This window comes from Salipiger thiooxidans (assembly GCF_900102075.1).
In the GTDB taxonomy this organism is placed as follows: Bacteria; Pseudomonadota; Alphaproteobacteria; order Rhodobacterales; family Rhodobacteraceae; genus Salipiger; species Salipiger thiooxidans.
In genome coordinates this window covers 1-46,094 of the sequence record NZ_FNAV01000026.1, presented here as the reverse complement: position 1 = coordinate 46,094, position 46,094 = coordinate 1, and the positions used below count along the sequence as shown (strand labels likewise).

Annotated in this window: 35 protein-coding genes and 5 pseudogenes; 14 read left to right on the top strand and 26 right to left on the bottom strand. The window is 67.7% G+C overall.

Annotation, left to right across the window (positions count from 1 at the left end):
- From BLQ77_RS25280 to BLQ77_RS25260, 5 genes are all read right to left on the bottom strand, one after another.
- The coding region (locus tag BLQ77_RS25280; protein WP_278184729.1) for a tetrahydrofolate dehydrogenase/cyclohydrolase catalytic domain-containing protein at positions 1 to 416 on the bottom strand (416 nt) is incomplete at its 3' end.
- Position 417: 1 nt separating this feature from the next.
- A complete protein-coding gene (locus BLQ77_RS25275; protein WP_089963836.1) occupies positions 418 to 972 on the bottom strand; it encodes a sarcosine oxidase subunit gamma in 555 nt (184 codons plus the stop codon).
- Complete coding sequence (locus tag BLQ77_RS25270; protein WP_089963834.1) at positions 965 to 3,910, bottom strand: sarcosine oxidase subunit alpha family protein; 2,946 nt, start codon at positions 3,908 to 3,910, stop codon at positions 965 to 967. The genes BLQ77_RS25275 and BLQ77_RS25270 overlap by 8 nt, the downstream gene beginning before the upstream one ends.
- Positions 3,907 to 4,188: a sarcosine oxidase subunit delta gene (locus BLQ77_RS25265; RefSeq protein WP_008887971.1), complete on the bottom strand. Its 282-nt coding sequence runs from the start codon at positions 4,186 to 4,188 to the stop codon at positions 3,907 to 3,909. The genes BLQ77_RS25270 and BLQ77_RS25265 overlap by 4 nt, the downstream gene beginning before the upstream one ends.
- A 9-nt stretch (positions 4,189 to 4,197) precedes the next feature.
- Positions 4,198 to 5,448 (bottom strand): sarcosine oxidase subunit beta family protein, encoded by a 1,251-nt coding sequence (locus BLQ77_RS25260; RefSeq protein WP_089963832.1) that lies wholly within the window; start codon positions 5,446 to 5,448, stop codon positions 4,198 to 4,200.
- 119 nt (positions 5,449 to 5,567) lie between these two features.
- Between BLQ77_RS25260 and BLQ77_RS25255 the strand changes: the two genes are divergently transcribed.
- The gene (locus tag BLQ77_RS25255) at positions 5,568 to 6,524 is read left to right on the top strand and encodes a GlxA family transcriptional regulator (protein WP_089963830.1); all 957 of its coding nucleotides are present in this window, start codon (positions 5,568 to 5,570) and stop codon (positions 6,522 to 6,524) included.
- A gap of 77 nt (positions 6,525 to 6,601) precedes the next feature.
- Here BLQ77_RS25255 and glnT read toward each other — a convergent pair whose 3' ends face one another.
- The 6 genes from glnT to BLQ77_RS25225 all read right to left on the bottom strand — a co-directional run bounded on the left by glnT (position 6,602) and on the right by BLQ77_RS25225 (position 13,052).
- Positions 6,602 to 7,918 (bottom strand): type III glutamate--ammonia ligase, encoded by a 1,317-nt coding sequence (gene glnT, locus BLQ77_RS25250; RefSeq protein ID WP_008887907.1) that lies wholly within the window; start codon positions 7,916 to 7,918, stop codon positions 6,602 to 6,604.
- Positions 7,919 to 7,984: 66 nt separating this feature from the next.
- On the bottom strand, positions 7,985 to 9,310 hold the full coding sequence (locus tag BLQ77_RS25245) for an FMN-binding glutamate synthase family protein (RefSeq protein WP_008887995.1): 1,326 nt from the start codon (positions 9,308 to 9,310) through the stop codon (positions 7,985 to 7,987).
- A gap of 10 nt (positions 9,311 to 9,320) precedes the next feature.
- On the bottom strand, positions 9,321 to 10,022 hold the full coding sequence (locus tag BLQ77_RS25240) for a GltB/FmdC/FwdC-like GXGXG domain-containing protein (RefSeq protein ID WP_008888004.1): 702 nt from the start codon (positions 10,020 to 10,022) through the stop codon (positions 9,321 to 9,323).
- Positions 10,023 to 10,025: 3 nt separating this feature from the next.
- Positions 10,026 to 10,916, bottom strand: a complete 891-nt coding sequence (locus BLQ77_RS25235) for a class II glutamine amidotransferase (RefSeq protein ID WP_089963828.1) — start codon at positions 10,914 to 10,916, stop codon at positions 10,026 to 10,028.
- A 197-nt stretch (positions 10,917 to 11,113) separates the two neighbouring features.
- Positions 11,114 to 11,785 (bottom strand): XRE family transcriptional regulator, encoded by a 672-nt coding sequence (locus tag BLQ77_RS25230; RefSeq protein ID WP_085954154.1) that lies wholly within the window; start codon positions 11,783 to 11,785, stop codon positions 11,114 to 11,116.
- Positions 11,760 to 13,052 carry an ABC transporter substrate-binding protein gene (locus BLQ77_RS25225; RefSeq protein WP_008887954.1) on the bottom strand — a complete coding sequence of 431 codons (1,293 nt, stop codon included), beginning with the start codon at positions 13,050 to 13,052 and terminating at the stop codon, positions 11,760 to 11,762. Before BLQ77_RS25225 ends, BLQ77_RS25230 begins: the two co-directional genes overlap by 26 nt.
- A 177-nt stretch (positions 13,053 to 13,229) precedes the next feature.
- On the opposite strand from BLQ77_RS25225, the gene BLQ77_RS25220 reads away from it, so the two are divergent.
- From BLQ77_RS25220 to BLQ77_RS25195, 6 genes are all read left to right on the top strand, one after another.
- Positions 13,230 to 14,573 (top strand): trimethylamine monooxygenase, encoded by a 1,344-nt coding sequence (locus tag BLQ77_RS25220; RefSeq protein WP_089963826.1) that lies wholly within the window; start codon positions 13,230 to 13,232, stop codon positions 14,571 to 14,573.
- 76 nt (positions 14,574 to 14,649) lie between these two features.
- Positions 14,650 to 17,016 (top strand): trimethylamine N-oxide demethylase, encoded by a 2,367-nt coding sequence (locus BLQ77_RS25215; protein WP_089963824.1) that lies wholly within the window; start codon positions 14,650 to 14,652, stop codon positions 17,014 to 17,016.
- Between the two features lie 466 nt (positions 17,017 to 17,482).
- Positions 17,483 to 18,565 carry an acyl-CoA dehydrogenase family protein gene (locus tag BLQ77_RS25210; RefSeq protein ID WP_242661864.1) on the top strand — a complete coding sequence of 361 codons (1,083 nt, stop codon included), beginning with the start codon at positions 17,483 to 17,485 and terminating at the stop codon, positions 18,563 to 18,565.
- Positions 18,555 to 19,280 (top strand): PIG-L deacetylase family protein, encoded by a 726-nt coding sequence (locus BLQ77_RS25205; RefSeq protein WP_089963822.1) that lies wholly within the window; start codon positions 18,555 to 18,557, stop codon positions 19,278 to 19,280. Before BLQ77_RS25210 ends, BLQ77_RS25205 begins: the two co-directional genes overlap by 11 nt.
- Positions 19,277 to 19,834: a methyltransferase domain-containing protein gene (locus BLQ77_RS25200; protein WP_089963820.1), complete on the top strand. Its 558-nt coding sequence runs from the start codon at positions 19,277 to 19,279 to the stop codon at positions 19,832 to 19,834. The genes BLQ77_RS25205 and BLQ77_RS25200 overlap by 4 nt, the downstream gene beginning before the upstream one ends.
- Positions 19,831 to 20,835: a glycosyltransferase family 2 protein gene (locus BLQ77_RS25195; RefSeq protein WP_089963818.1), complete on the top strand. Its 1,005-nt coding sequence runs from the start codon at positions 19,831 to 19,833 to the stop codon at positions 20,833 to 20,835. Before BLQ77_RS25200 ends, BLQ77_RS25195 begins: the two co-directional genes overlap by 4 nt.
- Positions 20,836 to 21,165: 330 nt before the next feature.
- Here the strand turns inward: BLQ77_RS25195 and BLQ77_RS25190 are convergent, their stop codons facing one another.
- The 4 genes from BLQ77_RS25190 to BLQ77_RS25175 form a co-directional block, all read right to left on the bottom strand.
- Positions 21,166 to 22,224, bottom strand: a complete 1,059-nt coding sequence (locus tag BLQ77_RS25190; RefSeq protein ID WP_089963816.1) for a hypothetical protein — start codon at positions 22,222 to 22,224, stop codon at positions 21,166 to 21,168.
- Complete coding sequence (locus tag BLQ77_RS25185) at positions 22,214 to 23,080, bottom strand: viral aspartic protease (RefSeq protein ID WP_089963841.1); 867 nt, start codon at positions 23,078 to 23,080, stop codon at positions 22,214 to 22,216. Before BLQ77_RS25185 ends, BLQ77_RS25190 begins: the two co-directional genes overlap by 11 nt.
- A gap of 471 nt (positions 23,081 to 23,551) precedes the next feature.
- Positions 23,552 to 28,411, bottom strand: coding sequence for a hypothetical protein (locus BLQ77_RS29125; protein ID WP_207545897.1), 4,860 nt, complete (start codon positions 28,409 to 28,411; stop codon positions 23,552 to 23,554).
- Positions 28,412 to 28,415: 4 nt separating this feature from the next.
- On the bottom strand, positions 28,416 to 29,264 hold the full coding sequence (locus BLQ77_RS25175) for a M15 family metallopeptidase (protein ID WP_242661863.1): 849 nt from the start codon (positions 29,262 to 29,264) through the stop codon (positions 28,416 to 28,418).
- A gap of 399 nt (positions 29,265 to 29,663) precedes the next feature.
- On the opposite strand from BLQ77_RS25175, the pseudogene BLQ77_RS29555 reads away from it, so the two are divergent.
- Positions 29,664 to 29,891: pseudogene (locus BLQ77_RS29555) on the top strand (IS481 family transposase); the annotation flags it as partial.
- Positions 29,892 to 29,921: 30 nt separating this feature from the next.
- On the opposite strand, the gene BLQ77_RS25165 reads toward BLQ77_RS29555, so the two are convergent.
- The 4 genes and pseudogenes from BLQ77_RS25165 to BLQ77_RS29545 all read right to left on the bottom strand — a co-directional run bounded on the left by BLQ77_RS25165 (position 29,922) and on the right by BLQ77_RS29545 (position 33,104).
- On the bottom strand, positions 29,922 to 30,515 hold the full coding sequence (locus tag BLQ77_RS25165; protein ID WP_242661862.1) for an aldehyde dehydrogenase family protein: 594 nt from the start codon (positions 30,513 to 30,515) through the stop codon (positions 29,922 to 29,924).
- 86 nt (positions 30,516 to 30,601) lie between these two features.
- Entirely contained in the window at positions 30,602 to 31,645 is a 1,044-nt protein-coding gene (locus tag BLQ77_RS25160; RefSeq protein WP_089963814.1) for a tartrate dehydrogenase, read from the bottom strand.
- 15 nt (positions 31,646 to 31,660) lie between these two features.
- Complete coding sequence (locus tag BLQ77_RS29550) at positions 31,661 to 31,987, bottom strand: aldehyde dehydrogenase family protein (RefSeq protein WP_242661865.1); 327 nt, start codon at positions 31,985 to 31,987, stop codon at positions 31,661 to 31,663.
- Positions 31,947 to 33,104 (bottom strand): annotated as a pseudogene (locus BLQ77_RS29545) (hydantoinase B/oxoprolinase family protein). The gene BLQ77_RS29550 and the pseudogene BLQ77_RS29545 overlap by 41 nt, the downstream one beginning before the upstream one ends.
- 62 nt (positions 33,105 to 33,166) lie before the next feature.
- Between BLQ77_RS29545 and BLQ77_RS29920 the strand changes: the two are divergent.
- Positions 33,167 to 33,382 (top strand): annotated as a pseudogene (locus BLQ77_RS29920) (FAD-dependent oxidoreductase); the annotation flags it as partial.
- Positions 33,383 to 33,727: 345 nt separating this feature from the next.
- On the opposite strand, the gene BLQ77_RS25140 reads toward BLQ77_RS29920, so the two are convergent.
- Positions 33,728 to 35,053, bottom strand: coding sequence for an NAD(P)/FAD-dependent oxidoreductase (locus BLQ77_RS25140; RefSeq protein ID WP_089963812.1), 1,326 nt, complete (start codon positions 35,051 to 35,053; stop codon positions 33,728 to 33,730).
- A gap of 301 nt (positions 35,054 to 35,354) precedes the next feature.
- Between BLQ77_RS25140 and BLQ77_RS25135 the strand changes: the two are divergent.
- Both BLQ77_RS25135 and nikR read left to right on the top strand, forming a co-directional pair.
- A pseudogene (locus tag BLQ77_RS25135) lies at positions 35,355 to 36,279 on the top strand (transposase).
- 397 nt (positions 36,280 to 36,676) lie between these two features.
- Positions 36,677 to 37,162, top strand: a complete 486-nt coding sequence (nikR, locus tag BLQ77_RS25125) for a nickel-responsive transcriptional regulator NikR (protein ID WP_089963810.1) — start codon at positions 36,677 to 36,679, stop codon at positions 37,160 to 37,162.
- Here nikR and nikE read toward each other — a convergent pair.
- From nikE to BLQ77_RS25095, 6 genes are all read right to left on the bottom strand, one after another.
- On the bottom strand, positions 37,140 to 37,943 hold the full coding sequence (gene nikE / locus BLQ77_RS25120) for a nickel import ATP-binding protein NikE (protein ID WP_089963808.1): 804 nt from the start codon (positions 37,941 to 37,943) through the stop codon (positions 37,140 to 37,142). The two genes, nikR and nikE, sit on opposite strands and share 23 nt — an antisense overlap.
- The gene (locus tag BLQ77_RS25115; RefSeq protein ID WP_089963807.1) at positions 37,940 to 38,713 is read right to left on the bottom strand and encodes an ATP-binding cassette domain-containing protein; all 774 of its coding nucleotides are present in this window, start codon (positions 38,711 to 38,713) and stop codon (positions 37,940 to 37,942) included. The genes nikE and BLQ77_RS25115 overlap by 4 nt, the downstream gene beginning before the upstream one ends.
- Positions 38,710 to 39,588, bottom strand: coding sequence for a nickel ABC transporter permease subunit NikC (nikC, locus tag BLQ77_RS25110; RefSeq protein WP_207545895.1), 879 nt, complete (start codon positions 39,586 to 39,588; stop codon positions 38,710 to 38,712). Before nikC ends, BLQ77_RS25115 begins: the two co-directional genes overlap by 4 nt.
- Positions 39,585 to 40,529, bottom strand: a complete 945-nt coding sequence (nikB, locus tag BLQ77_RS25105) for a nickel ABC transporter permease subunit NikB (protein WP_008887985.1) — start codon at positions 40,527 to 40,529, stop codon at positions 39,585 to 39,587. Before nikB ends, nikC begins: the two co-directional genes overlap by 4 nt.
- Before the next feature lie 6 nt (positions 40,530 to 40,535).
- On the bottom strand, positions 40,536 to 42,125 hold the full coding sequence (gene nikA, locus BLQ77_RS25100; protein ID WP_089963805.1) for a nickel ABC transporter substrate-binding protein: 1,590 nt from the start codon (positions 42,123 to 42,125) through the stop codon (positions 40,536 to 40,538).
- Positions 42,126 to 42,290: 165 nt separating this feature from the next.
- Entirely contained in the window at positions 42,291 to 42,836 is a 546-nt protein-coding gene (locus tag BLQ77_RS25095) for a TetR/AcrR family transcriptional regulator (RefSeq protein ID WP_089963803.1), read from the bottom strand.
- 76 nt (positions 42,837 to 42,912) lie between these two features.
- Here BLQ77_RS25095 and BLQ77_RS25090 point away from each other — a divergent pair, with 76 nt between their 5' ends.
- From BLQ77_RS25090 to BLQ77_RS25080, 3 genes and pseudogenes are all read left to right on the top strand, one after another.
- Positions 42,913 to 44,436 (top strand): MFS transporter, encoded by a 1,524-nt coding sequence (locus tag BLQ77_RS25090; protein WP_089963801.1) that lies wholly within the window; start codon positions 42,913 to 42,915, stop codon positions 44,434 to 44,436.
- Between the two features lie 23 nt (positions 44,437 to 44,459).
- Complete coding sequence (locus BLQ77_RS25085) at positions 44,460 to 45,020, top strand: GNAT family N-acetyltransferase (RefSeq protein ID WP_089963799.1); 561 nt, start codon at positions 44,460 to 44,462, stop codon at positions 45,018 to 45,020.
- Between the two features lie 166 nt (positions 45,021 to 45,186).
- Positions 45,187 to 46,094, top strand: a pseudogene (locus tag BLQ77_RS25080) (transposase); the annotation flags it as partial.

Here is a 46,094-nt window from a genome sequence, read left to right as displayed (position 1 = left end):
ACCATGCTCTTCTGGCCGGTGCCCAGGAGGCCCACGTTCGAGATGTGGAACCCGTCCACGTCCTTGGCGGGCGAGATCGCGTTGATCACCGCGTCCGAGTTCATGTGGTCCGGCAGCGGCAGCTGCACGAGGATGCCATGCACCGCCGGATCGGCGTTCAGCCGCTCCACCAGCGCCAGAAGGTCGGCCTCGGAGGTCTCGGCGGGCAGCTTGTGCTCGAAGCTCTGCATCCCGGCCTCGAGGGTCTGCCTGCCTTTGTTGCGGACGTAGACCTGGCTCGCCGGGTCCTCGCCCACGAGCACCACCGCCAGACCCGGCGTGATGCCGTGGTCCGCCTTCAGCCGCGCCACATGCGCTGCCACTTGCTCGCGCACGGTCGCGGCAAAAACCTTGCCGTCGATGATGGTTGCAGACATATCAGTCCTCCAGTCGGCGGGCGGCTTGCGACAGGGCGTGCCACAGCGATCCCGCGAGGCTGCGCATTCCGATCACCGCCAGCCGGGTCTCGGACCGGCGCAGTACGAACACGCTCATGTGCTCGAGCCCCGTGCGGACGCAGCAGCCGGGCCCGAGCGTTCTCGGGTCGATGTTCACCAGCCGCGCCAGCAACGCCTCGAGCGGGGCGCCAGTGTCCGAGGCGATCTCGAAGGCGACCCAGCCGTCGGTCTGCTCGGTCACCGCGCAGCCCGGCGCCTGACCCTGCAGCGCGGCGGCGAAATCGGTCTCGGCAAGACCCTCGGCCTCGATCATCCATTGACCGCGCCCGGTCCAGAAGGCCCCGTGCGGCCCCGAGGTTACCGCGCGGGCCACCTCGGGCAGCGCGAGGCCGAAGGGCGCGGGCGCCGCCTGCCCCTTGCGCAGCGCCAGCGAGGCGAGCGCGAGACCGGCGTTTTCCGACAGGGTGAGCGCGCCGAAGCGCGCGTTGCGCGGGGCGCTGTCGCCTAGCGCGGTGACGGGGAAAAGGTCAGTCACGGAGACGTCCTCCTTCGGGATCCACGAAATGCGCCGACACGACCTCGGCGCGCAGTTCGCGGCCTTCGAGCGGGTTGGCGGCGATGACGATCTCGCCCTGCCGGCTGTCGCCGTCCTCGAGATAGGCCAGCGCGATGTAGCTCTTCAGATGCGGCGACCAGCAGGAAGACGTGACCCAGCCCTGATCGGTCTGCATGGTTTGCGCCGCCCCTTCCGTGAAGAGATGCGAGCCTGCCGCCACCTGCTCCTGCGGGGTGACGGATTTCAGCCCGACGAGACGGCGGCGGTCGGCGGCGAGCCCCTCGCGGCGCGACATCACCGCGCCGATGCTGTCCTTCTTGGCCGACACCATCCGGCCCAGCCCCAGCATCTGCGCCGTGGTCTGGCCGTTGAGCTCGGCCCCGGCGGCGTGGCCCTTCTCGATGCGCAGGACGCCCAGCGTCTCGGTGCCGTAGGGCGTGACGCCCAGATCGGCGCCTTGCTTCATCAGGCGCTCCATCAGCGCATGACCGTAGCGGGCGGGCACGGCGATCTCGTAGGCGAGTTCTCCCGAGAACGAGATCCGGAAGAGCCGCGCGCGCAGCCCGCCGCAGATGGTGAGCGGAGCGCAGGCCATGAAGGGGAAGGCCTCGTTCGACAGGTCGAAATCGTCGACGATCCGGCCCAGCAGCTCGCGGGATTTCGGCCCTGCCACGGCGATCTGCGCCCAGGCGTCGGTGGTCGAGATCAGCTGCACGTCGAGCTCGGGCCAGAGGCACTGGCGCGCGAACTCCATGCGCTGGAAGACCAGCCCGGCGTTGGCGGTGGTGGTGGTGACCACGTAGTGATCCTCGGCCAGCCGCGCGCAGGTGCCGTCATCGTAGGCGTGACCGTCCTCGCGCAGCATCAGCCCGTAGCGCACCATGCCGACCTTCAGCGTGCCCATCATGTTGGCGTAAAGCCGGTTGAGGAACTCGCGCGCATCGGCGCCCTGCACATCGACCTTGCCGAGCGTGGTCACGTCGCAAAGCCCGACGCCCGCGCGCACCGCCAGCACCTCGCGGTCGACGCTCTGCCGCCAGTGGGTCTCGCCCTTCTGCGGGAAGTACTGGGCGCGCATCCACGGGCCGACCTCGACGAATTCCGCGCCCTGCGCCTCGGCCCAGCCATGGGTCGGGGTCAGGCGGTGGGGGCGGAAATGCGGGCCGCTGTCGCCGCCGCCCAGCACGCCCAGCGAGACGGGGGTATAGGGCGGGCGGAAGATCGTGGTGCCGGTCTCGGGGATCGAATTGCCCGTGAGCTCGGCCATCACCGCCAGCGCCGATACGTTCGAGGTCTTGCCCTGATCGGTCGCCATGCCAAGCGTGGTCCAGCGCTTGAGATGCTCGACCGGGCGCATGTTCTCCTGATGCGCCAGCTTGATGTCCTTGACGGTCACGTCGTTCTGGAAATCCACCCAGGCGCGTTTCTTGCCGGGCACGTGCCAGAAGGCCTCCTGCGCCGCGGGAGCGTCCAGCGCCTCGGGCAGCGCGATCTGCGGCGCGGTGAGCGCCAGCTCGGCCAGCGCAGCCTGTGCCGCGCGCGCACCGTCCGCCAGCGCCTGCGCGGTGCCGCCCTTGCCGGCGGCGGCGCCCGCGGGGATCAGCCCCTGCGGACCGCCCTGCCCCGGCACGAAGGCCAGCAGCGAGGCATCCCACTCGGGCCGCCCGCGGTGGTGCGAGGCGAGGTGCAGGTTCGGGTTCCAGCCGCCCGCCACACCCAGCGCGCCGACCTCGTGCCACGAGACCTTGCCGCCTTCGGTGATCTCGATCTGCGTGAGACCGAGACGGCCCTTGCTGCCGGTGACCTGCGCGCCGGAAAAGACACGGTAGTCGCCCAGGGCCCTGGCCCCGGCGCGGCTGTCGATCACGCCGAGCAGTTTCGCGCCCTTGGCCAGCAGGTCGCGCGCCGTGCGGTGCCCATCGTCGCCGTTGGTGAAGATCGCGACCGCGTCGCCCGCCTTGGCCACCGGAAGCGTCGCCCAGCGGTTGGCATAGGCGCGCAGCGCGCCCGCCAGCAGGATGCCGGGCCGGTCGTTGTCGGCGAAGGGAATGTGCCGCTCGGTCGCGCCCGCCGCCAGCACGGCGCGTTTCGCGGTGATCCGCCACAGCGTCTGGCGCACCTTGTCGCCAGGCACGGGCAGGTGGTCCGCCACCCGCTCGACCGCGCCGTAGATGCCGTGATCGAAGACGCCGAAGACCGTGGTGCGGGTCATGATCCGCACGTTGGACAGGCTGGCAAGCTCCGCCCGCACGCTCTCGACCCAGTCGCTGGCCGGGGCGCCGTCCAGAAGGTCGCTCTCCATCAGGAGCCGCCCGCCAAGGCGGAAATCCTCGTCCGCAAGCACCACCTGTGCGCCCGCACGCCCGGCGGTCAGCGCCGCCACCAGCCCCGCGGCACCGCCGCCGATGACCAGCAGGTCGCACTGCAGGAAGCCCCGGTCATAGGCGTCGGGGTCGGGCAGCATCGACAGCTCTCCGAGACCGGCCGCCTTGCGGATCGCGGGTTCGTAGAGCTTTTCCCAGAAGGCCTTGGGCCACATGAAGGTCTTGTAGTAGAACCCCGCCGCGAAGAACGGCGACAGCAGGTCGTTCAGCGCCAGCAGGTCGCGGTGAAGCGGGCCGACGTGGTTCTGCGAGCGGGCGCTGAGCCCGTCGTAGAGCTCGGCCACCGTGGCGCGGGTGTTGGGCTCGGCCCGCGCGCCATCGCGCAGCGAGACCAGCGCGTTGGGCTCTTCGCTGCCCGCCGCGAGGACCCCGCGCGGGCGGTGATACTTGAAGCTGCGGCCCATCAGCCTGACGCCGTTGGCAAGCAGCGCCGAAGCAAGCGTGTCGCCCTCGAAGCCCTTGTAGCCGGTGCCGTTGAAGGTGAAGTGCAGCGGCCGGGTGCGGTCGATCAGACCGCCGGTCAGACGGGTCATTGCGCGGCTCCCGCTTTCACGTCCGAGGCCAGCTCGGCGCCGAGGATCTCGTGGGTGAGGGTATTGCGTGTGACGACAAGCCACGAGCGGTCCCCCTGTTCGTGGTACCACAGCTCGCGGTGCACGCCCGCCGGGTTGTCGCGCAGGAAGACGTAGTCGCAGAACGCGGCCTCGGCACCGGGAGCGTCCGGGTCGGGGCGGTTCATCAGCGCGGCGTCGCCGAGGTAGGTGAACTCCTGCGCGTCGCGAAGGCCGAGAAGGGGATGAGGGATCAGCATGTCGTGGCCTCAGTGCAGGTTGGGTTGGGCGCCGACGCCCTTTTCATCGATGACGTAACCGCGGTTGAACCGGTCGAAGCGGAACGCGGTCGCGGTGTCGTGCGGCGTGTCGGTGGCCAGCAGGTGGGCAAAGGTGAGCCCCGCGGCGGGGGTCGCCTTGAAGCCGCCGTAGTTCCACGCGCCGTTGAAGTAGAGCCCGTCGATGTCGGTGCGGTCGATGATCGGGGAGCCGTCCATCGACATGTCGACCAGCCCGCCCCAGGCGCGCAGAAGGCGCGCACGCCCGATCATCGGCATCAGGGCCATGCCGCCTTCGAGCACGTCCTCGATCACCGGCAGGCCGCCGCGCTGCGCGTAGGAGTTGTAGCCGTCGATGTCGCCACCGAAGACCAGCCCGCCCTTGTCGGACTGGCTGATGTAGAAGTGCCCCGCGCCGAAGGTGATGACCCCCGGGACGACGGGCTTCAGCCCCTCCGAGACGAAGGCCTGCAGCGCGTGGCTCTCGATCGGGAGGCGGCGGTTCGCATAGGCCATCACCCGGCCCGAGCTGCCCGCGACCGAGACGCCGACCTTGCCCGCGCCGATGTACCCGCGCGAGGTCTCGACCCCGAGCATCTTGCCGTCCTCGATGCGGAAGCCGGTGACCTCGCAGTTCTGGATGATGTCGACGCCAAGCTTGTCGGCGCCGCGGGCATAGCCCCAGACCACGCCATCGTGGCGCGCGGTGCCTGCACGTTCCTGCATCAGCCCGCCCTTGATCGGGAAGCGCGCATTGTCGAAGTTGAGGAAGGGCACCATCTCGCGCAGCTCGCCCGGGCCCAGCAGCCGCGCCCCCGCGCCCGAGATCATCATGGCGTTGCCGCGCCGGCGATAGGCGTCGCGCTGGCCGTCCGAATGGAAAAGGTTGATGATCCCGCGCTGGCTGACCATCGAGTTGAAGTTGGTCTCCTGCTCGAGGTTCTCCCACAGCTGCATCGACAGCTCGTAGAACGGCTGGTTGCCCGGCAGCAGGTAGTTCGAGCGGATAATGGTGGTGTTGCGCCCGGCGTTGCCCGACCCGATCCAGCCCTTCTCGAGCACCGCCACGTTGCGCAGGTTGTAGCGCTTGGCGAGGTAGTAGGCCGTCGCGAGCCCGTGCCCGCCGCCGCCGACGATCACCACGTCATAGGCCGGTTTCGGGGTCGGGTTGCGCCACAGGGGACCCCATCCCCTGTAGCCGGTCAGCGCCTCTTTGACGACTTTGAAACCTGAGAATGTCATACGGGCCTCTCCTTCGGACCTCCTTGTTGTATCGGCGTTATTTGCAGTGATCCTCTTGAATAGGGACGTATTCTGTTGAGAATGGGACATGACTTCGATTTCCGGGACAGGGGGCGCGGATGCGTCGAATCGCCTTTCTTCTGGTCGACGGATACGCGCTGCTCTCGACCGCCGCGGCGCTGGAACCGCTGCGCGCCGCGAACCAGTTTTCACCCGACCTCGCCTATGACATCACGCTTCTGTCGAACACCGGAACGCGCGCCCTGTCCTCGGTCGGGGCGGCCTTCGAGACGCGGTATTTCCGCGACGCGGTGCCGCTCTTCGATCTCGTCTTCGTGGTGGCGGGGGGCGATCCGGCCCGGGTTTCGGACCCCGCACTCATGGCGTGGCTGCGGCAGGCGGATCGCAACGGCGTGGCGCTTGGCGGCATCTCGGGCGGGGCGGTGATCCTGGCGCGGGCGGGGCTGCTGCGCGACCGCCGCTTCACCGTGCACTGGCACCACTACGGCGATTTCGACGCCATGCCGGGGACGTGGCTGCTGGAGCGCAGGCTCTTCGTCATTGACCGTGACCGCTACACCTGCGCCGGGGGCTCGGCGCCGCTCGACATGATGCACGCGATCATTGCGCGGGACTTCGGCAACCGCTTCGCCGAGCGCATCTCGGACTGGTTCATTCAGACCGAGATCCGGGGCGCCGAGGCACCGCAAAGGGTCTCCATCGCCGCCCGTTACGGCGCGCTGCCTCTGGCGGTCGAGGGCGCGCTCGAGCTGATGGAGAGCCACATCGCCGACCCGCTCGACCAAGAGCAGATCGCGAGCCTGAGCGGGCTGTCGGTGCGCCAGCTCCAGCGCCAGTTTCGCGCCGCGCTGGGGCGCTCGGTGATGGAGGAATACCGCCGGCTGAGGCTGGAGACGGGGCGCGAGCTCATTGGTTCGACCCGGCTGCCGCTCTCGGAGATCGCGCAGATGACGGGCTTCTCGACGCCCTCGCATTTCTCCGACGCGTTCCGGCGTCTCTACGGCCACGAGCCGTCACGGCTGCGGCAGTCGGACACGCAAACGCCCCGGAGCTGATCCGGGGCGTTCTGGCTGATGGCTTGCAAGGCCCCGGATCGCGACCGGGACCAGAGGCGCGACACGCGCCCCGCAGGTCAGATGTCCAGCGTGTGCTGCTTTTCCCAGTTCGAGAAATGCGACACGAAGGAGTTCCATTCCTGGTGCTTCATCTTGATGTAGGACGCCGAGAAATCGTTGCCCAGCATGGCCTTGAGCTCGGGGTCCGCGTCATAGGCGCGGATGGCGTCGAGCATGTTCAAAGGCAGGCGCGGCGCGTCCTTCACGGTGTGACCCTCGGCATACATGTCGATGTCGTAGCGCTTGCCCGGGTCGGCCTTCGAGCGGATGCCAGAGAGACCCGCCGCGATGATCACCGCCTGCAGCAGGTAGGGGTTCACCGCGCCGTCCGGCAGGCGCAGCTCGAACCGGCCGGGGCCGGGAACGCGGACCATGTGGGTGCGGTTGTTGCCGGTCCAGGTCACGGTGTTCGGCGCCCAGGTCGCGCCCGACATGGTACGCGGCGCGTTGATGCGCTTGTAGCTGTTCACCGTGGGGTTGGTGATCGCCGCCAGCGCCTCGGCGTGCTTCATGATGCCGCCAAGGAAGTAGCCCCCCTGCTCGGAAAGCCCGACCTCGCCGATCTGGCCCCCGGCGTTGCCCGCAAAGGCGTTGGTCTTGCCGTCGAGATCCCAGACCGAGATATGGGCGTGGCAGCCGTTGCCGGTCAGGCCCTGGATCGGCTTGGGCATGAAGGTGGCGCGCAGCCCGTGCTTCTCGGCGATCGACTTGACCATGAACTTGAAGAAGCTGTGGCGGTCGGCGGTGACGAGGGCGTCGTCGAAATCCCAGTTCATCTCGAACTGGCCGTTGGCGTCCTCGTGGTCGTTCTGGTACGGGCCCCAGCCCAGCTCGAGCATGTAGTCGCAGATCTCGGCGACCACGTCGTAGCGGCGCATCACCGCCTGCTGGTCGTAGCACGGCTTTTCGGCGGTATCGAACGGGTCCGAGATCGCATCCCCCTCGGGGGTCAGCAGGAAGAACTCGGCCTCGATGCCGGTCTTGACCCGCAGCCCGGCCTCGGCGGCCTCGGCGATCAGCTTCTTGAGCACGTTGCGCGGGGCCTGCTCGACCGGTTCGCCTTCCATGATGCAGTCGGCGGGCACCCAGGCGACCTCGGGTTTCCACGGCAGCTGGATCACCGCGTTCTCGTCGGGCACCGCCAGCATGTCGGGGTGCGCCGGGGTCAGGTCGAGCCAGGTGGCGAAGCCGGCAAAGCCCGCCCCGTCCTCTTCCATGTCGGCGATGGCGGCGGCGGGCACCAGCTTGGCGCGCTGGCCCCCGAAAAGATCCGTGTAGGAGATCATGAAATACTTGACGCCGTTGTCCTCGGCGAATTTTGCGAGTTTGCTCATCTTTGTGTTCCCTGTTGCATGTCCCGATGGAGAGAGAGGGGCCGCGGGCCCCTCTCTCGATCCGGCTTAGAAGCCGGGCTTGCCGGGGTACCAGTTGGTCCCTGCAAGCGGCACCTGGGCCATGGCGGCGGCCTCCATGGTCAGTGCGCACAGATCCTCGGGTTCGAGATTGTGCACGTGGTTGTGCCCGCAGGCGCGTGCGATGGTCTGGCATTCCAGCGTCAGCACGCTGAGGTAGTTGCGCAGGCGACGGCCCGCAGCCACCGGATCGAGGCGCTGCATCAGCTCGGGATCCTGCGTGGTGATGCCCGCCGGATCGCGGCCCTCGTGCCAGTCGTCATAGGCGCCGGTGGTGGTGCCGAGCTTCTGGTACTCGGCTTCCCACCTGGGATCGTTGTCGCCGAGCGCAATCAGCGCCGCCGTGCCGATGGCCACCGCGTCGGCGCCGAGCGCCAGCGCCTTGGCCACGTCGGCCCCGGTGCGGATGCCGCCGGAGACCACGAGCTGCACCTCGCGGTGCATCCCCAGGTCCTGAAGCGCCTGCACGGCGGGGCGGATGCAGGCCAGCGTCGGCTGGCCCACGTGTTCGATGAACACGTCCTGCGTCGCGGCGGTGCCGCCCTGCATGCCGTCGAGGACGACAACGTCGGCCCCGGCCTTCACCGCCAGCGCGGTGTCGTAGTAGGGGCGCGCGCCGCCGATCTTGATGTAGATCGGCTTTTCCCAGTTGGTGATCTCGCGCAGTTCGAGGATCTTGATCTCGAGATCGTCGGGGCCGGTCCAGTCCGGGTGACGGCAGGCCGAGCGCTGGTCGATGCCCACCGGCAGGTCGCGCATCCCGGCGACGCGCTCGGTGATCTTCTGGCCGAGCAGCATGCCGCCGCCGCCGGGCTTGGCGCCCTGCCCCACCACGACCTCGATCGCATCGGCGCGGCGCAGGTCGTCGGGGTTCATGCCGTAGCGGCTGGGCAGGTACTGGTAGACCAGCTTCTCGGAGTGGCCGCGCTCTTCCTCGGTCATGCCGCCGTCACCGGTGGTGGTCGAGGTGCCGGCCATGGTGGCGCCGCGTCCCAGCGCTTCCTTGGCGTGGCCCGAAAGCGCGCCGAAGGACATGCCGGCGATGGTCACCGGGATCTTCAGCTCAATGGGCTTCTTCGCGAAGCGGGTGCCGAGGGTCACGCTGGTCTCGCATTTCTCGCGGTAGCCCTCGAGCGGGTAGCGCGACATCGAGGCGCCGAGGAACAGCAGGTCGTCGAAATGCGGCACCCGCCGCTTCGCCCCGCCACCGCGGATGTCGTAGATGCCCGTGGCCGCCGCCCGGCGGATCTCGGAGTTGATCGAGTTCGAAAACGTCCAGCTCTGGCGCGGCTCGGTTTGCGGTGTCTTGTCCATGTCGCGGCCCTCAGTAAGCGTCAGCGTGGTCGATGTTGAAGTTGTAGAGCTTGCGGGCCGAGCCGTAGCGCTTGAATTCCTCGGGCTTGGCGTCGGCACCGGCCTTCTCGAGCAGCGCCTTCAGCGTCTCGATGTGCTCGGGCCGCATCTCCTTCTCGATGCAGTCCGCACCCAGCGATTTCACCTCGCCGCGCACGAAGAGCCGGGCCTCGTAGAGGCTGTCCCCCAGCGCGTCGCCGGCATTGCCCAGCACCACGAGGTTGCCCTTCTGCGCCATGAAGGCGGACATGTGGCCGATGTTGCCGTGCACGACGATGTCGATGCCCTTCATCGAGATGCCGCAGCGGCTCGACGCGTTGCCCTTGATGTTGAGCAGCCCGCCGTGGCCGGTGGCGCCCGCGTATTGCGAGGCGTCGCCCTCGATGGTGACGGTGCCCGACATCATGTTCTCGGCCACGCCCGGGCCGGCCGAGCCTTCGACCGTGACGGTGGCTTCCTTGTTCATGCCCGCGCAATAATAGCCGGTCGAGCCCTTGATTGTGACGCTCAGCGGGCCGTCGAGGCCGCAGGCCATGGCGTGGCTGCCGCGCGGGTTGGTGATGACATAGGCGCCGTTGGCCTGCGCCTTGGCGGCGGCCTGCAGCGTGGTGTTGACCGTGCGCAGGTCCGTGGCGGTCATGTCGAGCACGGTCTTGTCCAGAGTGGTGGTCATGGCTCAGCGTTCCCAGAAGTAGACGGTGGCGGGTTCGGGTTCCCAGACACGGGCGGCCTCGATCCCCGGAAGGTCGGCGAAGGCGCGATATTCGCTGGCGAAGGCGACGTAATCGTCGGTCTCGGCCATCACCGCGGGCTTGCAGGCGATGGGGTCGCGCACCACGCCGAAGCCGTTCCTGGTGCCGGTCACGAAGGTGAAGAACCCGTCGAGATCGTCGATGGTGCCCTCCAGCGCCTCGCCCAGCGACGCGCCGTCGGCGATGCGCGACGAGATGTAGGCCGCGCCCACCTCGGTGTCGTTTTCCGAGCGGGTGAAGACGCCCTTCTTGGCAAGCTTGCGGCGCATCTGGTTGTGGTTCGACAGCGAGCCGTTGTGCACGAGGCACTGGTCCTCGGCGGTCGAGAACGGGTGCGCGCCCATGGTGGTCACGGCGCTTTCGGTCGCCATGCGGGTGTGGCCGATGCCGTGGCTGCCGCCCATGGAGCGGAGGTTGAAGCGCGCGGCCACGTCCCTGGGCAGGCCCACTTCCTTGTAGATCTCCATCGAGGCGCCCGAGCCCATGATGCGCAGCCCGCGGTCTTCCAGCGCGGCGATGGCGTCGGAGGCCTTGTCCTCGGGGACGATCAGCACCGCGTGGGTGTCGACGACGGTCGCGGTCACCGGCGCGCCGAGCGTCTCGGAGAGCGCCGCCTCGAGCCCGTCGAACTCGGTCTCCGGCGCCTTGGATTGCACGGTGATCTTGGTGCTGCCCTCGGCCGCATCGCCATAGATCGCGATCCCGGCGCTGTCCGGGCCGCGGTCGGTCATGGTGATGAGCATATCGGTCAGCATATCGCCCAGCTTCGGGCGCAGGTCATCCTTCTTCAGGAACAGCCCAACGATGCCACACATGGTGTCCTCCGCAATGAATAGATCCTTGGCGCGGGTGCGCCGCTGAAAACATCACTAAGGGGAAACCTATTTTCTCTTCAAGAAAGTTCTCGACCTCGGAGGGAGATTTCCGTCGTCAGTCGGAAATTGCCCGTTTGTTGATCGCATCGCCGGTAAGTCGGCCGATTTCGCTCAGAGTTTGAGCAGACCGAGCACTCTCAGGCCGCCTGCGGGTAGGTGATCACCGAGAGATACCGCAGCGGGAGCTCGAGAATGTCCTCCGGGCCATGCGGCGCGTCCGAATCGAAGAGCAGCGCGTCGCCGGGCTCCAGAAGATAGGTCTGGTCGCCGTGGCGATAGCTGACCCGGCCCTCGAGGATGTAGAGGAACTCGATGCCCTCGTGCTGGAAGGTGGGGAAGCGCTCCGACTCGTCGGTGAGCGTCAGCAGGTAGGGTTCCACCACCACGCCCGAGTTGTTCGAGCCGATATGGCCCAGCAGGTTGTACTGATGCCCGGCACGGGTGCCCGCGCGCTCGATCTCGGCCCCCTGCCCCGCTTTGACGTGCATCGCGCCGCGCGGCTCCTCGAAGCCCGAGAACAGCTGCACCAGCGGCACCCCAAGCGCGTTGGCCAGCGCCGACATGGTGTTGAGCGAGGGCGAGATCACCCCGTTCTCGATCTTCGACAGCATCCCCACCGACAGGCCGGTCTTGCCCGCCAGATCGCCGCCGGTCATCCGCTGGCGCTTGCGCAGCTCGCGCACCTGCCGGCCGATAGCCACCTCGAGGTTCTTCTCGCGCGGTTCGCCGACCGCATGGGGGTTCTGCGACAGCGCCGCGCTGCGCTTCTTGATGGGCAAGGTCTCAGTCCTCCGTATCCGACATGGCATGCGCCAGGTCCGGTTTCACGCGCTGGTGCCAGAGCTGCCCCGTAGCCCCCAGCTCTTCGATCAGCGTGGCGCCATGCGCCTCGAGCCAGTTCAGCACCGAGCCGAACTCCTGGATCTGCGCCTTGCCGTCGCGGATCGCCACCACCGGCCAGTCGCCGACCAGCGCGTTGTCGATGCCGTAGACCTCGGTGCCCCACCAGCGCGCCATGCCGAAGGTGTGCGGCATGCTGCGCCCGCGCTTGAGCGCGGCCAGCACCGTGGGCGTGGCGAGGCTGTCGGCCACCTCCACCGCGTCGTGCCAGCGGTCGAGGATCGCGGCGTATTCCCAGCTAACCGCCGTCCATTCGTCGGGGAAACGCTCGTTGAACGTGTCGAAGAAGGTCTTGGGACGGCGGAAGAAGAACTCCGCCCGCTCCAGCGCCGGATCGTCGAAATCCGGAAACTGGAAGGTGAAGCGCTCCATGAAGGCGGAGGAGGTCTGCGCGATCAGGCGGTCGTAGTGATCGCAGGTGCAGGCGAGTATCTCCCCCCGAAAGCCCGCCTTGTAGGCAGCGACCGTCAGCGCCTCGATCATCGGCGGCGCCGAGGAGCACCAGCAGAGCACATCCGGCTCTGCCGCCAGCATCTGCTGCAGGATGGCCTCGGCGTCGCCGGTCTCGGCATCATACTGGACCTCTTCCACGATCTCGCGCCCCGCCACCCGGCAGGCGGCGCGGTAGGTGGCGAGCGAGGGCAGCCCCATCTCGTCCGCCTGCGAGCAGAGCGCCACGCGGCGCGCCTCGGGCTTGTGCCGCGCCAGCCATTCGACGCCGGTCACATTGAAGAAGGGATGCACCTCGGCGGGGGCGATCAGCGTGCGGTGATCCGGCGACAGGTCCGAGGGCAGCAGCGTCGCGGTCAGCACCCGCCGGTCCATCAGGTAGGCCAGCGCCAGCCCCATGTCGCGCCCGCCGAGCGTCAGCACCAGCCTCACCTTGCGGGTCTCGACCATCTGCCGCGCCGCCTCGAGCGTCGCCTCGGCGCCAAGCGCGCTGTCGACCTCGACCAGCTCCACCAGATGCCGGCGCCCGCCGACCATCATGCCGCCGTGCTCGTTGATCCAGTCGACCCAGATCCGGCACCCGTCGAGCCCCGGCCGCCCCCAGAACAGCTCTGCACCGGTCAGCGGCACCAGCGCGCCGATGCGGATGGGCGCGCGATCCTGCACGCTGAGTCGGGGCAGGCTTCCCGAAACGGCAAGGCGTTGGGCCAGTGACACGGCGCTCATGTGGTCCCCCGTCGCTTAAAATGAGGGCAAATCCGCGCATTTCCCCACGCCACGGATATTCCCCTAAAGAAAATTCGTTGACCAGCAGAAAACTTTTGGACCAAACCAGTAACAACCAAAAGAACCAATTTTAATTTTTGGTTCATACCATAAAGTGACACCAACGGGAGACCACCAATGACCAAACGAGTAGCCATCATCGGCGCCGGCCCCTCCGGCCTTGCCCAGTTGCGCGCCTTCCAGTCCGCCGCCGCCAAGGGCGCCGAGATCCCGGAAGTGGTCTGCTTCGAGAAGCAGTCGAACTGGGGCGGGCTGTGGAACTACACTTGGCGCACCGGCGTGGACGAGAACGGCGAGCCGGTGCATTGCTCGATGTATCGCTATCTGTGGTCCAACGGCCCCAAGGAGGGCCTGGAATTCGCCGACTATTCCTTCGAGGAACACTTCGGAAAGCAGATTGCCTCCTACCCGCCGCGCGCCGTGCTCTTCGACTATATCGAGGGCCGCGTGCTCAAGGCCGACGTCCGCAAGTGGATCCGCTTCTCCTCGGTCATCCGCTGGGTGGAATACGACACCGAGACGGGCGACTTCGAGGTCACCGTACACGACATGACCGAAGACCGCGTCTACAAGGAGCGCTTCGACCACGTGATCTGCGCCTCGGGGCACTTCTCCTCGCCCAACGTGCCGGAATACCCCGGTTTCGACCAGTTCAACGGCCGCATCGTGCATGCGCATGATTTCCGCGACGCCCGCGAATTCGCCGGCAAGGACGTGCTGGTGGTGGGCGCGTCCTACTCCGCCGAGGACATCGGGTCGCAGTGCTGGAAATACGGCGCCAACTCGATCACCAGCTGCTACCGCTCGGCGCCCATGGGCTTCAACTGGCCGGAAAACTGGGAAGAAAAACCCGCGATGGAGCGCGTCGAAGGCAAGACCGTCCACTTCAGCGACGGCAGCAGCAAGGACGTCGACGCGATCATCCTCTGCACCGGCTACAAGCACTACTTCCCGTTCCTGCCGGACGACCTGCGCCTGAAGACCGCGAACCGGCTGGCGACCACGGATCTCTACAAGGGCGTGGTTTACGTCCACAATCCCAAGATGTTCTACCTCGGGATGCAGGACCAGTGGTTCACTTTCAACATGTTCGACGCCCAGGCCTGGTATGTCCGCGACATCATCATGGACCGCATCGCGGTGCCCGAGGACAAGGCCGTGCTGGAAGCCGACGTCAAGGAACGGGAAGTCCGGGAAGAGGTCTCGGACGATGTGAAATACGCCATCGAGTACCAGGCGGATTACATCAAGGAGCTGATCGCCGACACCGACTACCCGAGCTTCGACGTCGACGGCGCCACCGAGGCCTTCATGCAGTGGAAGAAACACAAGGCGAAGGACATCATGGCCTTCCGCAACAATTGCTATGAATCGGTGATCACCGGCACCATGGCGCCCGTCCACCACACGCCGTGGAAGGACGCGCTCGACGACAGCATGGAAGCCTATCTTCGCAACTGAAGACGGACGTCCACCCCTTCCCCTGGTCCGGGGGACCGCGTTTGCCCCCGGATTTTTTCTTCGATGGAGACCGACCTTGCTCGACAGAATCGGCCACCCCTTCCGCCCCGGTGCCCCGAGCCCCTCTCGGCCCCGGCGCGCTGCGGCCTACACCCTCGCCCCGCGCGAGGAACGCCACACCGTCCCCGGCGGCGGGGCGCTGCTGGTCGAGCTGAGGCAAGGCGACCGGGTCTCCGTCACCAACACCGAGGGCGGCCAGCCCTGCGACCTGCTGGCCGCCCATCCCGACGGGCGCGTGGACGCAGGCCTGCTGGGCCTGAGCGCCGACGCCCCGGGCGATGGCCTCCGGTCCGTGCTCGAGAGCGGCGCGCCGGGGGTCGACCGGCTGCGGCGGGGCCTGGCGCGACGCGGCATCGACGCCGGCGCCCGGACCGTGGGGCTCTTCTCGGATGTCAGCCCCGCGGGTGACCGCGCCGAGGCCACGGCGCAGGCGCCCGGCTGGCTGGTCATCGCCGCCCCGGCGCCGGCCCCCGATTTCGAGGCGCAGGCCACCGCGACGCCCCTGACCGTCACCCTCACCCGCGCCGAGGCGCGCAAGGCCGGGCAATTCGCCCTGCCCGATCCGCTCGCCGATCCGGTGCTCGACCTGCGCGTCGCCTCGGCCACCGCCCGCGCCTATCGCGTCGCCAAGGGCGAGTTCATCCAGATCATGGACGTGGACGGGCGCCAGTGTACCGACTTCCAGTGCTTCGACGCCCGCAAGGTCGATCGTGGCATCTTCCACCCGCTCGACGTCACCACCACCCGCACGATCCAGGGCCACGACTACCCGATGCCCGGGCTGCACGGGAAATACTTCGATCATGACCTCACCCCGCTGGTCGAGGTCGTGCAGGACACCTGCGGCCGCCATGACGCCTTCGCGCTGGCCTGCAACGCCAAGTATTACGACGACATCGGCTATCCCGGCCACGCCAACTGCTCGGACAATTTCAATGGCCAGCTCGCCGCGTACGGCATCCCCGGCCGTCCCGGCTGGATGGCGGCCAACTTCTTCTTCAACACTGCCATCGACGCCCACGGACTCATGGTCGCGGACGAACCCTGGTCGCGGCCCGGCGACTACGTGCTGCTGCGCGCGCTCACCGATCTGGTCTGCGTCTCCTCGGCCTGCCCGGACGACACCTCTGCCGCCAACGGCTGGCACCTCACCGACATTCATGTGCGCACCTATGGCGCGGCCGAGCGCTTTTCCCGCGCCACCGCCTGGCGCCCGACCCCCGACGAGGATCCGATCATGACCCGCGAAAGCGCCTTCCACGACAGTTTCGCCGCGATGACCCGCGACTTCGCCGATTACAACGGCTTCTGGCTGCCCGACACCTTCCCCGAATGCGACCGGGTGGAAAGCTACCGGGCCTGCCGCGAGGGCGTGGTGGTGATGGATCTCTCGGCACTGCGCAAGTTCGAGATCACCGGCCCCGACGCCGAGGCGCTGCTGAACTGGGTGCTGACCCGCAACGTCGAGACGCTGGGCATCGGACAGGTGGTCTATTCGGCGATGTGCTACCCGCACGGCGGCATGATCGACGACGGCACGCTGTTCCGGCTGGGCGAGCAGAATTTCCGCTGGATCGGCGGCACCGACGCGGGTGGCGCGTGGATGCGGGAAGAGGCGGCGCGGCTGGGGCTCGAGGTGATGATCCGCTCCTCCACCGACCAGATGCACAACCTCGCGGTGCAGGGGCCGAAATCGCGCGCGCTGATCTCGGCGCTGTTCTGGACCGCGCCGCACCGGCCGCAGCTTGACGAGATGGGCTGGTTCCGCTTCACCCCCGCCCGGCTCGGCGGGCCCGAGGGCGTGCCGGTGGTGATCTCGCGCACCGGCTACACCGGCGAGCTCGGCTACGAGGTCTTCTGCCACCCCAAGGACGGCGCCGAGGTCTTCGCCGCGATCTGGGAGGCGGGCCAGCCGCTGGGGATGAAGCCCATGGGGCTCGCGGCGCTCGACCTGGTACGGATCGAGGCGGGGCTGGTCTTCGCGGGCTACGATTTCTCGGACCAGACCGACCCCTTCGAGGCGGGCATCGGCTTCACCGTGCCGCTGAAGTCCAAGACCGCGGATTTCGTCGGCCGAGACGCCCTTCTGCGCCGCAAGGAGCATCCCGCCCGCAAGTTCGTCGGTCTCGAGATCGAGGGCCAGAACGCCGTGGCCCACGGCGACTGCATCCGCATCGGCCGCGCGCAGGTGGGCGAGATCTGCTCCGCCATGCGCTCGCCCCGCACCGGGCAATGGATCGCGCTGGCGAGGATCGACGTCGCCCATGCCGATGTCGGCACCGAGGTCGAGGTCGGCCAGCTCGACGGCCACCTCAAGCGCTACCCCGCCAAGGTTGCGAGCTTCCCCCACTACGACCCCCAGAAGACACGCCCCCGGAGCTGAGGGCGACGGGGTCAGTCTCGCCGCGCGCCCGGGCGAAGTCGCCATCCTCTGGTACCACGCGCAGTCCGGTCAGCGAGGTTTCCACGCCCGTGGGCCAACACCCGCGATCATCGACATCCATGGGCGCGACGAGGCAATTGCAAATAAGCCCTTATTTTCCGTAATATCACATCGCCTCACCCGCGGTTGAACGCGAATGCTCCTGCCGTGTGGGCTGATCGGAAGTGCCCCGATTCGACCAGTCCCCGGACATGTCCATGCGCCGCAAGGCAGGCGTCCGGAAGGCGATTCAGCCGTTGGGCCAAGTCATGCATGCGCACCCGAGAGGCCCGCGCAATTAACTGCGACATGCAAGGATTGCAAACGCACCCAATGCACTTTCGTCCCGGAACCGTGGTCGCGCGCCCGTGTTCAGCCAGCAGACCTGCGAAACATCCCCGACGCCCGAAGAGCTCAGGAGTTGCGTATGACTGTGGCCAATCGACAATCGATATCGCCCGCGCCCACGGGGCCGGAGGAACCTCTGGCGCAGGCTTGCCCAGCCGACAGCACGCCGATCGGTCATTCGCCGGATGCGGCAGCCACATTATGCGGGCTCGCGGAGACGATCTCGGGTGACGGCGTCGGCAGCGAAGCGCTCGCGCGGGCGTTGCGGGATGCGGCGGAACGGGACCTGTCGCTTGGGCGGCTGCTCGAAGGACACGCCAACGCGCTCCAGCTCATACGCCACTACGCCGATCCACAGGTCGCATCGCAAAGACTGGCGGACGCCGCCGGCGGAGGGTTGTTCGGGGTCTGGGGCGCGGACGTGCCCGCCCGGCCGGTCTCTGCGACGCCGGAAGGACGGCTTTCGGGCGCCAAGCGCTTCGCCTCGGGGCTCGGCCTTGTCGACAAGGCCATCGTCACCGCCGGGCGCGGACCGGAACTGCAGCTTTTCCTAATCGACGCGTCGGACCCTGCCCGCCATGACCACGACAGCTGGGACATGGCGGGGATGCAGGCGTCCTGCTCCGGCACCTTCGACTGCGACGGGCTCGCCGCCGAGCCCATCGGAGGCCCCGGCGTCTACACTGTCGAGCCCTTTTTCGTCGGGGGCACCTGGCGCATCGCTGCCGTCACACTCGGCGGCATCGTCGGGCTGATCCAGCACGCGGGCCGGGTGCTGCGCGAGCGGGGACAGCAGGACGCGGAAGCCCACCTGATGCGGCTTGCCCCGATCTCCGTCCGGGCGGTCGCCGCGTGGCCGGCCATCCTGCGGGCCGCGCGGTTCGCCTCCGGTCCGGATGGCCATGCCGCGCCCGAGGAGGCAGCCGTCCTGTCGGTGTCCTGCCGGTTGCTCACCGAAGAGCTCGGGCAGGACGCCATCGCCGCCGTCGAGCGCTCGGTCGGCCTGTCGATGTTCACGACCGACGACCCGACCGGCCAGCATGCGCGAGACCTCGCCTGCTACATGCGACAGGCGACCCGCGACGCGTTCCTGCTGCGCGCGGGGCAGGCCTACCTTGGATCCGGGAAACCGCTCAGGGAGTGGCTCGACGATGACCTGTGAGCACCGCTCCCTCGCGCTCGATACGGTGCTTGCGATCCTGACCGGGCATCGCCCGATCGTCGTGCTGGCACCGCACCCGGACGATGAGGCCCTGGGCTGCGGGGGCCTGCTTGCACATGCCTTCGCCACCCACGGGGCCCACGTCGTGCTCATGACCGATGGCACGCAGTCGCATCCCGGATCCACCGCCTGGCCTGCCGAGGCCCGCGCCTCCCTGCGTGCGGCGGAACTCGAGGCATCGGTCAGGGAACTCGGCGGCTCGCCCGCGGACATCACCCGCCTCGGGCTGCCTGACGCCGGCATGACCTCTTCCGACACCGGCATTCCCGCGCTTGCCCGGCAGCTGTCATCCCTGCTGTCGCGGCTCGGGGCCCGGTGCCTCTTCGCGACCGCGCCGACGGACCCGCACTGCGACCATCAAGCGACCGCCGAGATCGCACGGCAGGCCGCGCGGCTGTCCGGCGCCCGACTCTTCTTTTATCCCATCTGGTCGCGGTGGGCGGACAGCGATTTCCGGTCCGGCCTCCCGCAGACGCGGGAGGTTCGCCTCGACACCAGGGACGTGCGCCTCATCAAGGCGCGGGCGATTGCCGCACACCAGAGCCAGTTTGGCGACATCATCTGCGACGACCCGGAAGGCTTCACGCTCGATCCCCCCTTTGTCCGGCTCTTCCTCCACGGCGACGAGCTGTTCTTCGAGGAGCACCCGGAATGAGCGGCGTGGCACCGGATCACCTGGCGGCTCTTTACGCCGAGAGCGACGATCCCTGGGATTTTCGCCAAAGCCCCTACGAGCAGGAGAAATTCCGCGCCACCTGCGCCGCCCTGCCAAGGCCGAGATACCGCTCCGTCCTCGAGCTTGGATGCGGCAACGGCGAACTCGCCCGGCACATCGCGACGCGCTGCGAAAGCTATACGGGCGTCGATGCCGTCGAGACCGCGCTCGACGCCGCCCGGCGGGCCGTCCCGCAGGGTCGCTTCGTCCGGGCCTACCTTCCCGCGCCCTTGCCGGGCGGCGATCACGACCTGATCCTGTTGTCGGAGATCCTCTATTTCCTGGACGCGCCGGGGATTCGCGACCTCGCGGAACAGATCGACCGACGCTGGCCCGAAGCCGACCTGATCTGCGTCAGCTGGCTGGGGCCAAGCGGCAATTCGCTTCAGGGGCACGAGGCCCTGGACCTCTACCGTGATGCCACGCCGCGGGCGTTCCGCTGCCTGCGGCCGGGGCCCGACTACCGCATCGACATCGCGGAGGCGGCGCGATGACGGGGATCCGCGTCCAGACCGTGCGGCCGGACGACTTCGCCAAGGTCACGTCCGTCGTCGTCGTGCCCGCGCGCAACGAAGAGAACTTCATTGCGGCCTGCCTCTCAGGTCTCTTCGCGCAGTCCGGCACGGCGCCCGCCGGGATCGTCCTGGCCGTCAACAACACCAGCGATGACACGGCGGACGTCGCTCTGTCTCTGGCACGCAGGGCCGATTGGCCGATGATCGTCGCCGAAGCTCGCTACGCCCGCGGCGGCGTCGGCCGCGCGCGCCGTCTCGGACATGCCATCGCCCTCCAGGCCGCACCGCGCGCCGGCATTCTTCTCTCCACCGATGCCGATTGCCTGCCCCACCCGGACTGGCAGGCCGAAATGGAATCCGCTCTGCACGACGCGCCCGCGGTCCTCGGGCGCATCGAGGTCTCCGAGCAGGAGCTGGCCTCTTTCCCGAGCCTCTTCCTGCTCCGCCAGCGCGAGGAATCCGCCTTCGCGACGCTCGCGATGGAGTTCGAGCAGCTGATGGACCCGGTGGGCCCCGGGGGCATCGGGCTCAACACCGCGGGAGGTGCCAACCTCGGCTTCCAGAGAGGCGCCTATCTCTCGGTCGGCGGCTACCGTTCCATCCCCTCCGGCGAGGACAGGGACATCATCCAGCGGGTCCGTGCGGCCGGGCTTCGCCCCATCCGTGCCGAAACCGCGGTGGTCTGCGCCTCGATGCGGACCGACGGCCGCGCGCCCGGCGGCATGGCGGAGCAGATCATCGCACGCTCCGCCATGGCCGACTGCAGCGTCGACAGCGCGTTGCTGCCCTTCGACGCCATGGTGTCGAACCATCTCGGACGACCCATCGCGACGCCCCGCCTGACCCTCTCGAGGGCGCGCACCGATCTGCCCACGCTCGAGCGTTGCGTTGAAACCCTTCGGGCGCTTCCCGGCGTCGACGCCCGGCGGCGCCATCTGGCGGGACTGCTGCCTGACGATCCCCGGAAACGCAGCGACTGACTTTGCTCCGGCGGGGCGAAGGCCGTCGAGGACCCGGGGCGCTGGCTGCGGATCAGGGTCTGACTGGCGAGGCCGGGCAGCCCGCTAGTGGTTCCTTTGGCAGCCCGATGGTCCGCAGCTCGGTGCAAGGGTTCGTTCGCCCGGGTCTGCTCCATCAAGATTGGAGCAGACCCCAAATCACGGTGCGGACTTTCGCGCTGCGACGGTCAGCGCGGGAAATCTCCGGGAAGCGAGGCCGGATCTGCGGGCCCAGTGTCGCGTGGGCATGGCGCACGGCAACAACGGCCCCTGCCCCTCTCACACGCCACGCCACGCAAGCGCCCTGTCCCGTCAGGGAAAACTGTAGGACACCCCGAAGCTGACCAGTTCGTCTTCGAAGAAGCTCACGGTCGACCAGGTCCGGCTGTAGGCGGCCGTCAGCACGAGGTTGCCGTCGATGGCCAGCAGGCCGGTCACGCCGAGGCTGCGATCGCGCCGGGCGTCTCCCAGGAACATCGTCTCGGGCGAGTGCGAGAGCGACAGCCCGAGCCCGACCACCTGTCCGGCGACCGGCCAGCGGATCTCGCCCGCAGCGGTCAGCAAGGCGCCGGTCTCGTCCCCGGTCGGCGCGCCGTACTCGAGCGAAAGCCGTGTCGCGGACCCCGCCCAGACCGACTCGAGACCGATCTCCGCAAGGCTGCGATAGCGCTCGTCGATGCGCTGGCGGGTCAGCGACAGCCCAAGCTCGTGGCGGTTCGCCCCGCTCTCGAAGAGCGTGCTGACGCCGAGCCGCGCCTCGTCCCGCGTCACGTCCTGAAGCTCGCGCCGATCTTCGTAGTGGGTCAGGCAGAGGTCGAGGAACTGCCATTCCGTCACGTGGTTGCGGGAGCAGAGCGCAAGCCGCGCACGGGTCGTGCCCAGGTCGGGCTCCGGCGCGTAGAGCCCGCCCAACTGCGCCTGAAGCTGCAGATACCGCCCGCTGTCCCAGCCGTAGCGGAGAACACCGTCGTAGGTGGCGCCGACCGCGAAGCCGCCACGCGCCACGAGGTCGTCGCGCAGACGGAAGGTCAGGCCGCCAAACTCCAGCCGTTCGTTGGGCGAGCCGCCGTTCATGTTCGGCACGTAGCTGATCTGGGGATAAAGCGCCTGCTCGGCCACGAGCCTTTGCCAGCCGGTGTCTTCGAGGTAGAAGCCCTGCCGGCGCAGCAGCTGCTTGAGATCGAGCGCGGTGCCAAGATCCGGTCCGCCCGAAACCAGCCCGCGCGCCAGCGCGTAGGTCCGCAGCCTCTCGGAGGTCACCAGTTGCGTCAGGTCCCGCAACGACAGGTCCGTCGCCTGCGCCGCCACCACCTGCGGGGCGATGGCGAGGAGGCAGGACAGCAGCGCCGCGAGCCGGCGCCTAGTCGCCATAGTTGAGCTGGCTGCCCCAGAAGACGCCGTCAGCCCGCAGCCGGTCGCCATCGCTCCCCGCGGTGAAGAGCCCCGAGGTCGTCATGTTCTCGACGAGGCGCGACAGGCCTTCCTCGTCCCCGTTGAGGTTGCCGCGCAGCTGTCCCGTCGACGAGAGAAGCTGGCCGGTGTCGGCGGAGCGCGAGGTCATCTCGACGGCCCCGCCGAAGGCGCCGGTCAGCACGTTGAGAGACAGGTTCGAGGCCTGGATCGCGGTCTCGATCTCGGACCCTGCGGCGGGATCGTAGGGCGTCCGGATGTTGATCGTCACCGTCTCGCTGTCGAAATCGACGATCATGTTCTCAAGATCACCAACGCCGCGCTGCAGGCTTCCGCCATCGACGCTGGCATAGACCTCGGCCCCGCCCCGGAAATAGTACTGCCCCGAGGCAATGAGGTTGCCGTCCCGGTCGACGTTGTCGAACGGCGCCTGATCCGCGGTCAGTCGCAGGATGCGCTCGATCTTCTCGTCGTCGCCCGAGCCCGAGACCTCGGCGATGACCTCGATCGTCATGTTCTCGACAAAGCGCGCCTCGGTCTGGGCGATCAGGTTGCGATACCCGCTCGGGCTGTCCGGGTTGGCATCGTCGAACTGCCCGAGGATCGCGTTGTCCCCGGCGTCGGTGCCGGTTTGCAGCCGCACCCGGGAATAGCCGTTGTGATCGGTCGAGTAGGTCTCGAAGACCGGGGTGTCGATGTCCTTCCCGGCGGCCGGGGCGTTGCCTCCGGACGAACTGCCCCCACCGCCGCCACCGCCACAGGCGGCCAGGGTCAGGGTCAGGACAATGCCCGTGGCGCAAAGCCTGAGGGCAGACACGCGGGCTTTCGAGACCCCACACAAGGACAATGACGACACGCTTCGGTTCCTTCCCCATGACCAGTCTGAAGCCCCCCGGGCGGCCTCGTTCGTCAGGCCGCGGCAGTGGCTTCCGCAAGAATCGCTTACACCACCGATCCGGCATCTTCCATCCGCCGCGTTCTGGCCTGCCGTGGATCGACCGCCGGAGGGTCTTTGTGAGACCGAACGGTCACGCCGGAGCGCCCTGCCCCTTTTGATCCGCGGCCCCGGAGGCTGGACCTGAGGCACGAGTGTTTGGCATGGCTCCGCGTGCCCGCCGGTGAAACGCGGGGGTACCGGTCGCAGAGCTGCAATCCAAGCTTGCTCCGGAGAAACGCGCGGCGCCGCCGCAGCGAAGGCGGGGACCTGATCTTCGCGACGCCGGCTCCGAGAGGCACGGTTGCGGATCAGCGGGCGGGCCGGATCGCCGGTCACCGCCGCCCGCGGCGATCAGAGGTCCATGTCGAGTTCCGGCGCCTCCGCCGTCTCGGCCGCCGCGGCGGCGCGGCGTTCGGCCTCGGGCTTGTCGAGAAGCCAGACCGTCAGGTCGACCGATCCCGCCTCGTAGGCATCGCTGCGGATCCGGGCCAGCACCACCGGGCCGCAATAGGGCTCGGCCTGCGCGCGCTGGTACTCCGCGTAGTCGGCGAAGGCCGAGGGCCAGCCGTAGTAACCCCATTCCGGTTGCAGGTAGCTCCCGTCCGGGGACTGCGCGATGATCTCTTCCCGGGTCTTTTCCGGCGCAAGCCGCAGGGCATTGCTGCCGCGCAGGGTCTTGTGGCCGCCGCAGACCTCGTTCGGGTCGAGCTCCTGCGAAGGGACGCCCCAGGCCAGGGCGTCGCCGTTCTCGCGGTCGGGCGGGCCGTACTTGTCCGTCACCGCCTTGCGGACCGCGTCGACCGTCGCGGTGCCCGGCGGCAGGTAACGATAGCGCATGAGCGCGACGGCGCCCTTGGCCTCGTCTGACGGGTCGTAGATCGACAGGATGACCTCGCGGCGGTCGGGGCCGCTGAAGCCCAGGGCATGGTCGTAGATCCCCGCCTTCGCCACCGGCGGCGAGACATGGCGGACCGCGTCCGGCATCCGCCCGGCCACCATGGTCTCGACCTCGGACAGCGGCGCGCCGAGGCGCAGCCCGAGGATGTCGTAGGAGGAGGTGTCCCGCGACGGCAGCAGGCTCTGCCAGGCGTCCTCTTCGTAGCGCTCGGCCCGGACCACCCCGCGCGTGGTCTTGTCGAACTGCCAGGTCTCCACGGCCGTCACCCCGGCCCGGATCACCAGTACGCCGCGCAGGCCGGGCTGGTCGCCGGGTCCGGGCGTCAGCGGCTGCAGGCTCACGTCCGCCGTGCTGAGCAGGTAGTCTATGGCCTGCGGACCCGAGGGCGTCACCCGCGCGACCAGCGGCGTCTCCGCCAGCACCAGCGCATCGACATAGGGTGCCGCTCCGGCGTCGATCCCGGTGCGGGCGGTCGACAGGTCGCTCGACGTTCCGCGAAGTTCGATGAAATCGCATTCCGAAGCCCCCCCGGCGCCCGACGGGTGAGACGGTCGGCCCACCACCACGTGCAGGGGCGGGCCGCCGGGCTTGGTTGCGTCGCTGGCGGGGGACACCGGCGCTTGCGGCATCGCGCCGGGCAGGATCTGCGCGATCTGCGCGACGGCGGCGCGATCGGCGACGTAGGCCTGCGGCAGCGGCCGCGCCTCCCGGCAACCGGTTTCCGGGTGCGGTCCGGACAGCCCCACCGACAGCCGCATCTGCTCGGGCAGGGCGGCGGCACGGGCGGCGCTCCACGCGGCGAAGGCCGGGAGCAGCCCCTCGACCAGCGCCGGGGACAGCTCGAGCTCCGGGTTCGCGAAGAATGGCCCCCATTGCGGGGTGTTCCCCGTCTTCTGGCCCCTGCGCTCGAGGGCGACGCGTTCGACCAGCATGCGCCGGAAGGCGCGGGCATCGTAGAGGTCCGGTTGAAGCGACAGCGCCAGCAGATCGAGACCCTCGCCGTCCAGCAAAAGGGTCTCCGGCGTCGTGAAGGCGGGCACGGGACCGGAGAATGCGGGCACAGCCGCTGCCGCGCCGGAGGCGTCCGCCGGTGCCGGCGCCACGGCTGCCGGAACGGCGGAAGCGGCTGCTGCGGCGGGCACTGCGAGTCCGAGCCGCGGGGCGGCTTCCAGCTGCTTTGACAGCACCACGCTCACGCCGCCGTTGCCATCTTCGCGCAGGAACAGCAGCCGGTCGGGCCGCATCAGCTCGAGGCCGCGGCGGCGGTCCTGCTCCTCCGCGAGGGTGACATGGGCGAAGAGCAGCGCATTGCGCGGGCCGTCGATGCTGGTGATCATCTCGTATTCGGCGGGCGTGGCGGGCAGGTGGTCGAAGGCGGCGCTCTTGGCAAAACGCAGCCCCGGCACCCCGTCGACGTTCTCGCCCATGCGGCTGGGGATCGGGAAGACGGCGACGTCGCTCAGCGGGATCCGCTGGCCTGCGGCGTCGTAGTCGCCCATCTGCACCGCGAGCCCGATCCAGAAACTGTCCGGTGCCGAGGCGATCACGCGCTGCGCTTCCTCGAGCGCGCGGGCATCGATGACGCTTTGCGGCACCTGACCCATCCGGCGGCGGAACTCCCTGCTCGAGGCGAGGTTGCGGGCCAGCTCCTCCGGCGTGCCGTGGCGCGAGGCCCAGGCGCCGAGGATCGTCTCGGCGGTGGTGGCGTAGACCTCGTCCGGCACCGGCAGGGCCTCTGCGCCCCCGGTGGCCTTCGGGGCGAAATCGCGCGTCATGAGCGGCTGCCGGCCCTCCATGTCGGCGGTGATCTGCAGCGTCTCCGGCTCCCAGGTCAGCACGACACGCTGAAGTTCGTCCAGCGTGATGGGCCCGCCGGTCTGCGGCACCGCCCGCGCCGAGACGAGCCGCATGTCGAGCCGCGCGGGCACGCTGCGTCCGGGCATTGCATCCTGCTCCAGCTGGGTCAGAAGCGCCTCGGCGGTGCCGAGTGGCACGGCCAGCGCGTCGCCAAGCCCGTCGAGCGCCCCGTCGAGGCTGCGGTTCCGCGACGGTGTCGGCAGGTAGGTCAGCTCTTCGGGCTGCAGAGCATAGGAAAACACCTCTGCGCCGATGTCGTAGTTCCCCAACTGGGCGATCCCGCGCGAGCGCACGGGCAGGGGCAGCTCGGGCGCGCGGGCCCGGATGTAGTCGGCAAGCTTGGGCTGCGCCTCCTTCAGGATCTTGGCCTGCGTGATCTCGTTGAGACTGCCGCGTTCGCCGAAGAACCCGGGCGGGACCATGCCATCGCGCGAGAGCGGATCGACGAGCTGCTCCAGCAGCATTTGCAACAGGTCGGGTGCGAACGCGCGGTCCGGGGTGCGTTCGAGCACCGCGTTCGCCCGGATGATCAGGTCGGCGTGGTGCGCCGCGACGTCGGGCGCGACGCCCATCGGGCCAAGGGTGCGCGGCGCGCCGGTCGCTTCCAGATACCAGTTCGACAGGCTCAGAAGGCGCCCGTCCTCGACCCCCGAGGCATAGGTCCCCGCGAAGGCTTCGAGCGTCTTGAGGTTCGCGGACCCGGCTGTCGCCGTCGCCGCGTCGCGCCGCCAGCTTGCCAGCAGGGTCTCCGGCGCCGGCGGCTCGTTGCTGCGCGTGCGGGGTTTGCGGAAGAGTCTGGCCTCGAGCACCTGCGCACGGATCTCCGCCGCGGGTCCGCGGTTGATCCCCGCGCGCTCCACGTCGTTGGGCAGCAGAACCTGCGGGTCGGACAGGGCCAGCGTGACGCGCAGGAAGATTTCGTCGGCGGGGAAAAGTTCGTTCCCGGGGCGCCCGGTGGGGTCGGGCGGCGGGTCCATCGCGCGAAGCTCATCGGGCAGCGGCAGCGGCAGGGGTGCGCTTTCCCGCAGGAACACCCGTGCCATCTTGTTGCCGACGTCCATCTGCAGCGTCCGCAGCGCCGCCGGGATCGACGGCTGGAGATCATGATTCACGAGAAGCTTTCCGTAGCCTGCGAGTCGAAGCTCGTTCGGCTTGCCCGGCTCGCGCCGCAGCAACCGCGCCGGCACCTTCAGGGTGATATGCTCCGGGATCGTCTCGGACGCGGCCCGCGCGGCGATTCCTTCCAGATAGTCGCGGCGTGTCTGCTCGACCATCGCGTTGAACTCGTAGGCTTCCTGCAGGTTCAGGCGGCCGGGATGGTCCGGCCGCACGTAGTCCGGATAGCCCGCCGGAAGCGGGAAACTCAGGTTGAAGCTCGGGTTGCGTATCAACGACGGCCGCTGCCCGAGAAGCCAGATGCCAAGTTGGCTGCCGACGGCTTCCTCACCCTCGAGCCCGCGCTCGATCGGCGCGCTCGGGGCCGGAGCCGCCGCGACGGCGACCGCCATCGGCGTGGTGCCATCGCCTCCCGCAACCGGCGCCGCGCCGCCCGCAAAGGGCGCCGGAACCTCGGGCGCGGCCATGAGCGCGGCGCTCAGAGGCGCTTCGGCCGGGGTCGCACAGAACTCCATGAGCATTGCCAGCGCCGCAGAGCTGCCGGACAGCCCGGCCTCGACCACCGGTGTCTGCCCCGTCGACAGGCTCAGGCGGTTGCCGCTGACGAGCGCCGCGACCAGCGGTGCGCCCACCGGGAGCGTCCCGGTCAGGACACCGGCATGGGCGGACATCGTCAGGTTTCCCTGCATCGCCGCGTCGACAAACACCGAAAGCGCGACAGGTCCCGTCGGCAGCGTGGCAGCGGCAGGCGCCACGACCCGGAGCGTCAGCATCCCGGTGAGCGCGGCACCGCTCGTTGGCCGGGCGCACTCCAGCGCCACGCGGGCAACCGGGTCGACCGTCTGCGCCATCGCCGCGCTGCTGCCCGTCGTGCGGATGAAGCTCCAGCGCCCGTCGAGCTGCGCCGCGGCGGAGGAAATCCCAGGGGCGCCACCGGGGCCGTCCCCCGTTCCCGAGGTCACCCGCAAAGCGTAAGGCCGGCCTCCCCGGCCGATGATCTCGACCGAAACGAGGCCGCCCCCCATCACGAGGGCGCGCGCATCGTTCTTCATCTCTCCGCGTGACAGCATGTCGGGCAATGCCGCGCGCATCGTGCGATCGCCGAAGACCCCGTCGCTCGAGTCCTCGGGCTGACGGATCCCGAAGCGATGGTAATTCGCCCGCTCCTGCGCAAGGATCTGGCCCGGCTGGCTCAGCGGCCGACCGCCGGAATTGTAGTGGTCGGACGAGGTGATCATGGCGGTGTAGCGGCCCAGCACCTCCTGCGCCTCTGCTCCGATGCCGAGGGACAGCGCCAGCGCCAGTCCAAGTGCCATGCTCTTGCGAAGAAAATCGGGCATTCGGTTACCTCGTATTTGCTGCAATGCGGGAGTGCAGGATGAGCTCGGGTCGGTATTCGAAGTGCATGCCGTCGAAATGGTGCCACTTGCCGCCCCAGATGAAGCCGTAGGCCTCGAAGGCCTCGATCACCTCGGGCGGGATGCGGTTGTCATAGGCCCCTACCTGTCCCTCGGTGGCCCCTGACCAGCGCCAGTAGCCTCCGAGGTCGGCATTGAGATCGACGGCGATGCCGTAGCTGTGGGCGCTCAGCCGGTCGGTGCCGCTGATCCGGCGCCAGTTGAACCCGCCGCCGGGCGTGCGGAAGGCGGCTTTCACCGCGCCGGAGCCACCATCGAGCCGGGCGACCACGGCACGCAGCTGACAATCGACCCCGCGGTGCGAGGTGACCATCACGGCGCCGTCCGAAAGCCCGGAGAACCCGACCCGGACGAGGCTGTTGCGCGCCGCCGCCTCCGACGAGAACCAGAGCATCGCGAAGAGCGGCGTGTTGCGGAACCGGCCCGGATCGAAGAACGGCGCGGTGCGTTGCTCCAGAGCCTCGGGCGACGAGCCGAGCGGATAGGTCTGCAGGAACTGGTCCATCGGGCTGGCATCGACCAGCGCCTGCCGCGGCCCAATGTCCCGCGCGGTTCCCAGCGGCAACCAGTTCGCGCCATCGCGCGAGATCGCGGCCCCGTCCGGCGAGAGCATCAGGTCGGGATAGGCCGCCAGAAGCGCCCGTACCGCGGGCGGTCGCGAGTCTTGCGGAAGCGTCAGCTCGGTGAAGTCGATGGCGGAGCAGGCGACAGCCTGGGCTGCCGCGAAAAGCGCGGCACAGGCGGCGATCCAGAAGGTCGGTAATGCGCGGAACATCAAACAGGAAGCCAGGAAATGCCAGGGATTGGCGCTCGGAAAGAATAAGAATTGAAGGCAATTTGAATGAGCCTAGGCCGATTCGTCGCATCTGAGAAGCGAGGATCACCCCTAGCCTCAGGTGTTTGATCCCATGGTTTGATGTTGCGATTCATTCGTTGGAATGGAAGGCGGCCCTATGGGACAAGCTCGTCACGGCAGCGCCACGCACTGCCACCCGGCAGTGGTTTGCGCAGCAAACCATGAGAGGGCACGCACGCCATCCGAGCTGCAATACAGCGATCCACTGCCCCCCGCAGGGTCATGCGAAGACTGAGCTCGAGAGTGGCAAGCCTCGACCGCGGCGCCAAGCCGGGCCTCGGGAGTGAGGAGGATCGGAAAGCGATCCAGTGAGTCGTTTTTTCGACGAACCCAAAGACGGTCGCGACGTGGCGCAAGCGTGAGACGGCCGAGGATCTTCAGACTGGTCCGAAGGAACCGCTCCCGACCGTTCTCAGCGAAGCCGAGGCGGCGACGATCGTCGCATTCCGAAGGCATATGCTGCTGCCGCTGGACGACGGTCTCTATGCCCTTCAGCCGTCGATCCCGCATCTGGCCCGCTCCGCACTGCATCGCTGTCTTCAGCGATGAGGGCCCGTGGCGAGGTGTCGCCAGGTGTTACAGCCCGCCGAAGTGGAAGGCCTTGGTCTCGAGGTATTCCTCGATCCCTTCCTTCGCGCCCTCGCGACCGAGGCCCGAGGCCTTCACCCCGCCGAAGGGCGCCTCGGCGTGGCTTACCGCACCGGTGTTCAGCCCCACCGGCCCCGCTTCCAGCGCCTCGCCGAAGCAGAAGGCGCGGGCCATGTCGGTGGTGTAGAAATAGGCCGCAAGGCCGAAGGGCGTGCCATTGGCGATCTCCAGTGCCTCCTCCTCGGTCTCGAAGCGGAAGATCGGGGCGACCGGGCCGAAGGTTTCCTCGGAAGCGAGGCGCATCTCCTGCGTGGCGCCGGTCAGCACCACCGGGTCGGCGAATTGCGCGGGCAGATCGCGGGTGGCCGTGGCGCGGCTTGCCCCCCTGGCCAGCGCGTCCTCGACATGGGCGGTGATCTTGCTGATCGCGGCGGCGTTGATCATCGCATTGGGGAAGTTCCGCGACGTGATGATCGCGCAGACGCCCACCGGCTCCTTCATGGCGAAGATCTTCTTGCCCGGCTCCGGCGAGGGGATGATGTGGCCGTTGATCCGCCGGGCTTCCTCGGCGAACCAGCGCACGATGGAGGCGCCGCCTCGCGGAAGAGGTCGGGATCGGTGAGGCTTGTCCGGATGTCGGCGGCAAAGGCGGTGTGAAGGGTCATGTCTCAGGCCTCCAGGGCGGCGATGACGGCTGCGGTGATTTCATCGGTGGTGTTCAGGCCGGGGCGGATGCCGATGCCCTTTGCGGTCGCAGCCTCGATGGCGGAAAGCACGGCGGCCGAGACCTCGGCCTCGCCAAGGTGGTCAAGCATCTGCGCAACCGACCAGATAGCGGCGATCGGGTTGGCGATGTTCTTGCCGGCGATGTCGGGCGCCGAGCCGTGCACCGGCTCGAACATCGAGGGAGCGCTGCGGTCGGGGTTGATGTTGGCCGAGGCCGCAAAGCCGAGCCCGCCCTGAATGGCGGCGCCGAGGTCTGTGAGAATGTCGCCGAAGAGGTTCGAGGCGACCACCACGTCGAGATCCTGCGGCGCCATCACCATCTTGGCGGCCATGGCGTCGATGTGCATGTGGCTGACGGTGACATCGGGATACTCGGCGGCCAGCTCGCGCGTCACCTCGTCCCAGAACACCATCGAGTATTTCTGCGCGTTGGACTTGGTCACCGAGGTCAGGTGCCCCCGGCGGCTGCGCGCCTGCTCGAAGCCGAAGCGCAGGATGCGCTCGACCCCGGCACGGGTGAAGACCGAGGTCTCGACCGCCACCTCGTTGTCCTTGCCCTCATGCACGCGGCCACCGGCGCCGGAGTATTCGCCCTCGGTATTCTCGCGGATGCAGAGAATGTCGAAGCCCTCCGCCTTCAGCGGCCCCTCGACCCCGGCGAGCAGCCGGTGCGGGCGGATGTTGGCGTACTGGTTGAAGGCCTTGCGGATCGGCAGCAGCAGCCCGTGCAGCGACACCGAGTCCGGCACCGTCGCCGGCCAGCCCACGGCGCCGAGGTAGATCGCATCGAAGCCGCGCAGCGTCTCGATGCCGTCCGCGGGCATCATCCGGCCGTGCTCGAGGTAATACTCGCAGGACCACGGGAAGGAGGTGGTGTCGAAGGCGAAACGCCCCTTGGCGGCCGCGCCCAGCACTTCCATCGCGGCATCGGTCACGTCAACGCCGATCCCGTCACCGGGGATCAGGGCAAGGTTATAGGTCTTCATGGAAAGCTCCTCAATTCACAGGTCGATCAGTACGGACTTGCTGCGCCGGTTTGCAAGGTAGGCCTCGCCCCCGAGGCCCGAGGCCTTCCAGCCGCCGGTCGGCAGGATGTGGTCGCGCGAGCGGCCATATCGGTTGATCCAGACGGTCCCGGCCTCGAGCCGCCGCGACAGGCACAGCGCCCGGCTGACATCGCGGGTGAAGAGGCCAGCGGCCAGCCCGTAGGTCGGATGGGCGGCCAGCGCCATGGCCTTTTCCTCGCCCTCGAAGGTCTGGAAGGTGGCGACGGGGCCGAAGATTTCCTCAGTCACCGACGGGTTGTCCTGCGTGACCCCGGCGATCAGCGTCGGCTGGTAGTAGCTGCCCTCGCGCGAGAACGGCGCGCCGACAGAGGACCTCGCCCCCCCTGCCCCGCCGCCGCACGCCGACCACCGGGTTCACCGTCTTCTGGCTGCGCTCGTCGCGGGTCATCACGTTGACGATGCAGTTGTTGCCGGCCGGCGCGGCCGGCATTCGGTCGGGGATCGCCTGAACGAAGGCGCCGAAGATCACCGAGCGCAGGCGCGCGCAGGTCAGCGAGCGCATGCCGACCGCCGCCGGGGCGACCGGGTTCAGCACTGTGCCCTCGGGCGCGATGCAGGTGAAGGGGCGGGTCAGGCCGGTGTTCAGCAGGATGCGCGGGTTCAGCGTGTAGAGCACGTATTAGATACCCACGAGCAGAATGGTGTGCCGCGGATCGCCGCCGGAGGGCACGTTGAGCGACGATGCCAACTGCGGGTCCGAGCCGGTAAAGTCGAGGATAGCCTCGTCGCCGCGGCTGGTCAGCGTCAGCTTCAGGCGGCAGGGGTTGGCCTCGTCACTGTCCTCGGCGGCGTAATCGGCGACGACATATTTGCCATCGGGGAGCTCCGAGAGGATCGCACGGGCCTGCGCCTCGGCCTGCTCCTTCAGCGCCGCGACACCCGACGGGAAACCGCGATGGCTGAAACGCTCGATCATCGCCTGCACCTTGCGCTCGCCGGTGCCGAGCGCGCCGACCAGCGCCTTGATGTCGCCGGTATTGAGCGCGGGCTTGCGCACATTGGTCGACATGATCTTCATGATCTGCTCGTCGAAGACCCCCTCGCGCACCAGTTTCACCGGCGGGAAGCGCACACCCTCCTGATGGATCTCGGTCAGCGAGCGCGACAGCGAGGCGGGCACCGCGCTGCCCATGTCGGTGCTGTGGATGTGCCCGCCGGTCCAGGGGACGATCTCGCCCTCCGAAAAGACCGGCTTCCAGAGGTGGGTGTCGGGCGCGTGGGTGGCCACGTGGCCCGAGTCGGGATCACTTGTGAAGGCGACGTCGCCGGGGCGGTATTCCTCGTCCACCACGTCGATGGCGCGGCCGTAGGTCAGCCCCGGATACCGGGTCGCGCCCAGCTCCATCGGCACGGCGAATGTGTCGCCCGCGCGGTCCATCAGCATGACGGTGAAATCCTGCGTCTCCTTGACGAAGGCGGAATGCGCGGCGCGGCATCCGCGTGCGGCTGATCGAGCGCGGCCATGTCGGTGCCGGGGCCACCGTTGCCTCCTTTGGCAACATCCGCCGCACCGGACGGGCGCTCGAGCAATTGCCGCTGGCGAAGCGCGCGCTCGACCTCTGGAGCCGCGCCGAGGAACTGCTCGGCCGCGACGACGAATTCCGCGCCACCGGCCACCTGCGGCTGATCTTCGACGAGGCCTCGCGCACCGACATGCTGCGCTTTGCCGAGGCCGCGCGGCCCTTGGGGCTAGAGCTCGACCAGCGGAGCCCGCAGAGATCCGGAGCCGCTTTCCCGACCTCGGCCCCTCAGCGATCGGCGTCAGCTTCTCGCCCCGCGACGGCAGCGCCAACCCGCGGCTGGTCGCCCCTGCCTCGCCGAGGCCGCTCCCGGCGCCGGGGGGGAGATCATCGCCCATGCCGGCGAGCCCCGGGTCGAGAAAACGGAGACCGGCTTCCAGCTCGGGCCCGGCACCGGCGACACCATGGCCGAGCTGATCGCGACCGGCACCAGCACGACGCCTGTCGCGGCGATGTCGATCACGAGGTTCGCGGCGTGAGGTCAGAATTTCGCCACCCTTCCCCATTGCGAGGTTTCGAAACGGCTCAGCCTGTACTGCCCCGTGTCGGTGATCGGCTCGCGCCCGATCAGCATGTCCGCCACCAGATGCCCGACCCCCGGCCCGATGCCGAAGCCGTGGCCCGAGAGCCCCGCCGCCAGCGTCAGCCCGGGGATGCCGATGTCCGTATCGATCACCGGCACGCCGTCGGGGGTGCTGTCGATATAGCCCGCCCACTTGGCCTGCACCGGCACATTCTCGAGCGCAGGAAGCAGCTTGCGGGCGCGGGCGAGGGCTTCGTTGACCAGGACTTCGGACGGCTTGGGATCGAGGATACGCATCCGCTCCATCGGCGTCTCGCGGTCGAGCGCCCAGATCTCGCGCGTCTCGAAACCGGCCTTCCAGGCCTGAAGGCCACCCGGCGACAGCGCGCGCCAGCGCTTGGCGAACATCGGCAGGAAATGCTTGGCCCCGCGGATCGCCCCGGGCGTGGGATCGAGGTTGCTGCGCCCCGAGATCGCCAGCGTGTGCGCCCCGTCGCCGCGTCGGGTGATCGAGACGGCGGCGGTGTGCAGCGCCGGCGGCAGCCCTTCGGCCCCTGGCGCCACCGACAGGATCGAGCTGCGCACCGAGGCCTGCGGGAAGACGATGCCCGACTGGTGCAGGAAGCTCGCCGCCCAGGCCCCGCCCGAGAGCACCACCTGTTTCGTGTGGATCGTGCCCTTCTCGGTGATCACCGCCGAGACCGTTCCGCCGCACGTCTCGATGCCGCGCGCCGCGCAATTCTGGATCACCGCACCGCCGTGCTTGAGGATGCCCTTGGCAATGAGCGGCGCCGCGCGCGACGGATCGGCGATCCCGTCGGTGGGCGACCAGACGCCGCCCGCCCAGCTCTTGTTGGTGGCGCTGCCGCGCTCGGCCGCCTCAGCGGCGCTCAGCATACGCGTGTCCACTCCCTCGCCTCGGGCGAAGATGCCCCAGCGCGCCCAGCCGTCGAGCTCGGCCTGATCATCCGAGAGGTAGAGCAGCCCGCAGCGCCGGAAGCCGAGGTCCTCGCTGATGTCCGCGGCCATGTCCTCCCAGAGCGAGAGGCTCTTCGTGGAAAGCGGCAGTTCTCGCGCGTCGCGGTTCTGCTGACGGCACCAGCCCCAGTTGCGGCTCGACTGCTCGGCGCCGACGCGTCCCTTCTCGAGCAGCACCACCTTCATCCCCGCCCGCGCCAGCCAGTAGGCGGCACTGGTGCCGACGATGCCCGCGCCGATCACCACACAATCGGCTGTTTCGGGCAGGTCGTTCCGAGTCTCGATGTGCAGCAAGGGGGCGGTCATGGTCTTCTCCTGTAGTCCCGGAATCTTCTACGATGGTGCCCCCAGATGCATGTCCCGGATCAAGGGCGCATCACGGCATTTCCTGTCGAATGCGGATGACCTGAGGGCCGCTCTGCCCTTCACAGGGAGCGTACGGCGCGCAGACTCCGGGGGAAAAAAGACCATGACTCCCCGTTACAAGCTCGACCGGATCGACCTGAAGATCCTCGCCGAGTTGCAGCGAAGTGACCAGATGGGCATTGTTGCATATCTCTGATGTCAGCGGATTCACTTTGCGAATCCATGCGGTTAGATGGGCTGCATGAGCAAGGCCCCTCCCGCCCGCTATCGTACGACGAACTGGTCCAGCGACAACGCGTCGCTGCGCAAGCGGGGGTCTCCGCTGATCCACTGACCGACAGGGCATTGCGCGGCAATGTCCCGAGAGGTTGGGTGGACAAGGATATGACCTGGCACGCGCCGCGTGACGGGCGGCCGGGACGCCCTCCGGTCTTTTCCGATGCCGCTATCCAGCTCTGCCTGTCCACTGCCCGACAGGGCCTTGTGCAACAAGGTCCCGAAAGGGGATCAGAATTCTGTTCAGGCTACCGTTGCGCCAGACCGCCGGCATGGTCGCCAGCCTGCTCGGGTTAGCGGGGCTGGACTGGCCCGTACCGGACTTCTCCACCCTGTGCCGCAGACTGAAAACCCTGGCCGTGCAGATCCCCCGTCGCCGTGCTGACGGGCCGTTGAACCTGCTCGTGCCCTCTCGGGACATCACTGCGTGATGCCCTGCCGGGTGACAGACAGCACCGGCATCAAGCTCCTCGGCGACGGCGAATGGCAAGCCCGCAAGCATGGCCCGCAGGGCCGGCGGCAGTGACGCAAGGTCCATCTGGCCATGGATCCGGCCATTTCGGACATCCGCGCCGTGGAATTCACTCCCAGCCGCGACGGCCCCTCTCGTGGTTGTGCGGCGCAAACCACTGCCGGGCAGTGGACAGCCCCGTGCTGCCAGACCTGCTGAGCCAGATCCCGGTGGGCGAGCAGATCGGCACCGTCACCGCCCCCTCTCGGCAGATTGCTGCGCAATCGCCTGCCGGGCAGTGGATGCGCTGCCTGAAAGCCCTCGGCGAACGCATCGCCGCGAGAGCCCCGACCGCCAGACCGCCGAAATCCACATCCGTATCGCCATCATGAACCGCTTCTCGGCCCTCGGCACCGCCGAGATCGAACGCGTGCCATGACGTCAGCGGGGTAAGGGGACGTCACGCCTCAAGCCGGATTTCTGCAACAATGCCCGTCAGATGGCAGAATGGGCAGCGATGCTCGTGTCCGAAATGGTCACCGCAGATGTCGTCGGGCGACAATCCAAGCGCTGCAACCTCGGCGCGGATGATGGTTTTTCGTCGGGCGCCATCATCCGCGCGGAAGCAATGCTTCCGACTGCCAGAAGCAGTACGGCAAACATTGTGATTGCGATATGTCGCGCGCGGGAACCCATTTTTTCCGGATACATGCCCAGTGCAACGGGGGACATAGGCTTGTAGAATACATCCCGCATTTTATGGCATACGCGCATCAAGACTTGATGCCAAACCACGTAGGAGAGGTTTCATGTCGCGTTTCAGCTGACGAGGATGCATGCAAAGAGTCACGATCACCTTGTCCGATGACATTGCAGACGCATTGGACGCCCTGATGTCCGAAAGCGGCGCGGGAAACCGCTCGGAGGCGATCCGGGATCTCATTCGGCGCGCGATGACACGCAACCACGACGGGGTGCCGGAACAGTCGCCGTGTCTCGGCGTTGCGTCCTATACGGTCGATCAATCCGTCCGAAGCCTTGGCGCGCGGCTGGCGCAAAGACGGCTTGACGGACATGACCGACATGTGGCTGCCCTTTCCATACCCCTCGATCACACGACGGCCTTGGAGGTCGAGGTGACCCGAGGCCCGCTCGGTGTGCTGGTTTCGGCGGCAGAGGCGCTGTTCCTGGAACGCGGCGTGGCACATGGGTCTCTATCGCTGATCCCGGTCGACGAAGAAGACAGGACCCATGTCCACGCTCATGATCCCGCGTCGCGTCCGCACAGCCATCTGACCGTCAAGCCGGGATTCCCGAGATAGATCGCGGATAAGGCGGAAGGATCGCCTCTCGGAGCGCCCGCGATGCCGGATGCGCAAGGGCCGAAAGCCTGCCGGAAGCGGCCTCCTCGACAAGACGCCCCTCTGCCATCACCAGCACACGTGCCGCGAAACGCTCGACCAGCCTCAGGTCGTGGGTGACAAAAAGGCAGGCGATGCCGGTCGCCTCCCGAATTCTCGCGATGAGGTCCAGAGTGACGGCCTGCAGATGGAGATCGAGGTTGGAAACCGCCTCGTCAAGGATCAGAAGGCGCGGCGACGGCGCCAGCGCGCGCGCGATGCAGACCCTTTGCAACTGCCCGCCGCTCAACTGTCCGGGGCGCGCATCGGCCATCGCAACCGGCAGCTCCACCTGCGCCAGCAATGTCGCGACCCTGTCCCGCCGCTCTGCGCCGGTCAGAGGTGCCAGATGGCGCAGCGGCTCGGCAATGATCCGGCCCACTGTCAGGCGGGGATTGGTGGCTTCGGGGCTATCCTGAAACACCATCTGTACAGCACGGCGCATTCCCTGCCGTTCCCTGGCCGTCAGACTGCGCAGGGAACGCCCCTCGAACAGGACCTCGCCTGCCGTCGGCGTCTCGAGACCGCACAGCAGGCGGGCCAAGGTGCTCTTGCCACAGCCGGAGCGACCAAGCAACGCCACCGTCTCGCCTTGCCCGATCTCCAGCGAGATGTCCGACACGGCAGTGCGCTGGCGTGTGCCCCCGAGAAGACTTCGGCTGACATAGCGATGCGTCAGGTTGCGGGCGGAAATCAGGCTCATGCGGAAAGCTCCAGACCATAGAGGGCAAGGTGCGCGGAAATCAGCATCCGCGTGACCGGATGGCGGGGCGCGTGGAAGATCTGCCCGACCGGCCCCTGTTCGACCAGCCGTCCCGCATCAAGCACCGCCACCTCGTCGGCCAGTCGCGCGACAACGCCCATGTCATGGGTGATCAGCAGCAGTCCGAGCCCCCTGCGGTCGCGCATCTCCGCCAGCAGATCCAGAATGCGCGCCTGCACGACGAGGTCGAGATCGGTCGTCGGCTCATCCGCAAAGAGGAACTCCGCCCGGCTCAGCAGCGCGATCGCGATGGCCATGCGCTGCAGCATGCCGCCGCTCATCTCGAAAGCATGCAGATCGAGGATGCGCGCCGGATCTTCCAGCCCGACGTCTTCGAGCACCTCCCTGGCTGCAGCCTCGTCCCAGTCCTTCTCCAGCGCAACCATCGTTTCCCGCAGATGGTCGCGCATCGAGCGCAGCGGGTTGAAGCCGCTGCGCGGGTTCTGCAGGATCGACGCAACCCGCCGCCCCCGAAGGCTGGCGGGCGCAACGGGCGTGCCATCAAGGTAGACCTGCCCGCTGACATTCAGGTTGCCCGCGGCGATACCAAGGGCGGCGGCGCAGGCGGTGGATTTTCCCGAACCGCTTGCCCCCACCAGCGCCAGCACACGGCCCGAAGCCACGGTAACGTCCAGACCGGAGAGGATCTGCGTCGGCTCGCGCCCTCCGGTCGAGACGCTCAGGTTCGCGATATGCAGGGTCCGGGTCATGCGTGCGCCCCCTTCAGATGCGGATCCAGACGGTCGCGCAACGCGTCGCCCAGCAGGTTGAAGGCCATGACGGACAGGAACAGCGCCAGCCCGGGCCAGAAGATCAGCATCGGCGAGGTCCAGACGAACTGCCGCGCATCCGCGATCATCACCCCCCACTCCGCGGTCGGGGCCTGCACGCCCAGCCCGAGGAAGGACAGCCCCGACACATGCAGCATCATGTGCCCGATATCGAGCGTGGCCAGCACGATCATCTGCGAGAAGGTTGCCGGCAGCAGATGCTCGACAAAGATGCGAAAACGTCCCGCACCGGAAAGCTGCGCGGCGCGCAGGAAATCCCGGTGGCGCATCGACAGCACGATGCCCCGGGTGATGCGCGCGTACCAGGCCCAGTGCGACAGCGCGATCGCGATGATGACATTGACGAGCCCGGTCCCCAGCATCCCGATCATGAAGAGGGCAAGGATCAGGGTCGGGAAGGTCATGAACACATCGGCCACGCGCATGATCACCTGATCGACCCGCCCGCCTGCATAACCTGCGATGCCGCCGAGGCTCAGCCCGATGCCCAGGATGATGGCGAGAGTGATCATGACGCATCCGAGCGAGACCCTGGTGCCGGCGATCAGGCGTGAGAGGATGTCTCGCCCCAGATGGTCCGTCCCCAGCAGGTGACCCGCACTGCCGGCTGGCTGCAGGCGGCTGGCCAGATCAACCGCATTGGGGTCATGCGGCACGAGCCAGGGACCTGCGAGTGCCGCAACGGCGAGCAGCAAGACGATGGATCCTGCGATCCAGAACAGACCCAGTCGGAACCGCCGGGCGGGGTTCAGGGGCCGGATTCCCCGCGAGTTTCCAGAAGACACGGTGGTCATGCGGTATCTCCTGTGCTGCGGCGTATGCGTGGATCGGCCAGCGCATAGACAATGTCGACAAGGAGATTGCAGAGCACGAAGATCACCACCATCAGAAGCGTGAAGCACTGGATCACCGGGTAATCCCGGTTGAGGATCGCCGAGACCGCATAGCGGCCGACGCCGGGCCAGCCGAAGATCGTCTCGATCACCAGCGTGCCGCCCAGCAGCTCGCCGACATGCATCCCCATGGCGGTGATGATCGGCAGCCAGGCGTTCCGCAGGATGTGGCGCCGCTCGACGACCCGGTCAGAGAGGCCGCGCAGGCGCGCATAGCGGACATGGCGCTGGCCTGCCACCTCCAGCATCGAGGCCCTCAAGAGCCGCGCGTTGATCGCAAGTGACATGAAGGCCACGGCGATGACCGGCATCACCAGACTGGGCGGCCCGTCGCGGCCCATCGGAGGGAGCCAGCCGAGATGGACCGAGAACACCATGACCAGCAGGAAGCCGAGCCAGAAGTTCGGCATCGAGACCCCGAGGAAGGCAATCAGCCGCACGGCATGGTCGGGCCAGCGGTCCCGATACCGCGCGGCCCATATCCCGAGCGGCACTGAGATGATCATCGTAAAGGCGAGCGCCGTGCCTGCCAGCGCCAGTGTCGCTGGCAGAAAATGCAGGATATCGGGCAGGACAGGCCGCTGCAGCGCGTAGGATGTGCCGAAGTCTCCGGCCAGCGCGCGGCCGATCCAGTTCAGGTATTGCGTGCTGAGCGGCAGGTCGAGGCCAAGGAACCGGCGGGCCTCCTCCAGCGCCTGCGGCGTGGGCGGAACCTTCGACAGGCGCAGGTAGTCGAGGGCGGGATCGCTCGGCCCGAGGCGGAGCATCAGGAAGATCACCAGAGAAGCACCGAAAAGCATCGGCACGATCAGAAGAAGTCGGCGCAGGATATAGGCAGTCATGGAGGATCAGGTATCCGGCGTCAGTTTCTCGAAGGGGATTTCGCTCGACATGGCACCGAAGACCAGCCGCCCCACCTCGGGCCGGGCCACCGCCATCGCCGTGGCATAGGTCAGCGGCAAGTACACTGCCTCCTCATGGAAGCGCGTCAGAAGGTCCCGGTAAAGGTCGGCCCGCTGCGTCTCGTCGGTGGAGATCAAGACCTCGCCGATCTTCCGGTCGATCTCCGCCTTGTCCGCCAGACCCAGCTGGGCCTGATAATCGGCATGGGACGGTACGCGCATGGAGCTGAGGAAGGCATGCGGATCATAGGGGGCACCCCATGTGCGGTTGAAGATAAGGTGGAATCTGCCATCGCGCTGGCGGGCGTAGATGCTGCTTTCCTCTTCGCCGATCAGATTGATACCGATCCCGACGGAAGCGAGATCTGCCTGCAATATCTCGGCCTTCGCCTTGGCCACGGCATCGGTGCCGACGAAGCAGAGGTCGAGGATCAGAGGCGCGCCATCCTTCGTCCGGGGCTGCCCCTCGCCCGTCACGGTCCAGCCGTCCTCCTCCAGGATCTTCCGCGCCTGCTCCGGGTTATGGGCATAGGGTTCGAGCCCGATGTCGGCATAGGGCACGTTGGGCGCGAACAGCGTGTCGGCCCGCCGCTCCGTGCCATGCAGGATCAGCGCGATCATGGCGCCCTTGTCGACGGCGTGATTGATCGCCCGGCGCACGGACAGATCCCGCGTCGCCCCCCGCGCGGTATTCAGCGCCAGATCGCTGGTCTCCATCGGCGCGGACAGTCCGGTGGTGAAGTCTCCCAAGGCCGCGAACTCAGCGTAAGAGTCCGGCGAAAGCGGCCCCTCGACCCCGTAAACCATATCGATCTGTCCGGTCCGCAGGGCAATCGCGCGGGTATTGGGATCGGGAATGACCTGCACTTCGACCTCGGCATAGGCAGGGGCATCGCCCCAGTAGCGGTCATTGCGGGAGAAGAGATCGCGTTCCCCTAGCGAGCTTTCGGTCAGCATCCAGGGCCCCGTCCCCACCGGGGCGACGATCCCGTCTTTCGTGCCGCCGTGAACGAACTGCGACGGCGCGATGAAGCGGAACGGACGCGGCAGCGCGAGCTCCTGTAGGGCAGGATAATACGGATCCTTCAACGACAGCTTCAGCGTCATCGGCGCGACCACCTCGGCGCCAACGATCTGGTTGGCCAACTCCAGCCAGGCATGCCGCTCACGATTGGCGAGTACCGCGTCGATATTGGCCTTCGCCGCAGCTGCATCGAACGGTTCACCATTCGAGAACATGACGCCCTCGCGCAGCTCGAACGTATAGGTGCGCCCGTCTTCCGAGATGCTCCAGGAGGCTGCGAGCCAGGGCACGACCTGACCGTCTTCCCGGTAGCGGACCAGAGGTTCGTACACCATGTTCTGAGCGAACATCTGGTTGGGCGAATAAAGATGCGGATTCAAAGGTCCGACGTTCAATGGCCAGGCGAAGCGCAGGCGCCCGGCCGCGCTGCGGCCAGCTGCGAGGCTGCCGAGTGGCGATGAGATGACGGCACCCAGAACGGGCAAAGACAAGAATGAGCGACGCGAGAACATGGCACCTCCGAGTATGATTTTTGTAATTTTATATCATACTCGCAGTTGCCGTACCGCTATCGACGTGTCAATACAATTGGCCTGGCAGCCGTTCTTCGAAGAACCAAAGAACGGCTGCCAGGCTATGGGTTCGGCACTTGCAGCTTCGACCGTCGATGAGGTTCACTACTCCGGTGTTCCAACCAACGTCTGCAAGATCTCCTCAACGTCATCCAGCAGTTCCGCCCAGCTTTTCTCATCGTTCAAGCCGTTAATCCGCATTAGGAACAGGCCTTCGACCGCCAGGAAGGCCACGCGGGCGGCGCGGGCTTCTGGTCCATCACCGGACAGGCGGGCGAAAACCCCGCGATACCAATCACGGGTCTCCTGCATGTTGGCAGGATCCTCCAGATAGCTGACCAGCAGCGCCGCCATCTTGGCGTTCAGCGCCTGCTGCGAGGCGCGTGTCGCCGCGATGTAGCGCTGCACGAAGCGCACCGGGTCCTCGGGCGGTGGGTCGCCCAGCAGTTCGTCGAACTGCGCGGTCCAGCGGTCAATCAGCGCACGCACGATCGCGTCCTTGCTGACGAAGGAATATTGCACCCCGCCCTTGGACACGCCCGCGGCCTGCGCCAGAGCGCCAATGGTCAGCGCGGCCCCGCCACGGCTGCGCACGATGTCCTCGGCCACGTTCAGCAGCCCGTCGCGGGTGATCCTCGCCGTCCGGCCCATCGCTTCCCTCCGAGCTATTGCAATCCATACGTATGTATTTAAACCAACATCTGTCCGAAGACTCAACAGGCGCGCGATGACCACCCCACGTCCCGATCCCAAGCGCTGGCTGGTCCTGCTGGCAGTGATGCTGGCCTTCCTCCCGGTTGTGCTGGACATGACCATCCTGCATGTCGCGGTGCCCAGCCTGACCCAAGCCCTGCGTGCCTCGTCGACCGAGGTGCTGTGGATCATCGACATATATCCGCTGCTGATGGCGGGGTTGCTTGTGCCGATGGGCACGCTGTCAGATCGGGTCGGCAACCGGCGGATCCTGTTGGGCGGGCTGGTCGTCTTCGCCGCCGCCTCCGCCTTCGCAGCCTTCGCGCAAAGCCCGGCCCAGCTGATCGCCGCGCGCGTGGTGCTGGCGCTTGGCGGGGCGATGATCATGCCCTGTGTGCTGGGGCTGATCCGCAAGACCTTCGAGGATCCGGGCGAACGGGCCATGGCGCTCGGCCTCTGGGGGACGGTCGGGGCGGCGGGCGCGGCCATGGGTCCCGTGATCGGCGGCGCGCTGCTGGAGCATTTCTGGTGGGGGGCGGTCTTTCTCATCAATGTGCCTGTGATGCTGGTCGTGGCCCCGGCCTGCTTCCTGCTGCTGCCCCGGGCCGAGCGCGTGAGCCCGGGTCCCTGGCCCCTCGGCCAGGCGCTGCTGCTGATCGCGGGGATGATCGCGGTGGTCTACGGCATCAAGGCGGGCTTCGGCGCCAAACATCCGCCCGTGGTGACGGGAGCCGTGCTTGCGGGCGGCGCGGCCCTTCTTGCGATATTCGTGCGCCAGCAGCTGCGCGCGGCGGCGCCGATGCTGGACCTGTCGCTGCTGTCGCATCCCGCCATCCTGGCGGGGCTGATGATGGCGCTGGTGGCCTCTGGCGCGTTGGCCGGGGTCGAGCTGACGCTGGCGCAGGAATTGCAATTCGTGCTGGGCAAGACGCCGCTCGAGGCCGGGCTGTTCATGGTGCCGATCATGGCGGCAGCGGCCGTGGGCGGGCCGATAGCGGGCTGGCTGTCCAACCGCTTCGGCCTGCGCCTGGTGGCGGCCCTGTCGCTTGCCATGGCGGCGCTGTCGCTGCTGTTTCTGGCGTATCAGGATTTCAACGACCCCGGCTGGCATGTGCCCGCAGTGTTGGCCCTTCTGGGTCTGACGCTCAGCATCGGGCTGACCGCATCCTCGATCGCGATCATGGGCGCCGTCGAGGCCGAGGATGGCGGCGCGGCGGGATCGCTGGAGGCCACGGGATACGAGCTGGGCACAGGCCTCGGCATCACCGTCTTCGGCGTCTTCATGGCCAGCACCTTCGCAGGCGCCATCGAGATGCCGGCAGAGCTGCCCTCCGATCTGGCCGCCGCGGCCTCCCGCAGCATCGGCGACGCCTACATCGTCGCCGCGGGGCTGCCGGAAAACCAGGGCGCGGCACTGATCGCCGCTGGCAAGGCGGCCTTCAGCCAGACCCATGCCGTCCTGCTGACCAGCGCGGCCGCCGTGATCATGGCCCTGGCGGGGGCTGTCTGGATCACCCTTGCAGGGCACCGCCCGTCCGCCAACGCCGCGACCCATTGAACCCCGGGCCGAAAGGGACATCCATGACGCCGATCGAAACCGAACGCCTCGTTCTTCGAAACTTCCGCCGCGAGGACGCGGAGGGTCTTCTGGCCTATCTGGCCTCTCCGGTCGCGAGCTGCTTTCTCTCGCTGACCCTTCGGGACATGGATGCCGCCCTGGCCGAGGCCGACCGGCGCGCCGCGGACGACGCACAGATCGCCGTCTGCCTCAAGGACAGCGACCAGCTCATCGGCGACGTCTTCGCACACCCCGAGGGCGACACGGTCTCGGTTGGATGGAACTTCAATCGGGCGTTTTCAGGACAGGGCTATGCGTTTGAGGCTGCACATGCTCTGTTTGCCGATCTGTTTGAGGCCCAAGGCATGCGCCGCCTCTATGCCTATGTCGAAGATCACAACGTGCCCTCGCAGAAGCTTTGCGAACGGTTGGGAATGCGACGGGAGGGGCTGTTTCTGGACTACATTTCCTTCCAGAACGACGATGCCGGCCAGCCTGTCTACGAGAACACCATGCAATACGCACTTCTGCAACGGGAATGGGGCGCCTCCAGCAAGCGGCAGGCGAAATGCAAGTTCAGGTAAGTCGTCCCGCAAGGACACTTGCACAGCTTTATCAGCTTGCTTTGGTAGAAGGCGGCGGTGGGCATTGGGGCCGACGGCCACATAGGGCGTATTTCGTTGAAAAACTCGCCCTTGATCGAAGCGCTTGCGGCTGATTCAATTCCCGCATTGGGTGGGAGGACTGGCGATGATGGGACCGCGGCAGGAGGCGCAGCCGGCGCTGTTCTACGAGGTCTCGCTCGAGGATCATGTGCCCCAGAGCCACCTCCTGCGCACCATCGACCGGTTCGTGGATCTGTCCGGCCTCCGTGCCTACCTCGCCGGTCTCTGCAGCCATACCGGGCGGCCTTCCGTCGATCCCGAGTTCCCCATCCGACTGCTGCTTGTTAGGTAGTGCTTCGGCATCCGGTCGGAGCGGCGGCTGTGCGAGGAAGTTCATCTCAACCTGGCTTGTCGCTGGTTTTGCCACCCTGGCCTCAGCGACCGGGTCCCGGATCACTCGACCTTCTCGAAGAACCGGCATGGCCGTTTCCGCGAGAGCGAGTTGCTGCGCTACCTGTTCGAGTCGACCGTCGCGCGGTGCATTGAAGAGGGCTTGGTAAGCGGCCAGCGCATGGCCGTTGATGCCAGCTTCATCGAGGCCGATGCCAACAAGCAGAACTCTACTCCGAAGGAAGAGTGGGATCCGGCGCAGGTCGATCCTGCTGATGCCCCGCGGGCCGATCGCGAGTATCCCGAGACGCTGGACGAGGCCGCGTTCGGTGCCGCCAGCGAGGTCCAGCCGAAGTTCACCTCCCACTCGGATCCGGCCAGCCAGTGGACGGCAGCTCGCAAGGGGCCGGCATTCTTCAGCTATTCCGACAACAACCTGATCGACATGGACCATGGCGTGATTGTGGACGTAGAGGCGACGAGATCCATCCGGCAAGCAGAGGTCGGTTCGACCAGGACCATGCTGGACCGGGTCAAGGCCAGGTTCGACCTCCATCCCGAGCGCCTGATCGCGGATACCGCCTGCGGCACCGGGCCGATGCTGGGCTGGCAGGTAGAGCGCAAGACTGCCCCGCATATTCCAGTCTTCGACAAGTCCGAACG

Excerpts from the sequence above, each read along its gene's own strand:
- BLQ77_RS25245 (WP_008887995.1), bottom strand. The coding sequence starts at position 9,310 with ATGGACAAGACACCGCAAACCGAGCCGCGCCAGAGCTGGACGTTTTCG.
- BLQ77_RS25205 (WP_089963822.1), top strand. The coding sequence starts at position 18,555 with ATGACCTGTGAGCACCGCTCCCTCGCGCTCGATACGGTGCTTGCGATC.
- BLQ77_RS25195 (WP_089963818.1), top strand. The coding sequence starts at position 19,831 with ATGACGGGGATCCGCGTCCAGACCGTGCGGCCGGACGACTTCGCCAAG.
- BLQ77_RS25115 (WP_089963807.1), bottom strand. The coding sequence starts at position 38,713 with ATGACCCGGACCCTGCATATCGCGAACCTGAGCGTCTCGACCGGAGGG.
- BLQ77_RS25255 (WP_089963830.1), top strand. The coding sequence starts at position 5,568 with ATGCGTCGAATCGCCTTTCTTCTGGTCGACGGATACGCGCTGCTCTCG.
- nikB (WP_008887985.1), bottom strand. The coding sequence starts at position 40,529 with ATGACTGCCTATATCCTGCGCCGACTTCTTCTGATCGTGCCGATGCTT.
- BLQ77_RS25160 (WP_089963814.1), bottom strand. The coding sequence starts at position 31,645 with ATGAAGACCTATAACCTTGCCCTGATCCCCGGTGACGGGATCGGCGTT.
- BLQ77_RS25095 (WP_089963803.1), bottom strand. The coding sequence starts at position 42,836 with ATGGGCCGGACGGCGAGGATCACCCGCGACGGGCTGCTGAACGTGGCC.
- BLQ77_RS25200 (WP_089963820.1), top strand. The coding sequence starts at position 19,277 with ATGAGCGGCGTGGCACCGGATCACCTGGCGGCTCTTTACGCCGAGAGC.
- nikR (WP_089963810.1), top strand. The coding sequence starts at position 36,677 with ATGCAAAGAGTCACGATCACCTTGTCCGATGACATTGCAGACGCATTG.
- BLQ77_RS25225 (WP_008887954.1), bottom strand. The coding sequence starts at position 13,052 with ATGAGCGCCGTGTCACTGGCCCAACGCCTTGCCGTTTCGGGAAGCCTG.
- nikC (WP_207545895.1), bottom strand. The coding sequence starts at position 39,588 with ATGACCACCGTGTCTTCTGGAAACTCGCGGGGAATCCGGCCCCTGAAC.
- BLQ77_RS25085 (WP_089963799.1), top strand. The coding sequence starts at position 44,460 with ATGACGCCGATCGAAACCGAACGCCTCGTTCTTCGAAACTTCCGCCGC.
- BLQ77_RS25260 (WP_089963832.1), bottom strand. The coding sequence starts at position 5,448 with ATGACATTCTCAGGTTTCAAAGTCGTCAAAGAGGCGCTGACCGGCTAC.
- BLQ77_RS25230 (WP_085954154.1), bottom strand. The coding sequence starts at position 11,785 with ATGCCATGTCGGATACGGAGGACTGAGACCTTGCCCATCAAGAAGCGC.
- BLQ77_RS29125 (WP_207545897.1), bottom strand. The coding sequence starts at position 28,411 with ATGCCCGATTTTCTTCGCAAGAGCATGGCACTTGGACTGGCGCTGGCG.
- BLQ77_RS25210 (WP_242661864.1), top strand. The coding sequence starts at position 17,483 with ATGACTGTGGCCAATCGACAATCGATATCGCCCGCGCCCACGGGGCCG.
- BLQ77_RS25240 (WP_008888004.1), bottom strand. The coding sequence starts at position 10,022 with ATGACCACCACTCTGGACAAGACCGTGCTCGACATGACCGCCACGGAC.
- glnT (WP_008887907.1), bottom strand. The coding sequence starts at position 7,918 with ATGAGCAAACTCGCAAAATTCGCCGAGGACAACGGCGTCAAGTATTTC.
- BLQ77_RS25270 (WP_089963834.1), bottom strand. The coding sequence starts at position 3,910 with ATGACCCGTCTGACCGGCGGTCTGATCGACCGCACCCGGCCGCTGCAC.
- BLQ77_RS25140 (WP_089963812.1), bottom strand. The coding sequence starts at position 35,053 with ATGACCGCCCCCTTGCTGCACATCGAGACTCGGAACGACCTGCCCGAA.
- BLQ77_RS25090 (WP_089963801.1), top strand. The coding sequence starts at position 42,913 with ATGACCACCCCACGTCCCGATCCCAAGCGCTGGCTGGTCCTGCTGGCA.
- BLQ77_RS25265 (WP_008887971.1), bottom strand. The coding sequence starts at position 4,188 with ATGCTGATCCCTCATCCCCTTCTCGGCCTTCGCGACGCGCAGGAGTTC.
- nikA (WP_089963805.1), bottom strand. The coding sequence starts at position 42,125 with ATGTTCTCGCGTCGCTCATTCTTGTCTTTGCCCGTTCTGGGTGCCGTC.
- BLQ77_RS25175 (WP_242661863.1), bottom strand. The coding sequence starts at position 29,264 with ATGTTCCGCGCATTACCGACCTTCTGGATCGCCGCCTGTGCCGCGCTT.
- BLQ77_RS25220 (WP_089963826.1), top strand. The coding sequence starts at position 13,230 with ATGACCAAACGAGTAGCCATCATCGGCGCCGGCCCCTCCGGCCTTGCC.
- BLQ77_RS25190 (WP_089963816.1), bottom strand. The coding sequence starts at position 22,224 with ATGGCGACTAGGCGCCGGCTCGCGGCGCTGCTGTCCTGCCTCCTCGCC.
- nikE (WP_089963808.1), bottom strand. The coding sequence starts at position 37,943 with ATGAGCCTGATTTCCGCCCGCAACCTGACGCATCGCTATGTCAGCCGA.
- BLQ77_RS25235 (WP_089963828.1), bottom strand. The coding sequence starts at position 10,916 with ATGTGTGGCATCGTTGGGCTGTTCCTGAAGAAGGATGACCTGCGCCCG.